Source organism: Ectobacillus ponti (assembly GCF_024294785.1).
GTDB lineage: Bacteria > Bacillota > Bacilli > Bacillales > Bacillaceae_G > Ectobacillus > Ectobacillus ponti.
The window spans coordinates 55,457-106,531 of record NZ_JANCLT010000010.1 but is presented as its reverse complement, the minus strand read 5'-3'; the positions used below and the strand labels follow the sequence as shown (position 1 = coordinate 106,531).

Genomic DNA, 51,075 nt, shown 5'->3' with positions numbered 1-51,075 from the left:
ACACAGAGAGGCAAAAAGCGCCTCTCAGGTCGGAGAACCTCCCTTCGGTGAGCTGAACGAGCCGGCTCCGCTTTTCGTGATGTCCAGCTGTGCCGGCTAGCTCACTGCCAGGGAGAACCTCCGACACAGAGAGGCAAAAAGCGCCTCTCAGGTCGGAGAACCTCCCTTCGGTGAGCTGAACGAGCCGGCTCCGCTTTTCGAAATAGGTCAAGCGTTCAGTTCAGTATACGAGGATAGGTCAGTGGTTTAGACCATAAGATATAGGCAGAGAGAACTTTTTTCAAAGGGTGAGGACATGAGAGAACCAAAAATTGGTCTTGCGCTCGGATCAGGCGGAGCAAAAGGATTTGCTCATATTGGGGTGATCAAAGTGCTGCGGGAAGCCGGAATTCCGATTGATATGATCGCCGGCAGCAGCATGGGCGCGCTAGTGGCCACATTTTATGCGGCCGGCTGTAATGTGGAGCGGCTGTATAAGCTGTCACAGCTGTTCAAGCGAAAATATTATTTGGATTTTACCGTTCCCAAAATGGGTTTTATTGCCGGGAAACGGGTGAAAGAAATGATTCGGGTGTTTACATATAATCGAAATATTGAGCAGCTCGATATCCCGACAGCAGTGGTGGCTACCGATATCTTAACAGGGGAAAAGGTTGTATTTACGGAAGGGCCGGCTGCGCCGGCTGTGCGGGCGAGCATCGCCATTCCCGGCATTTTTGTGCCGGAACGGATCGGGGACCGGCTGCTCGTGGATGGCGGGGTCATTGACCGCATCCCGGTATCGGTCGTGAAGGACCTCGGGGCGGATATCGTGCTGGCTGTGGATGTATCCCCGACCAAAGTGCAGGGAGAAGTCACTTCCATTTATGATGTAATCATGCAAAGCATTGAAATTATGCAGCATGAGCTTGTGCACCACCGCCAGACAGCTTCTGATTTGATGCTGCATCCCGCGGTGGAGCAGTTCAGCTCACGGGCGTTCACCAACATCGAAGAGATTGTGCGTGTCGGCGAAGAGGAGGCGGAGAAGCACATTGAGACAATCCGCTCGCTTATTGCCGATTGGAAGGAGAGAAATCATGCTTAAACGAATGCGGTACCTGTATGTATTTCTGATTGGGGCATTGGTGGCATTCGGCATCACGTATATCCCGCTGCCGTATTATATTACGAAGCCAGGCCTTGCCGAAAAGCTGTCCCCCTATGTACAGGTGGAAGGCGGCGAAAAGGAGAAGGGCGATTTCATGCTGGTGACCGTATCCATGTCACGCGCCAATGTCATCAGCTATGCCGTGGCGAAGCTAAGCAAGTACCAGGAGATTTATCAGCAGGACCAGATTATGCAAAAGGGTGAATCGGATAAGGAATATCAGTTCCGTCAGACTCACATGATGGACGAATCTCAAAATGCGGCCATCTATAATGCCTATACACGCGCTGGCAAGAAGGTATCCTACGAAAATAAAGGGGTATACGTGGTGTTTGTATCCCAAGGCATGCCTGCAGAAAAGGTGTTTAAGCCGGGAGACTTGCTCCGCAGCGTGGATGGGAAACCATTGCAGACCGCTGATGAGTTTATTGCGTATATGAAAACAAAAAAGCTTGGCGATCAGGTTGCAATTGAGTACGAACGCAACAAAGACAAGAAGCAGGCTGCCGTCCCTCTGAAGCAGCTGAAGGATCAGCCTGAGGGCCGGGCGGGCATCGGCGTGCAGATTGTGACGGACAGTGAGCTGCAGGTGGAGCCGAAGGTGAAAATTGATGCACATCAAATCGGCGGGCCGTCTGCGGGTATGATGTTCACGCTCGAGATTTATAACCAGCTGACACCGGGTGATCTGACGAAGGGGCATGAGATTGCCGGGACGGGCACCATTGATGAAAAAGGAACCATTGGGCCGATTGGCGGCATTTCACAAAAAATTGTCGCGGCCAGCGAGGCGGGGGCAGAAATTTTCTTTGCGCCAAATGAAGGAGGCAAAGCCGGGTCCAATTATAAGGATGCGGTGAAGACAGCCAAGGATATCGGGACAAAGATGAAGATCGTGCCGGTGGATACATGGGATGATGCACTGCATTATTTGGAGAAGCTGCCCGGAAAATAAGCAAAGAAACCAAAAGGAGGGCGCTGCCCTCCTTTTTAGCTGTATGCTTTGGGCGTCTCATCGTAGCGGAGCGGATGCTGGACAAAATCCTGCTTCAGCATGAGAGAACGGAGCGGTTCGGGTAAAATAGAATAGTACACGGCGCTCGCCTTGTGATCCAACTCAAAGAGCGGATGCCGGTAAGCCTTCGCATGTGTCACAAGCGGAAGCTTCAGCTTTTTTTTGTGCATGGATAAATAGCTCTGCCCTTGACGGGACATGCCGAGCAGACGGATATAAGGAGAGGACTGCACGTCCTTCAGCTGCTCTTTTGTCGTATGGGTGAGAATGTGTACACAAAGGCGCTGCAGCCGCGTCCATGTATACCGCTTTGTTTTCAGCTGTTCCATCAAATCCGTAAACGATACTGCACCGCGGATGCAATCCAGCACGCGGTGCTCCAGCCCTTCTTCAGCCTCGTAGATGGAGGCAAGCTGTGCGGCTGTCATGGTGAGCAGCTTATATTTAAGCAGGGGGAAATACCGTTCCCAATCGTGAAATGTGCCATATGTATGATAGTATTCATGGAGATGATGAAGCGTTGAGGCGGGAACAACATTTCCAATCGCTGAGATATCCCCGTTGGCCAGCTGTTTGCGGATGCTGGTGGCGCTGGCAATGGTGTCTGTCGCGAAGGTCTGGTCATGATAGCCTGCAGCAAGCCGCCTCACAGTAAGAGGTGCCGCCTGGCTGCCTTGGCTTTGCAGCGCTTGCAGATAGTGAAGGCCCAATATGTTGTTTGGCTGGGAAACGTCCAGCGTAGTGTCCTTGGCAATGGCCTGCAGCGCTTGTGCTTGTGCCTTCGGATAGCTGATTCCTGTTCTCACCAGACTCCGCACATGTGCTTCGTACTGTGCCTGGTTGGCCCGGCGGTGGGCCAGGATAGCGGTAAACTGGGTGATGTCGCCGCTTTCGCTGCCAAAGCAAAGGGCGTCAACATGCAGAGCATCCAAAATGGATACAGCACCTGCCGCGAATGTTTCAGCTTTTTGCGCCGCGAATGCATAGGGCAGTTCAACCACGAGATCCACTCCGCCTTCGAGTGCCATTTTGGTTCGGCGCCATCTTGAGATCAGAGCAGGCTCACCGCGCTGCAGAAAGGGTCCGCTCATGACCGCAATGGCAATGTCGGCGCCGGACCTGGCTTTGGCTTGCTGCAGATGATAGCTGTGGCCGTTATGAAAGGGATTGTATTCCACCACGATCCCGACTGCTTTCAATCGTCCCACCTCCGTAAGTATGAAATCCTGATAAGATGTGTATATTGCATGGTAACTGACTCCATTATAGTGTAAAGAAAAAATATTGACAAATAGTATATACGCGACTATAATTTTCTTTGTTGCCTTGAGGTGATTTTATGAAATGGTCAATCCATCAACTGAACAAATATCGAAGCAAGGGACTTACAATTGATGAAGCCATCGATGTGAGCGACTTGAAAGAAGTGAATCACGAAATTCGTGATATTTCGCCTGTACATGTGACAGGAAGGGCGGATCTTGGAGCCAACAAGTTCACCTTCCATCTGCAGATTACAGGGACCATGGTTCTTCCTTGTTCCCGCACTCTGGTAGATGTGAGCTTACCATTTGATGTCCAAACGACAGAGGTATATTTGGCATCACCGGAAGAGCATTACGAAGGCGATGCTGATGTTCATTATTTGCATGGAGAAGTACTTGACTTACTCCCTGCAATTAAGGAAAATATACTTCTGGAAATCCCGATGCAGATTTTTTGTGACACAGAAGCTGCAGGGGGAGCACCGATGAAGGGTCAGGACTGGCAGGTTGTCACCGAAGTAGAGAAGACAGAAAAAGTCGATCCGCGTTTGGCCGGCCTTGCAAAGTTTTTTGACAAACAAAACTAGGAAAATCTGTAGATTTTCATGAAAGCTACACTCTTTAAGGAGGTGGGAATAATGGCAGTACCTTTCAGAAGAACATCCAAAACTGCAAAGCGCAAGCGTCGTACGCACTTCAAGCTTGAGGTGCCTGGTATGACAGCATGCCCAAACTGCGGTGAAATGAAGTTGGCTCACCGTGTTTGCAAGGCTTGCGGTACTTACAAGGGTAAGGAAGTAGTAAGCAAGTAATGATGAAGAAGGGTTTGGTCCGGAAGCAGAGAATGCTTCAGAGGGCCAAGCCCTTCTTTTTTTGTTGAAATAACAGGAAATATGCCGTTCGCAGCGAAATAGAGTACGTGTAGAATGAGGATGGGGTGAGAGGCATGAAGAAATTATTGCGGAGATTGGATGAGCGGGGAGTGCTTTGGGCCACGTTGAACCGGCCGGAGCGGCGCAATGCCGTGGATTATGACATGATGGATGAGTTTGAACAATTGATTCATGAGATAAAGCATTTGCCTCATGTGAAGGCATTGGTCATTACAGGAGCAGGCGATGCCTTCTGTGCGGGCGGCGACCTGCAGCAATTTCACGCACTTCGTACGACAGAAGAAGCTTATCCCATGCTGCAGCGTATGGGAACCGTGCTGTATGACCTGATGCTGCTGCCTGTCCCGACTATTGCATTGTTGAATGGAACAGCAGTGGGGGGCGGTTGTGAGATTGCATCCGCCTGTGATTATCGATTTGCGGCACATACAGCCACCGTTGGCTTTGTGCAGGGAAATCTGGCCATTACAACAGGCTGGGGCGGCGCAGCCATGCTGCTGGAGAAGGTGCGCCATGATGAAGCCATGACGCTGCTTTGCTCAGCCCGCCGTTTCACCGCCCATGATGCAAAGGATCTGGGCTTTATTCAAGAGGTGTTTCTCGACGATGTCATGCTCTCATGCGACAAATGGATAGAAGAGATGCTGATTCCGCGTGCCGAGGTGCTCCGCGCCTATAAGGAAAGCGCAGCCCGCAGATGGGAAGCGACAGGGCTCAGGGAGCGGATGGTGCAGGAAATCAGGCAATGCGCGCAGCTTTGGGAGGGAGAAGCCCACCACGAAGCGGTTGCCGCCTTTTTCCGCCGCTAGATCTGCGAAGGGAAATTGTATTTTCCTCCAATCTGTCATTCTATCACCTCTAGCACTTGCATATGTTTAATACAAAATGCAAAGGAGGGGCAATGAATGGCAACAACACGTCAAGACGCATGGACAGAAGAGGAAGACTTGCTGCTTTCGGAGGTGGTTTTGCGCCATATCCGCGAGGGCGGCACTCAGCTGTCCGCTTTCAAGGAAGTCGGCCGCCACCTTTCGCGTACTCCTGCTGCGTGCGGCTTTCGCTGGAATTCCTGTGTGCGAAAGCAGTATAAGGAACAGATTGAAGAGGCAAAGCAGCTGCGGAAAGCGGCGATGACGACGAAAGAGGAGCCCAAGCAGTATGGGCAGGTGCCGACTGCTTTACTTACATTAGATGATGTGATTGTATTCCTGCAGCAGTACAAGGAGAGCGGGAAAGAGCAAGAGACACAAGAGCTGTGCGAGCGGCTGGCGCAGCTGCAGCATGAGGTGGAAAAGCTGCAGCGGGAAAAAGAGTGGCTGGCGCAGCGATTGTCGCACTACGAACAACAGTATCGCAATTTGTTTGAGTATATTGACCAAAAACGGACAGAAATGCTTGCACCTGAAAGAAAAACGGAGCTGCTGCGGGAACGTGATGTACTGGAGCAAATCGAAAAATAAGGAAACCAGCTGCCGCCTGCAGCTGGTTTTTTTTCGGGATCGGCATTATGCGGAAGCACCCTGCGATACATCTTCAGTATTTTCATGGGGCTGCCAAATATAGCTGACGCCGTTTGGGTCAGGAACAGCCTGAAATCCTTGCTTTTCCCAAAAACGCTCTGAATGCACCCGGGGAGTCGTTTTGACGGGGAGGCCAAGGCTCTTGGCATATGCAACGAGCGCCGTTCCGAAGCCATGCCTCTGAAACTCCGGAAGCACCTCAAGCTTGAACAATTCTACACATGGATAGTCCGAGACAGCGCTTTCACTTTGCGGCTGCATATATAAGCTCATGCGGGCGACAAGGGACTCGCCGTAATAGATGCCGTAAAACGGCGAATTGCAATCATTTTCGGCGAGGGTGCCCTGCAGATCCTCCAGCATGGACAATTCCTGTGCGCCGCAGCCTTTAAACTTTTTAAATTCTTCCAGCGTTTTATAATTGATGCGCAATCGCTCAACTTTCGGGAAATACATTTGTATCACATCCTTTTCTTATTTCTCCATAAACGAAGCGAAAATGTAGAAAAGTATAAATATTTACACTACTATTATAACTCATACAATATATTTTATGAAGCGCGAACATTTTTTTCCCTGTTTTGTCAAAACTTTTGCTACACTAAGCATGGAAACTGGAAATAGGAGAGACAAGCATGAAAGTGGGAATTGTCGGAGGCGGAGCCATTGGCCTGCTGTTTGCATATTACATACAGCGTGCGGGGCATGCTGTAACGGTTTATACACGGACAAAAGAGCAGGCTGCTTATATTCAACGCAACGGAATTACTTGCATTAGAGGAGAACGGGAACATACAGCGTTTCCGCGTGCAGTTGTTTGGGGACTGCAAATCCCGCAGGATGATTATTTGCTTGTTGCGGTGAAACAATATGATATACCAGCTGTGATCCGGCATCTATCCGATGCAAAAAGCCGGCTTGTCTTTTTGCAAAACGGGATGTCGCACGTGGAGCTGATGCAGCAGCTGCGGCAGCCTGCCGCAGTAGGAATTGTAGAGCATGGCGCAAAGCGGGAAGGTCCTGGAACAGTGCGGCATACAGGCCCCGGCTTGACCCGGCTGGGCATTGTGAGTGGAGAGGCAGCGGCATTTGCGGATGCGGAAGGTTTATTTCACATGGAGAGCTTCCCGTTTGTAGAGGAAAACGACTGGCAAGGCGTGCTGCAAGGCAAGCTGATTGTAAATGTCTGTATCAATCCGTTGACTGCGCTGTATCGGGTTTCCAATGGGGCGTTGCTGCAAAATCCGCATCTGCAGTCAGCAATGCGGCAGGTGTTCCTTGAAGCAGCCCATGTGTTGGGCATGGAAGACAAGGAGCATTGGGAGCGTGTGTGCCATGTATGTGAGAAAACGGCGGCCAATACATCTTCTATGCTGGCTGATCTGCAGGCTGGAAGAGAAACTGAAATTGATGCGATTGTCGGATACCTTTTGGGGGAGTCTGAAAAATCGGGGAAAGCAGCGCCATTGCTATCTTTTTTATATCAATCTGTAAAGGGGCTGCAAGGATAAGAGAAATTCTTTGCTTTTACGGAAAACATCCCATACAATTTGGTTGGTGAAATAACGTCTGACATGAAAGGAAGAAAGATATGGAACTAAGAGAACTCTCCGTTCCGTTGCAGGGGGCGGCAGGAGATTACGCGAGTCCAAGCAGCTTCATTGCATCCTGCTTTGATTATGCGCCGTCGGACGAGGGCTATCAGCAGCGTCTGCAGGAAATTCGCAATCGTGTCTATCCGCGCCAGGAGCTTGTCCGCCATCTGCTTCAATATAATGCCGATTTGGGTGCAGGGAAGCTTACGATGGATAATATCCGGGCCTTGGGGGAAGAGCAGACATATACAGTCATCGGCGGACAGCAGGCAGGATTGCTGACGGGACCGCTGTATACCATACATAAAATTGTTTCCATCCTGCAGCTGGCACGCGAGCAGGAGCAGAAGCTCGGAGTACGTGTGGTGCCGGTGTTCTGGATTGCCGGTGAGGACCATGATCTGGAGGAAATCAATCACGTATTTGTCCTGCGCGACAAGCAGGTAAAGAAGCATGTCCTGCCGCAGAAAACATGGCAAAAGCTAAGCGCTTCCGATATGGAGCTGGATCAGGCTGCAGCCCTGCAATGGGTGGAGGATGTGTTTAAAACGTATCGGGAAACAGCGTATACAAATGATTTGCTGCAGCTGGTGAAGCGCTGCCTGCAAGCATCGCGCACCTACGTGGATTTCTTTGCGCGCCTCATCACTGTGCTGTTTCAAGAGCAGGGGCTCATTCTTGTTGATTCCGGCCATGATGAGCTGCGCCGGATCGAGAAGCCGTTTCTGTTAAAGCTGCTGCAGAGCCAGGAAGGCATTCGCGGAGCGCTTGCGCGGCAGCAGGAGAAAGTGCAGCAGGCTGGATATCCGCTCATGATCACAACAAAGCCAACCAGCATTCATTTGTTTTTCCATACGGAAAGCGGACGGCATTTGCTGCACCGGGAAGCAGGCGGCTTCTCCTATGAGGGAGGCAGGCAGCTGCTGTCGGAGGAAGCGCTGCTTCAGCAGGCGGACCGTGAGCCGGACCGCTTCAGCAACAACGTAGTTACGCGCCCGCTGATGCAGGACTACTTGTTTCCGACTCTCGCTTTTATCGGCGGGCCGGGAGAGGTGGCCTATTGGGCTGAGCTGCAGGAGGTGTTTCATGAAATGGACTTCCGCATGCCTCCTGTTGTGCTGCGGCACATGATTACGCATATAGAGCGCGGTGTACAGACAGATATGAGGGAGCTGTCTCTCGGGGAAGAGAAGGTGTTGACAGGGCAATTGGCCTCGGCGCGTGAGCAGTGGCTGTCCCAGCAGGTGGAAGAACCGGTGGCAGAAGTCTTCGCGGCAGCGCGCGGGCAAATCGGGCAGGTTCATGAGCAGCTGCGCGGCATGGCAGAACGCGTCAGCCCGGGATTGCAGCCATTTGCCCGGAAGAATGCGGCAAAGATTGAAGAGCAGCTGTTGTTGTTTGAGCGTATGGTACAGCGCAGCATCGAAGAGCGCCACGGGATGGTCCTGACAAAATTTGACCGCATTGCCGTTTCACTGCGGCCGCTGCAAGCGCCGCAGGAACGCATATGGAATGTGATGTACTATTTAAATGAATACGGCTTCTCCTTTGCCGCTGATCTTTCTGTTCTCCCATACCAGTGGAATGGGACGCATAAATGTGTAGTATTATGACGCTTATTAGATAACGAAAAATCCTGCTTTGCGGCAGGATTTTTTTCTGTTTATGTGGAATTAACTGTAAAATAGTAATGTGTTTGTCCCGGGTGTGAGATGCCAGCAGGAAAAAGTGTTAAACAATCGCCATCATTTTACAAATGAAAACAAAAAGTAAGCATGTTGATCCAAGTTCGACAGATTTTTTGTCAATATTTCCGTAAATGATGATAAAATTTAGTGTATAATAAGGGAATGGGCAGAAAAAAGGAATTATTTTACAAAAGTAGGTGCAGCAATGTTTAAACACGTAACAGTATTACTAAAGGAAACTGTGGACGGCCTGGACATCAGACCGGATGGTACATATGTAGATTGCACACTCGGAGGCGGCGGACACAGTGCGTATTTGCTTTCGCAGCTTGGTCCAGCAGGACGTCTGATCGCATTTGATCAGGATGAGGTTGCCATCCAGAATGCAAGAGAGAAGTTTGCCGCGTATGGCGGGCAGTTTACCGCCGTCAGAAGCAACTTCCGCTACCTGCGCGAAGAGCTGGAGCGGCTGGGAATTGCGGCGGTGGATGGCATTTTGTTTGATTTGGGCGTTTCTTCGCCGCAGCTGGATACGCCGGAACGCGGCTTCAGCTACCATCATGATGCGCCGCTGGACATGCGGATGGATCAAGATGCTCCGGTTACAGCTTATGATGTTGTCAATACATGGTCATACGAACAGCTTGTCCGCATTTTCTTTCAATACGGCGAGGAGAAATTCTCCAAGCAAATTGCCCGTAAAATTGAAGCATACCGCGCGCAGCAGCCGATTGAAACAACAAGCCAGCTGGTGGAGCTGATTAAAGAAGCCATTCCGGCTCCAGCCCGCCGTGCGGGCGGGCACCCTGCCAAGCGGGTGTTCCAGGCGATACGCATTGCGGTAAACGACGAACTGCAGGTATTTGAAGAGGCCATTGAAGCAGCCATTGAGATGACAAAGCCAGGCGGGCGGATCAGTGTGATTACGTTCCATTCGCTTGAGGACCGGATTTGTAAAACCGTATTTAAGGAAAACAGCACAACGCCGCAGCTGCCAAAGGGATTGCCGATCATTCCCGATGCCTACAAGCCAAAGCTGAAGCTGGTGAACCGCAAGCCGATTTTGGCTTCGGAGGAGGAGCTTGAGGCGAATAACCGTGCGCGCTCTGCCAAGCTGCGCATTGCCGAGAAATTGTAAAACGAGGGGAGATAGATGAATGACAAACCTTGCTGTCACATATAACAAGCAGCCGCAAGTCCAGCCGCCGCAAACACCGCAGCATGGACAAGCAGTCAAAAAGGGGAAGCTTACCCGTCTTGAGAAAGTGCTGTACAGTGCTTTCGTGCTGTTTCTGCTGTACGCCTCCATCACCATGATTACCAATAAATCAGAGCTGTACCAGGTGAACCGGCAGGAAGCGGACTTGCGCGTGAAGGTGCAGCAGAAGCAAAAAAGCAATGCTGATTTGAAAGCCCAAGTGGAGCAGCTGAGCCGTTATGAGCGCATTGCGGAAAAGGCGAAGAGCATGGGCATGGAAATTAATGCAAGTAATGTACAAAAGCTAAAATAAGGGTGCGGAGTGGAAGCGCATGAACAAATTAAATAGCAATAAGGGAGCAGGATGTCTCGCACTCACTTTTTCCCTGCTCTTTTTTCTGTTGGTCGGACGGTTTTTATGGATTGAAACGGTCGGCATTTTGCACGGCCACTCGGTCAAGCAGATGGCGAAGGAGCAGCAAAGCCATACAGGCGTGCTGGAAGCGAGGCGAGGCACGATTTTTGACCAAAACGGACAGGTGCTGGCGCAGGATGTAACATCCTTTAAGCTTGTCGCCACGCTGAAGGGTGACGAGGTGGTTGCTGATAAAGAGGAAACCGCAAAGAAGCTGGCTGCGGTGTTGGAAACAAGCGAGCAGGACATTCTGGAGCGGCTGAACCATCCCAACGCCCGGCAAGTGGAATTTGGATCAGCCGGACGCACGTTGTCCAAGGAACAAAAGCAGAAGATTGAAGCTATGAAGTTAAAGGGCATCAGCTTTGTTGAGGGCAATATGCGGAACTATCCGAACGGGGATTTTGCCTCTTATATACTGGGGTATGCCAAGCCTGATGACAAGGGAGTGCTGGAAGGGCAGTTCGGCTTGGAAAAAAGCCTGGACAAATACTTGCATGCGGAAAACGGAAGTATTGAATATCAAGGAGATGCCCGCGGCTATTCCCTGATCAATGGCACGCAGAATGTGAAGGCCCCGAGGAATGGTGCGCAGGTATACCTGACGCTGGATCAGCGCATCCAAAGCTTCTTGGAGGATGCCATGACGAAGGCGGCTGAGCAATACAAGCCATCTATGCTGGCGGGGATTGTGGCGGATCCGAAAACAGGGAAAATTTTGGCTATGTCAAGCAGGCCGAGCTATGACCCGAACAAACGCAACATTGAGTATTTCTTGAATGATCCGATTGCCTATGCGTATGAGCCGGGCTCCACGATGAAAATCTTCACGCTGGCGGCTGCGGTGAATGAAGGTGTGTACAATGGCGAGGAACGTTATCAATCTGGAAAATACAGTGTGGGCGGAACGTACATCGGCGACCATAATAACGGATTTGGCTGGGGCTCCATCACCTTCAACGAAGGCGTACAGCGTTCGTCGAACGTCGCGTTTGCGATTTTGGCAGAGAAAAAGCTGGGCTTTGACCGCTATCGCCAATACCTGCACAAATTTGGCCTGGATCAGCCGACCGGCATCGACTTGCCGGGAGAGGGCAAGAATACGATTCTATTTGATAAGCCAATTCAGCAGGTCACAACTGCGTTCGGACAAGGCTCCACGGTGACGCCAATTCAGCAGATCCAGGCAGCTACCGCCGTTGCCAACGGCGGGAAAATGATGAAGCCGTATGTAGTGGAAAAAATTATGGATCCGGAAACACAGAAGGTGCTGCTCGAGCAGAAGCCTGAGGTCGTGGGAGAACCGATTACGGAGGAGACGGCAAAAACGGTGCGCGGTTTGCTGGAAACAGTAATCACCTCCCCGAAAGGAACAGGTACCATGTACCGGATGGAAGGGTATTCGGTGGCGGGGAAAACAGGTACCGCCCAAATTCCCGGTGAGCATGGCTATTTGCAAGGCCGCGAGAATTATATTTTCTCTTTCATGGGCATGGCGCCGGCGGCAGATCCGGATTTGCTTGTCTACGTGGCCATCAAACAGCCGAAGTTGCAGGATGGGCAATACGGCGCAACACCGCTGGCTGACATATTTAAGTCGGTGACGAAAAATTCGCTGGAATATTTGCAGGTCAAGCCTTCATCGGGTGATCATATGAAGCAGCTGTTAAAAGAGCAAAGTGTAAAGGTGCCGAATGTGGCAGGGAAAAGCAAGGAGGAAGCAACAAAGCTGCTGGAGCAGGCTGGTTTGCAGGTTGTAGCGCTGAGCAATGACAATGTCACAGCGCAATACCCGGCTGCCGGAGATACTGTTTTAAAGGGAGACCGTGTTCTCCTGGCAGGCGACAGCAATGCCATGCCAAACATTAAAGGATGGTCTCTTGGCACCGTGAACGGGCTGGCACATTTGCTGGGGCTGCAGCTCACCACAGATGGAAAGGGCTTTGCCGCAGAGCAAAGCATACAGGAGGGATCGCCGCTCCGGAAAGAGGATGTCCTTACGGTGAAGCTGGCGCCGCCGCTCGAGGCTGGGACAGACTGACAGCGGGTGCTTGACGGCAATTGCCCTGCTGTGTTCTAATCATATGGGTACAAGCATATATTGGAACGAGCCGAATGCGGGGAGGTTCTTTTTATATGCGTGTGTCTAATGTGACTGTTCGAAAGCGACTTATTTTTGTACTGGTGTGCGGACTGCTCATCTTCCTCATCATAGATATACGTCTTGGATATGTGCAATTCTTTCTTGGCAATATGCTGACAGACCGGGCTAAGGATTCCTGGAGCAGGAATATTCCCTTTCAGCCGGAACGGGGCCGCATTCTGGACCGGAACGGAGTGGAGCTGGCCACAAACAAAAGTGCGCCGTCCATTCTTGTTGTCCCGCGCCAGATTGAAAATCCGGCCGATACGGCAGAGAAGCTTGCCGCCGTGCTGGACTCGTCCAAACAGGATATTTACAAGCATCTGACGAAGGCATCCTCTGTGGAATGGCTGCGTCCCGAGGGGCGCAAGATTTCGCATGAAAAGGCCAAGCAGGTGCGCTCTCTTGGTCTGAAGGGCGTCTACATCGCCGAGGATTCCATCCGCTACTATCCATTTGGCAAGTATTTATCACATGTGCTTGGCTTTGCCGGCATCGACAATCAGGGGCTGATGGGCCTCGAATCCTACTATGATAAGCAGCTGAGCGGCGAGCAGGGGCATGTGCGTTTTTATGCGGATGCGAAAGGCAAGCGGATGCCGAACATCGGGGATGATTACAAGGAGCCGACCGATGGCTTGGATTTAAAGCTCACCATTGATACGCGGGTGCAGACCATTGTGGAACGGGAATTGGATGTGGCGCAGGCCACCTACAATCCGGATGGCATCATTGCCATTGCGATGAATCCGAAAAACGGCGAAATTCTGGCCATGTCCAGCCGGCCAACCTTTGATCCGGCCAATTATAAGAATGTGGCCCCTGAGGTGTATAACCGGAATTTGCCTGTGTGGAGCACGTACGAACCGGGATCGACATTTAAGATTATCACCTTGGCCTCAGCCTTGAATGAAGGTTTAGTAGATTTGGAGAAGGACACCTTTAATGACGACGGGGCTGCCGAAGTGGGCGGCGCGCGGCTGCGCTGCTGGAAACGGGGCGGCCACGGGCACCAGACGTTCCTGGAGGTCGTTCAAAATTCCTGTAACCCGGGGTTTGTGGAGCTGGGGCAGAGGCTGGGGAAAGACCAGTTGTTCCAATATATCCGCAACTTCGGATTTGGGCAGAAAACGGGAATTGATTTGCAGGGGGAAGGACGGGGCATCCTGTTCGACTTGAAGCGTGTCGGGCCGGTGGAGCAGGCAACGACCGCCTTCGGACAAGGGGTTTCGGTCACGCCGATCCAGCAGGTGGCTGCTGTTGCCGCCGCCGTCAATGGCGGCACCTTATATCAGCCCTATATCGCCAAGGAGTTTGTGGACCCTGTTACAAAGCAAGTGGTGGATCGTACCGCTCCGGTGGCAAAGCGGCAAGTGATTACGGAGAAAACGTCCCAACAGGTGCGGCGCGCGCTGGAAAATGTAGTTGCCAAAGGTTCCGGTAAAGGGGCTTACCTGGAGGGATACCGCGTTGGCGGCAAAACCGGGACAGCGCAGAAGGTAAAGGACGGCCGGTATATGGAAGGAAACTATATTGTATCCTTCATCGGCTTTGCGCCGGCGGATGATCCGCAAATCGTGATGTATGTGGCGGTTGACAATCCAAAAGGCGTCGTGCAGTTTGGCGGCGTGGTCGCGGCGCCGATTGTCGGCAACATTCTGCGTGATGTGCTGCCGGCGGTTGGCGTGAAGCAGCGCGGAGGCGGTATTCCAAAAGCGCTGACTTGGCCGGATACAGTGCCTATGGAGGTTCCAGACTTAGTTGGAATGGAACGTGATGAGCTGGAAACGCAGCTGATTGACCTGCAGCTGGAGGTAAAGGGAGAGGGCAAGAAAGTCATTGCTCAGCAGCCGAGCCCGGGCGTGAAGGTGAAGCAAGGAGCAAAAATCCGGGTATATTTAGGCAATTAGAGGGAGTATGAACCCCTCTGATTCCGATACACTAATAAAAAAGGGAGGGATCTGGCCGGCAAAGCCAGTTCCCTTCAAATGGATACAGACGATAGGGTTACGAGATAAAGATAGAGAGGATACAGCAAAATGAAGTTGCACACACTTCTGTCATGCCTGCACGATTTCCCGCAGCTTCCGGAGGCAAACCCGGATATTGCTGCGATTGAAATGGATTCGCGCAAAATACAAGAAGGCAGCTTGTTTGTCTGCATTGCGGGATTTACAGTGGACGGGCATGATTATGCGGCACAGGCCGCCGCCAATGGGGCTGCCGCCATTGTGGCCGAGCGTCCCCTTGAGGTGGACGTGCCGGTCATTATCGTGAAGGATTCAAGCCGTGCTCTGGCTGTGCTGGCGGATTTCTTTTATGGACAGCCGACCCAGCAACTGCATTTGATCGGCATTACCGGGACAAACGGCAAAACCACTACATCGCACCTGATTGATGACATTCTGCGTGAGCATGGTGTTACAACGGGCTTGATTGGCACAATTGGGATTAAGGTTGCCGAGACTGTGCTGGAGGCGAAGAATACGACGCCGGATGCACTGGCTTTACAACAGGCTTTTTATCTGATGCGGGAGAAGCAGGTTACCCATGCGGTCATGGAAGTCTCATCGCATGCCCTTCACTTGGGCAGGGTGCACGGCTGTGACTATGATGTCGCAGTTTTTACAAACCTGACGCAGGACCATTTGGATTACCATGGTACAATGGAGGCTTATAAGCAGGCAAAGGGGCTGTTGTTCTCCCAGCTGGGGAACAGCTATCATCACAGCCGGCCAAAGTATGCGGTTCTCAACAGTGATGATGCCGCGACAAAGGATTATATTGCCGGTACACAAGCGACAGTGTTTACATACGGAATCGACAACGAAAGCCATGTGATGGCCAGAGATATCGAGATGACCAGCGGCGGCACTATGTTCACGCTGATTACGCCTCAAGGGCATGTCCGTGTACAAATGAAGCTTGTTGGCAAGTTTAATGTATATAATGTCCTGGCTGCAATTGCGGCCTGTCTCGTATCCGGCATTCCGCTGGAAACGATTTTGCGGGCCATCGGCAAATTGCAGGGCGTTCCGGGCCGGTTTGAACTGGTGGATGCCGGGCAGGATTTTACCGTAATCGTGGACTACTCGCACACACCGGATAGTCTGGAGAATGCGTTGGGCACCATCCGGCAGTTTGCGAAAGGGCACGTATACTGTGTGGTTGGATGCGGCGGCGACCGCGACCGCTCCAAGCGTCCGTTGATGGCAGCCATTGCAGCCCGCAGTGCGGATACGGCCATTTTTACTTCGGATAATCCGCGCAGTGAAGATCCGCATATCATTCTGGATGAAATGACCGCCGGTGTGTCAAGCGGATCATATGAGGTCATTTCGGACCGGAAAGCGGCCATCGAGCGGGCAGTTGCGCTCGCGGAGAAGGACGATATTATCTTGATTGCCGGCAAGGGGCATGAAACATATCAAATCATCGGCGCACAAGTCTACGATTTTGATGACCGGCTTGTGGCCAAAGAAGCAATATTGCGTTCAAGTACAGCAGGCGAATAACAGCATGAGAAAGGGGGACCAGCATGCTTGAACAAGGACTTTCCATTACAATCGGCGTCGCCTTCTTAATTGCGGTGGCGCTCTCGCCATTTTTTATTCCCTTCCTGCGCCGGCTGAAGTTCGGACAAAGCATCCGCGAAGAGGGACCAAAATCACATCAAAAAAAATCAGGGACACCGACTATGGGCGGTATTGTCATTTTTATCTCGCTGATGATTACAACGGCTCTCATGGTTTTGAAATTCGGCAGGATGAATGCAGAGACGTATCTTCTGTTGTTCGTTACCTTCGGCTACGGGCTGATCGGGTTTTTGGATGACTTCATTAAGGTTGTGATGAAGCGGAATTTGGGGCTTACATCAAAGCAAAAGCTGCTCGGACAAGTCATTATAGCCCTCGTCTTTTTCGTATTTCATCGGGTTTACGGATTTGCGACGGCTCTGCGCATTCCGGGCACAGATATAACTGTCGAGCTTGGATGGGCTTATTTTGCCCTTATCTTATTCCTTCTGGTTGGAACTTCCAATGCTGTGAATTTAACAGACGGGCTGGACGGTCTTTTGGCCGGAACTGCAGCGGTGGCATTTGGTGCATTTGCCATTATTGCCGTCTATCAGGGCCAATATGAAATTGCGATTTTTTGCATGGCCGTTGTCGGTGCCGTACTCGGCTTTCTGGTGTTTAATGCTCATCCGGCCAAGGTGTTCATGGGAGACACCGGCTCGCTGGCCTTGGGCGGCGCCCTGGCTGCAGTCGCCATCCTGCTCAGGCAGGAGCTGCTGCTGGCCGTCATCGGCGGCGTGTTCGCCATTGAGACACTCTCTGTTATTATTCAAGTCATTTCCTTTAAAACGACGGGCAAGCGCGTGTTCAAAATGAGTCCGCTTCACCATCATTATGAGCTGAGCGGCTGGTCTGAGTGGCGGGTTGTGACGACCTTCTGGGCGGTCGGCGTATTGTTTGCGGCGTTAGGAATCTATATTGAGGTGTGGATGTAAGTGAAAATGATAAAAGAGTTCGCGGGAAAAACCGTGTTGGTTGTAGGCATCGCCAAGAGCGGATATGCGGCGGCTTCCCTGCTGCATAAGCTGGGAGCGCATGTCATCGTAAATGATAAGGTGAAGTTGGATGGAAACCTGCTGGCGCAGCAGCTGGCTGCGACGGGAATGGAGGTTGTATGCGGTTCTCATCCGCTGGAGCTGCTTGAACGGGATGTTGCCATGATTGTAAAAAATCCGGGCATTCCGTATACAAACCCGATTGTTGCCGAAGCGGTCCGCCGGAATCTTCCTGTTGTAACAGAGGTGGAGCTGGCATATCTCGTTTCGGAAGCGCCATTTGTGGGCATTACCGGCTCAAACGGGAAAACCACGACAACAACACTTCTGTTTGAAATGCTGCGGGAGGGGCAGAAGCAGCCGCTGATTGCCGGAAACATCGGCACAGTTGCTTGTGAAGTGGCACAGGAGGCAACTGCTGATAACGTGATTGTAACAGAGCTGTCATCCTTCCAACTGATGGGCATCCAAGCCTTCCACCCGCATATTGCCATTTTGTTAAACTTGTTTGAAGCGCATTTGGACTACCATGGCACGAAGGAAGAGTATGGAAGAGCGAAGGCGCAGCTGTTTACAAATCAAACACCAAACGACTATAGTGTCGTAAATGCAGATGACGCAGATGTCATGCGGCTGGCAGAGCGGAGCCATGGCCGGCTTGTCCTCTTCTCGACGAGACAGAGCCTGCCGGACGGCGCGTGCATCCAGGACGGGGCCTTATATTTCCGCGGTGAACGTGTGATGGCTCTTGAAGAAATCGCGCTGCCGGGACAGCACAACCTAGAAAACATTTTGGCTGCCATGAGCGCAGCCAAGCTGCTGGGTGTTTCCAACGAAGCAATTGCTGCTGTGCTTCGGACATTCACGGGTGTCAAGCATCGTTTACAGTACATTGGGACAGTGGAGCAGCGCAAGTTTTACAACGATTCAAAGGCTACGAATATCCTCGCAACACAAAAGGCGCTTTCCGCCTTCACGCAGCCGGTGATTCTGCTTGCCGGCGGGCTGGACCGCGGCAACGAATTTGACGACCTGTTGCCATATCTGGGCCATGTAAAGGCTTTAGTGACTTTTGGGCAAACTGCCCCCAAGCTGATGCGCACGGCAGCGGAGGCTGGAATAAAAACGATCAAACGTGTCGACACTTTAGAACAGGCAGTGCCGGAAGCATACGCACTTTCGGACGAAGGAGATGTCATTCTCTTGTCCCCGGCTTGTGCGAGCTGGGATCAGTTCAAGACTTTCGAGGACAGAGGAGACATGTTTATACAAGCTGTGCATAAGCTAGTATAAGAGGATGCAACAAGGGGAGCAGCAGCTCCCCTTGTTGTGTAAAAAGCTTGTTTCAAAGAGGTGTTGCAGGTGCCAGCAAAAAAGACCCCCGATTTCATCATTATCATCATCACGCTTTCTCTGCTGACCGTCGGCATGATTATGGTGTATAGCGCCAGTGCCGTCTGGGCGTCGTACAAGTTCAATGATTCCTTTTTCTTTGCCAAGCGGCAGCTGCTTTTTGCCGGCCTTGGGATTGCCGCTATGTTTGCCATCATGAACATTGATTATTGGCGGTGGCGCGATTATGCGAAAGTCATCCTGTTGACTTGCTTTGTCCTGCTCGTGCTCGTTCTCATTCCGGGCATCGGCATGGTGCGCGGCGGTGCCCGAAGCTGGATTGGCATTGGCGCATTTTCTATCCAGCCGTCCGAATTTATGAAATTTGCCATGATTGTATTTTTGGCCAAGTTCTTGTCGGAACGGCAAAAGACAATCACTTCCTTTAAGTACGGCTTAATCCCTTCACTCGGTCTTGTCTTCCTGGCATTTGGCATGATTATGCTGCAGCCGGACTTAGGAACAGGCACGGTAATGGTTGGAACATGTATTGCCATGATTTTCGTGGCGGGTGCCCGTGTCATGCATTTTGCTTTTTTGGGGTTGGCCGGTGTGGCCGGCTTTGTCGGCCTTGTTTTGTCGGCACCTTATCGGATGAAGCGGATTACCTCGTACCTTGATCCGTGGTCCGACCCGCTTGGGAGCGGCTTTCAAATCATCCAGTCCTTGTATGCAATCGGGCCGGGGGGGTTATTCGGCCTCGGCTTAGGACAGAGCCGGCAGAAATTTTTCTATTTGCCGGAGCCCCAGACAGACTTTATTTTTGCGATCCTGTCTGAGGAATTAGGTTTTATTGGCGGTTCATTTGTGTTATTATTGTTTAGTCTTTTGCTTTGGCGGGGTGTGCGGGTTGCACTTGGCGCACCAGATTTGTATGGGACGTTTTTGGCGGTTGGGATTGTTTCCATGATTGCCATTCAGGTTATGATTAATATTGGTGTTGTGACCGGTCTGATGCCGGTGACAGGCATCACCTTGCCGTTCCTGAGCTACGGCGGGTCGAGCCTTACCCTCATGCTCATGGGTGTCGGAGTGTTGCTGAATATAAGTCGTCACTCGCGTTACTAAAAGCCCTGTTTTTGCTGACAGGGCTTTTTTATTTGATCCGGCCATGCGCTTGCGGCTGCACCGCAGGAGCTGCAGTTGACAGCGCGCCGCAAACCAAGTATCTTAATTCCGAGTACAAAAGTAATCAGAACGTACCAGACAAGAGAGTCCGATATATTCTTGCCCGGAACGCAGAAGCAACTATAAAACGAATGAAACGATTGCCGAGAAAATAACGTTAGGTGAACGCCCTGCATATTAGTATAGAAAAGCGGGTCAGGAAAGAAGGGGGAACGCATCTTGGAACAAGTCGTAAAAGAACTGCAGGACGCGCAGGTTGGAAAGGTGCTCGTGCGGGAGCCATTATCCCGCCATACAACAATGAAGATTGGCGGCCCGGCCGACATTATGGTAATTCCAAACGGAGTGGAAGGTGTCCGAAAAACCCTGCAGCTTGCGAAAGCCCATCATATGCCGTGGACAGCCATCGGACGCGGATCCAATCTGCTTGTATCAGATAAGGGCATTGCCGGCATTGTCATTAAGCTCGGCGAGGGCTTGAATTCTTTAGAGGTACAGGGCACAACAGTACGTGTGGGCAGCGGATATCCACTGGTTAAGCTGGCCACACTGTTAAGCCGGCAGGGCTTGGCAGGCTTGGAGTTTGCAAGCGGAATTCCAGGAAGTGTCGGCGGAGCTGTCTATATGAATGCCGGAGCGCACCAGTCGGATATGGCCAATATTGTCTCACGCGCACTCATTCTGTTTGCGGATGGTACGATGGAGTGGCTGACAAATGAAGATCTGGAGTTCTCTTATCGTACATCTGTGCTGCAAAAGAAGCGGCCGGGAGTTGTACTGGAAGCAGAATTGCAATTACAGGAGGGCACACGTGCAGAAACAAGCGCGTTGATGCAAAAAAATAAAGACTATCGCCGTGTGACACAGCCATGGGACCATCCGTGCGCAGGAAGCATTTTCCGCAATCCGCTCCCTGACTACGCGGGCAACCTGGTCGAACGGGCCGGCCTGAAGGGCTATCAAATTGGCGGAGCCAAAATCTCGGATTTGCATGGCAACTTTATTGTGAATACCGGAACTGCTTCCGCACAAGATGTTTTGGACTTGATTGCTTTCATCCAAAACACAATCCGCGAACAATTTGGCGTTGACATGCATACAGAAGTAGAAATCATTGGAAGGCAGTAGAACACCCATCCGTTTTTTGGCTTGTATGCTATAATATAGAAAATGGAACGGCATGCTTTCATGCCGTTCTTTACGTTATATAAGTGGGGGAGCTTATCATGAAGGATACGAAGGTCGTTCAGCTTGCGGATCGAATGCCAAGAATTCAGAAGCAAAGCGGCAAGAAGCCGGGCAAGAAGAAGGAGAACCGCAGACTTGTTCTGTACCTGTCTGTCTTGTTCCTTCTTGTCCTGGTTGTTGTGTATTTTCGATCGCCATTCAGCAATGTTTCCGGCGTTCACATCAAAGGCAGCCATTACATGAGTAAAGAAGCTGCAATGAAGATAGCTGGCATTACATATGAAACAAGCTATTTCCTCATCAATCCGGCAGATGCAGAACAAAAGCTGCAGCAGCAGCCGACTGTGGCAAAGGCCAAGGTGAGCAAGCGCTTTTGGCATCAGGTGGATATTGTGATTGAGGAGTATAAAACAGCCGGGTATGTGGAACGGGAGGGAAAGCTTGTTCCCGTATTGGGGAACGGCCGGATGCTGGGGGCATTGCCGGACCGCAAGCTTCCTGTATCGGCGCCCCTGCTGGCAAATATGGAAGAGGAAGCGGTGCTGAAGGATTTGGCTGGCGAGCTGGACCGCATGCCTGCTGGCATTTTTCGTTCCATCTCAGAAATCCACTTGGAGCCGAAGCCGTCTGACCCGCTGCGTATCCGCCTCTATATGAACGAAGGATATCAGGTTATGGCCACAGTCCGGGATTTGGCTAATAAAATGGAGCCGTACCCGTTAATTCTGCAGAATATCAAACCGGGGGAGCATGTGCTCATTCATCTTGAAATGGGCGCGTATATCGAGCGGATTGGCGCGGAGGGAAAGAAAAATGAAGGTTAAGGGACATCATGTACTGCTGTCGCTTGTTTGTCTTGTACTTGGATTTATGCTGTCCTACTCCTATGTTTTCACTTCAAAAAAGGAGGCCCACGAAAAAGAGGGGCGCAATTGGGATCGCGAGTACAAGCTTCGTACCATGTTGATTGATCAGGAAAAGGAAAATACCGTATTGGAACGGAGTGTGGCCTCTTTGCAGGGGAAGGTGCGCAAGGAGGAAAAGCAGCTGGCGGCCCAGGAGGGGAAGCTGTCTGAAACAGTGGCAGAAGCAGAGCAGCTGCGCATGTATCTTGGTGAAGTGAAGGTGCAGGGACCGGGGATTGAAATCACGCTGGCAGATTCCGCGAAGGCACCTGGAGATAAAAATGCCAATAGCTATATCGTCCACGATGTCCACGTGCAGTCCGTCCTCCATGAATTGTATGCTGCCGGTGCCAACGGCATTGCCATTAATGGCCAGCGCCTTACAGCCGGGTCTTATGTGACCTGCAATGGGCCTGTTATTACGGTGGACGGGGTTGAGCATCCGGCTCCCTTTGTCATTGCCGCAATCGGCGATGCCGGCGTGCTGGACAAGGCACTGAACATACGCGGCGGCGTTGTGGAGCAGCTGCTGCAGGATAATGTAATCGTAAAACTGCAGACAAAAGACAATCTTGTGCTGGAGGCATATTACGAAAAGACGAATGCGAAGGGTGGCAAGTCGTGAAGCGGACTACAAAGAGCTTTACGCTCATTTCAGTTATTATCGGATTTATGCTGGCGGTCCAGTACCAAACCCTGCAGCAGCCGGACACCGTTGATACGCGGGATGAATGGCAGCTGAAGGAACGCTTGAAGGTTGAGCAGGAAGCGCAGGTGCATTTGCTGCAGGAGGAGCGGAAATACCGGCGCCAGTTGGAAGGCTATGAACAGAAGCTGCAGGAAGGAAAGGAAGCCGCGCTGCAGGAAACTGTGCAGGAGCTGCGGGAGCGGGCCGGTCTGACGGAAAAGACGGGGCCGGGCATCCGGCTGCACTTGGCGCCGCTGCTTCCCGGAGGAGTGGGGGCTGTTCCGGTGTTATCGCCGCAGCTGCTGCAGCGTTTGGTGAATGAGCTGTATACGTATGGGGCCGGGGCGATCCAAATTGCCGATCAGCGTATCGTGCTGACAACGCCAATCCGGGAAATCAACGGGCGCCTCAGTGTAAACGGCGCACCGCTGCCGGCCTTGCCCATGGATATTGAGGTGATTTCAGGGGATGCACAGAAGCTGTATGACCGAATGAAGGTATCGAGCTCCTTTGATTATTTCGCCATTGACAATATTGAACTGACAATGACGAAGGAAGAGCATTTGATATTGCGCCCGTCCAGCCGTCCTGTACGTCTGCCGGAAATGCGGGAAGTAAAAAAAGAAAGCGGGGACAAGTGATATGTGGCTGCCAATTTTAGGAATCATTCTCGGGGTGTTTCTCGGACTAAGCTCCAATATTACAATTCCTGAGCAATATTCCAATTATTTATCCATTGCGCTTCTTGCGGCGCTGGATACACTATTCGGCGGAATTCGCGCCCATTTGCAGAACATGTATGACGAGGCTGTGTTTATTTCGGGTTTCTTTTTTAATATAATCTTAGCTGCAAGTTTAGCTTTTCTGGGAGTACATCTTGGTGTAGACTTATATCTAGCAGCAATCTTCGCATTTGGTGTCAGATTATTCCAAAATATTGCTGTCATTCGCCGGCTGCTGCTGGCAAGGCGCACTGCAGCGAAACAAAAATAAGAAAAATATCCTATAAAAAAAGGAGAACGTATGGAAACGTTGAATATTTTTCTTATAAATGCAGAGACACGATTGTTGTTCAATAGATGATGGACCAAGGTATAAATGAGAAGGAGGTGCCAAAGAATGAACAGCAGCGAAACATATGTTAGTCTTGACATCGGTACATCCAATGTTAAGGTCATCATTGGCGAAATGGTCGGCGAGGCCTTAAACATTATTGGCGTCGGAAATGTAAAATCGAGCGGGTTGAAAAAAGGCTCTATTGTTGACATAGATGAAACTGTACAATCCATTAAGAAAGCAATTGAGCAGGCTGAGAGAATGGTGGGCATGCACATTGACCGTATTGTTGTCGGCGTGAGTGCCAATCAGGTACAGCTTCTTCCATGTCATGGGGTCGTGGCTGTTTCGAATGAGAATCGGGAAATCGGCAACGAAGATGTGCTGCGCGTGCTGGAAGCGGCACAGATTGTCTCCATTGCTCCAGAGAGGGAAATCATTGAAGTGGTGCCGCAGCAATTCATTGTCGATGGGCTGGATGAAATTAATGACCCGCGTGGCATGATTGGCGTACGCTTGGAAATGGAAGGAACATTGGTCACAGGCTCCAAAACATTGCTACATAATTTGCTGCGCTGTGTGGAAAGAGCAGGACTTGAGGTTGCGGATATTTCTCTGCAGCCGTTGGCGGCGGCAAGCTTGGCGCTTTCAAAGGATGAAAAGAACATGGGGGTGGCGCTCGTTGATATTGGCGGAGGCTCCACAACACTCTCATTCTTTCAGGATGGCGAACTGAAGGCGGCAAGCATTCTTCCGATTGGCGGCGAACATATTACGAAGGATATTGCCATTGTTATGAAGACGTCCACAGAGAATGCAGAGCGTGTGAAGCTGAAGCATGGACATGCCTTCTATGACACCGCTTCTGAGGACGAGCTGTTCAATGTGCAAATCATGGGCAGTGAGTACACTGAGCAATATTCTCAGCTGGAGCTGGCGGATATCATTGAAGCCCGGGCAGAAGAAATGCTGCTGCTGGTGCAGCAGGAGCTGCGCAGGGCTGGAGTGAAACAGCTTCCCGGCGGATATGTGCTGACGGGCGGCGTTGCTGCCATGCCCGGTATGCTGGACTTGGCACAGGATGTTTTGAATCATAATGTGAGAATTGCATCCCCCGACTACATCGGCGTACGTGAGCCCCAATATACAACGGGAGTAGGCATGATCCGGCACTCGTACCAAAAAGCGAAGCTGCGGGGCAAGGTTGTACAGGAGAAGCAGGAAGCCTTTGACCGGAGACCGCAGCCTCCTGTGGCAGCAGCACCGCAGCAGCAAACAAAGCAGCAGGTGAAGCAACAGCGTGAGGACGCACCCGTTTTGTCCAAGATGAAAAAAATGATCCGCTATTTGTGGGATTGAGATACGGAAGTAAAAATGGAGTTCTAGGGGGATTTGAATATGTTAGAGTTTGATATGATGCAAGACCAATTGGCTAATATAAAGGTGATCGGTGTGGGCGGCGGCGGCAACAACGCCGTAAACCGCATGATTGAACATGGCGTGCAGGGCGTGGACTTTATTTCTGTGAATACGGATGCGCAGGCTTTAAACCTATCAAAAGCGGAAATTAGAATGCAGATCGGCGCAAAGCTGACGCGTGGACTTGGTGCCGGCGCCAACCCGGAAGTGGGAAAGAAGGCCGCTGAGGAGAGCAAGGAGCAGATTCAAGAAGCGCTGCGCGGCGCGGATATGGTATTTGTGACCGCCGGCATGGGCGGCGGAACGGGTACAGGTGCAGCGCCTGTCATTGCCCAGGTGGCGAAAGAGCTTGGAGCATTGACGGTAGGTGTTGTGACGCGTCCGTTTACATTTGAAGGCCGCAAGCGCGCAACGCAGGCAGCAGCCGGAATTGCCGCACTGAAAGAAAATGTGGATACGCTCATTGTCATTCCAAATGACCGTCTTCTTGAAATTGTGGATAAGAACACTCCGATGCTGGAAGCGTTCCGTGAAGCGGATAACGTACTGCGCCAAGGGGTTCAAGGCATCTCCGACTTGATTGCGGTGCCGGGCTTGATTAACCTTGACTTTGCAGACGTGAAAACAATCATGTCCAATAAAGGATCTGCCTTAATGGGAATCGGAGTGGGGACAGGTGAAAACCGTGCTGCTGAAGCGGCTAAACGCGCCATCTCTTCCCCATTGCTGGAAACCTCCATTGACGGGGCGCAGGGTGTGCTGATGAATATTACAGGAGGCACGAACCTGAGCTTGTACGAAGTGCAGGAAGCGGCGGACATTGTAGCATCCGCTTCTGATCAGGAAGTGAACATGATTTTCGGTTCCGTTATTAACGAAAACCTCAAGGATGAGATTGTGGTGACTGTAATCGCAACAGGCTTCGATGACAGTATGTCCCTGCAGCCGCCAAAGCCACTCATTCGTCCTTCTGCAGTAAGCACACCGCAGCCGGCTCCGGCAGCACCGCAGCCAAAGCCGCGCGAGGTAAAGCGGGAAGAGCCGGTGTATGACCGCAATACACAACAGGACGACCTGGACGTCCCGGCGTTTTTGCGCAACCGCCGCAGACGATAAATACAAGGAAAGAGCGAGGGCCAGAGGCCTTCGCTCTTTTTATGTTCAGCTGTGCCGGAGAGCCTCCCTTCTGGAAGCCGGGCGAGCCCCTCCGCTTTTCTGGTGTCCAGCTGCGGGGACTGGCAACAACCAGGGAGAACCTGTCCCCATAAAAGGCAAAAAGCGCCTTTTAGGTGCCAGAACCTCCCTTCTGGAAGCCGGGCGAGTCCCCTCCGCTTTTCTGGTGTCCAGCTGCTGCAGCCAGCCATCTGCCAGGGAAGAACCCCCGGCACAAAAAGGCAAAAAGCACTTTTTCGGCCGGGGAACCTTCCCTTCGGATGGCTAAGCGGGCTGCTTCCGCTTTTCGGGGGGAAACCGCAAAATAAGAGGGAAAAACACAGCGGAAACTGACACACTTTCCCATGGAAGGTGCGCTATACTTGTGTCAACCAATGCCAAAAGAGGGTGAGTAGTTGGTTGTCTATGCCGACATGGTTTGGCTGTTGAATGCGGGAATTGACTTGGCGCTGTTATTGCTGACCGCAGCGATCCTGAAGCAAAGGGTGAAGCGGTGGCGGCTGCTGGCAGGGGCGCTGATTGGCTCCTCTATCGTTATCTTCGCCTTCACCCCATGGGCGCAGGTGATGACCCATCCGCTCATGAAGCTGCTGTACTCGTTTTTCATTGTGTATACAACGTTTGGGTTCACCAGGTTTCGCACTTTTATTCAAATTCTTCTCATGTTTTACTTTGTAACCTTTATGGTGGGAGGCGGATTAATCGGGTTTCATTTCTTTTTGCAGACGAGTCCGCTGCTTGGCGGGATGGTTTCAACCAGTACCATTTCCTTCGGGGATCCTGTCAGTTGGGTGTTTGTGCTGCTTGGCGTCCCTGCTGCCTATTACTTCTCCAAGAAACGGATTGAGCATGTTGAAATTACCCACATTCGATTTGACCAGATGGTCCAGGTTGAGCTTGTCGTAGGGCAGAAGGTCAAACAAATAAAAGCCCTGATTGACAGCGGCAACCAACTGTATGATCCCATCACGAAAACTCCGGTCATGATTGTGGAGGCTGCTTGTACCGGAGATCTGTTTCCGACTTGGCTGCTGGAGCAGGCGAAGGAGCCGCATCGGTTTCAGGATGCTCCCGAAGAGGACGATTGGTTGACGCGCTTGCGGATGATTCCATATCGAGGCGTGGGACAGAGCAACTCTTTTCTGCTGGCAGTAAAGCCGGACTGCATCCGGATCCATAAGGACGGCGAGGTGCTGTCCGTCCAGAGAGTGCTGATCGGAATCACACATACCACCCTGTCCGCCGACCGTGAATACGAATGTATTCTTCATCCAAAGCTCCTGCTGACCGCAGGCAGCATTACAGCTTGATTGGGCAATCGGATTGGAACGAATTGAAGGAGGGAACCCTTTGGCAAAGTGGAAGCTGCGCATCACTTATCTATGGTATAAATTATTATGGAAGCTCGGAATTAAGACCGATGAAATTTATTATATCGGCGGGAGCGAGGCGCTGCCGCCGCCGCTGACGAAGGAAGAGGAAGAAATTCTGCTGCGGAAGCTGCCGAGCGGCGATGAGGTGGCACGTTCGCTCCTCATTGAGCGCAACCTGCGCCTCGTTGTCTACATAGCGAGGAAATTTGAGAATACGGGGATCAATATTGAAGACCTCATCAGCATCGGGACGATTGGCTTAATTAAGGCGGTTAATACCTTCAACCCCGAGAAGAAAATCAAACTGGCCACATATGCGTCCCGCTGTATTGAAAATGAAATTCTCATGCATTTGCGGCGCAACAATAAGAACCGCTCGGAGGTTTCGTTTGATGAACCATTGAATATTGATTGGGACGGCAATGAGCTCTTGCTTTCCGATGTGCTGGGAACAGAGGATGATATTATTACAAAAGATCTGGAGGCAAATGTGAACCGCCATTTGCTGTTGAAGGCGCTGCATCAGCTGAATGAACGGGAAAAGCAAATCATGGAGCTCCGCTTCGGATTGGATGGCGGCGAGGAGAAAACGCAGAAGGATGTAGCTGATATGCTTGGCATTTCACAGTCCTACATTTCCCGCCTGGAGAAGCGGATTATTAAGCGGTTGCGGAAAGAGTTCAACAAGATGGTGTAGGACAGCCGGTGCATAAAATTCCCTACTGAGGAGATACTTTACTTTGTACAGCAACTCCCAGTAGGAGGTAAGACAGTGACAAGGAACAAAGTAGAAATTTGCGGTGTGGACACATCTAAACTTCCAGTACTAAAAAACGACGAAATGAGAAAGCTGTTCCATGAAATGCAAGCCGGCAACACAAGCGCAAGAGAAAAGCTTGTCAACGGCAATCTCCGCCTTGTGCTGAGCGTCATTCAGCGCTTCAACAATCGGGGGGAGTTTGTTGATGATTTGTTCCAGGTCGGCTGCATCGGTCTTATGAAATCCATTGACAACTTTGACCTGAGCCAAAATGTAAAATTTTCAACGTATGCTGTACCGATGATTATTGGGGAAATCCGGCGCTATTTGCGTGACAATAACCCCATTCGCGTGTCCCGCTCGCTGCGGGATATTGCATATAAAGCTTTACAGGTGCGGGAAAAGCTGATGGCTGAGAACTCCAAGGAACCGACAGCCATGGATATTGCTGAGGTGTTGGGAGTGACACATGAAGAGATTGTGTTCGCGCTCGATGCAATTCAGGACCCTGTTTCTTTGTTTGAGCCGATTTACAACGACGGCGGCGATCCGATTTTTGTCATGGACCAGCTCAGCGATGACAGGCAGCGCGATGAGCAATGGGTGGAGGAGCTCGCGTTGAAAGAGGGGATGAAGCGTCTGAATGAACGGGAAAAGATGATCATCCGCAAACGGTTCTTTCAGGGGAAAACACAAATGGAGGTCGCTGAGGAAATCGGCATTTCCCAGGCGCAGGTCTCGCGTCTTGAAAAATCGGCGATTAAGCAAATGAATAAAACCATTCAAGGGTAAGGAAAAGGGGCTGAATGAGAAGGTTGCGCGACAACCTTTTCATTCAGCCCCTCTTTTTTCTGGGGAGATCATGTGCCAGAGATACAGTTGAAAGGGCGATGCGAGTTTCTATTTCATATGCCGGCACCGTGTCTCATATATTGGTTATAAAAGGAGAGGGTGAGCAGCATGATCCGGATTTCGGAATTTCAGACAAAGGACGTTGTAAATGTGGCGGACGGCAAACGGCTTGGCAACATTGGTGATATCGATATCGATTTGCAAACAGGGAAGATACGGGCGGTTGTGATTGCCAAGCCGGGCAAGGCCCTTGGTTTATTTGGGAAAGGTGAGGAAATTGTCGTTCCATGGAAGCAAATTGTCAAGATCGGCGAAGATGTCATCCTTGTTCGGGTTCAGCAAAGCTATCAGCCTGCCGAACCATCACAAACTCCGACAATTTCATGAAAAATGTTACATGTTCCTCTTTTTTTTGTGATATCATTAGGGAAAAATGAAAGTATGGTAAAATAGACAAGAAGTGCCATACTTGCAGGGAAATGAGGGGTCTGTCGAATGAAACAAGAGCCATTTCAGTATGAAGACGGCATCTTGCGGTTACGGGCATGGGAACAGTACTCCATCTTAGCAGGATTTACAACGAGAGAGGGAGGAGTGAGCGAGGCGCCGTTCACTTCTCTGAATTTAGGTCTTCATGTGAAGGATGAGGAGACAGCGGTGCATGAGAACCGCCGCCGTTTGGCCTCCCGCCTTCAGTTCCCATTACATACATGGATTTGTTCAGAGCAGGTGCACGGAAGCAAGGTGGCGCGTACAGGTGCCGCCGATGCCGGAAAAGGGGTATATGCCTATGAGGATGGCATTCCAGGTACAGACGGCATCTACACAGATGAGCAAAATGTTTTGCTTACCTCATGCTATGCGGATTGTGTGCCGCTTTATTTTTATGCGCCCTCCCATTCCTTCATCGGCCTGGCACACGCCGGATGGAAAGGGACAGTTCAGGGAATTGCCCTGGAAATGATTCGAAAATGGGAGGCAGCCGGCGTGCAGGCGGGTGATATTCATGTAGCCATCGGCCCGGCAATCGGGGCCTGCTGCTATGTGGTGGATGACCGTGTCCTGGATGCGGCAAAGCAGGTGGTTGAAGAGGTGCCGTACCGCCAGCTCTCACCGGGCCAGTATGCACTGGATTTGAAAGAGCTGAATGCCCTGATTTGCAAGCAGGCCGGTGTGCACGAGATTCTCGTATCCTCCCGTTGTACAAGCTGTGAGAGCATGTTCTTCTCGCACCGAAGAGACCGGGGGCAGACGGGGAGAATGCTGAGCTTTATTGGATTTAAGGAGGCAGGGCAGTGACGATACAAAAGAGGTTGCAGCAGGTGCAGCAGCAAATTGCCGAAGCATGCAGACGCGCAGGGCGTTCTCCGGAGGAAATAACCATTGTCGCAGTCACGAAGACAGTGGGGATGGACAAGACGAAAGAAGTATTGGCGGCAGGTGTCAAACACCTCGGTGAAAACCGAAGTGAAGGGCTGCTGCCTAAGCATAAGGAAATTGGGACAGATGCCATTTGGCATTTCATCGGCTCGCTGCAGACAAGAAAGGTGAAAGAGGTTGTGGATAAACTGGATTATTTGCACTCTCTGGACCGCTTGTCGCTGGCGCAGGAAATTCATAAGCGGGCGGAGCATACCGTACGCTGCTTTGTGCAGGTGAAAACATCAGCTGAAGAGTCCAAACAGGGTCTTCCGCCGGAGGAGGCAGCCGCGTTTGTGAAGGAGCTTGCCGCATATCCGAAGATTGAAGTAATCGGCCTTATGACCATGGCCCCTTACACGGAGAACGAGGACACGATTCGCGCTTGCTTCCGCACATTGCGCCGGGTGCAGGAGGACGTACAGGCCCTTCAGCTGCCTCATGCGCCGTGCTTGGAGCTTTCAATGGGAATGTCGAATGATTTTGTGATTGCTGTGGAGGAAGGAGCCACATATGTTCGGCTTGGCACAGTCCTTGTCGGAACAGAGCAGGAGGGAGAAGCATGAGCTGGGGTTCAAAGGTGAAAGACTTTTTCTGGGATACACCTGAAGAGAAGGCAGTCGCGTTGCTGTATGAACAAGAAAAGGAGCAGGAACGTATGGATGAAGAAATTCCGCTGGCAAAGGCGCAGCCAAAGCAAAACGTAGTCAGCCTGGAGCAGGTGAAAAAAAGTGCAAAGGTTATGCTGCTTGAGCCGCGCACCTATTCGGAAGCGCAGGGGATTGCAGACCATTTGAAGAACCGGCGCGCGGTTGTCATCAATTTGCAGCGGATGCAGGCTGACCAGGCGCTCCGCATGGTGGATTTTCTGAGTGGCACTACGTACGCCATTGGCGGAGATATTCAAAAACTGGGCATCAAAACCTTCATTTGTACCCCGGAAAACGTGGATATTGTGGGCGCGATTTCAGAGTTGCTCGGAGAATAGAAGAACAACACAAATAAGAGGTGGTAGACTGCATGATTGCTCAGGTATTGCTGACATTGTTCGATATATACTACTACGCCTTGATTGTATACATTTTGCTGTCATGGCTTCCGAATGCCCGGAATTCCGGGTTTGGAGTGTTTTTGGCCCGCATTTGCGAGCCGTATCTGGAGCCGTTCCGCCGCTTTATTCCGCCGATCGGCATGATAGATATCTCGCCTATTGTTGCCATTATTGCGCTGCGTTTCGCGAAGGCAGGCCTATACAACCTTCTAATCAGGATTTTCTACTAGGAGAAGCTGCATGAGTATTTATGATCATTTCCGCCCTGAGGAGGCGGTGTTTGTCGACAAAGTGCTGGAGTGGAAGGATGCTGCCGAGCACTATCATAAGGTAAAGCTCACCGACTTTCTTGACCCGCGCGAGCAGCAAATTATCAGCATGCTGATTGGCGCGCAAGCGGATGCGGCAGTTGCTTTCTCGGGTGCCGCACCGCAGGCTGAGCGCCGGCGTGCTCTGATTTATCCAGCCTATCTGCAGCCGCTTGAAGAGGAGTTTCAGCTGCAGTTGCTGGAGGTGGAATACCCTGCAAAATTTTATACAATCGAGCACCGGCAAGTGCTTGGCGCGTTGATGTCGCTGGGGCTGAAGCGTGAAAAGTACGGAGATATTCTCATTCAGGATGAGCGGGCGCAAATTGTGGCAGCGCGGGAGGTCAGCGACTATATTGCCGCAAACCTGCAGTCCATCGGCCGGGCAAAGGTAACAGTAAAAGCAGCAAAGGAAGCAATCCAGCTTACTGAAGTCTGGGAGGAGAACACAGGAACAGTCTCTTCTCTCCGCCTGGACGTGCTGGCGGCGGAACTGTTCAATGTCTCGCGCCAAAAGATACAGACGCTTATCAAAGGCGGTGTGGTGAAGGTGAACTGGAAGGTGGTGGAGCAGACCTCCTATGAATGCTTTTCCGGTGACATGCTGTCGGTGCGCGGATACGGACGGGGCAAGCTGATGTCTGTTGACGGAAAGTCCAAGAAGGATAAGTGGAAGATTTCATACGGTCTCCTAAAATAAATAGCATGTAAGCAGGAAAGCATCTAACTTTGTCGAAAACAACTATAGCGAAAAATAGAACCATAAGACTACTTGGAGGTGGCATTTGTGCCGTTAACACCATTAGATATCCATAACAAGGAATTTGGCCGGGGATTCCGCGGTTATGATGAGGATGAAGTAAATGAGTTTTTGGATCAGGTCATCAAGGATTATGAACTGATTATCCGTGAGAAGAAGCAGCTGGAGGACCGCGTGGCGGAGCTGGAGCAGCGTCTGCACCATTTCTCCAGCATTGAAGATACACTGAACAAATCGATTCTGATTGCACAAGAGGCAGCAGAAGATGTAAAGCGCAATGCGCAAAAGGAGTCCAAGCTGATTATCCGCGAAGCGGAGAAAAATGCGGACCGCATCATTAATGAGGCGTTGGTGAAGTCCCGCAAGGTTGCTTTTGACATCGAGGAATTGAAGAAGCAATCGAAGGTGTTCCGTACGCGCTTCCGTATGCTGCTGGAGGCGCAGCTCGACATGCTGAACAATGATGACTGGGACAAGCTGCTGGAGTTGGAGGAATCTGAGCTGCTGAAGCAGGAACAATCCCTGTAAGCTTGACGTTTTTGCTTCAATTTCATATAATTCAATAATAGCAAAACAACTGGAAAAAACAGAGATAGGGACAAGTACTTCTTTATACCTTATACAGCGAATCGGGGACGGTGGAAGCCCGAGATAAGAAGAAGAAGGAATATCACCCTGGAGTTCCGCGCTGAACTGACAGTAAGCGCTGGCGTTCATTCACGTTACGAATATAAGCGGATATGGCTGTGCCATATTTATTAGGGTGGTACCGCGGGAGACTCTCTCGTCCCTTTCTGGGGATGAGTGGGTCTCTTTTTGTTTTGTAGAAAAGAAAGGAGCATCTGACAATGGATTACAAAGAAACATTATTGATGCCGCAGACGGAATTTCCGATGCGCGGCAATCTGCCGAAGCGCGAGCCGGATGTGCAGACGAAATGGGCAGAGATGGATATCTATAAGAAGGTACAGGAGCGCACAGCGGGACGTCCGCTATTCGTATTGCACGATGGCCCTCCATATGCGAACGGCGATATTCACATGGGCCATGCCTTGAACAAGGTGCTGAAAGACTTTATCGTCCGCTACAAGTCCATGAACGGCTATTGTGCACCATACGTGCCGGGCTGGGATACGCACGGTCTGCCGATTGAGCAGGCTTTGACCAACAAAGGCGTCAAGCGTAAAGAAATGACAGTAGCGGAATTCCGCAAGCTGTGTGAAGAGTATGCTTATGAGCAAATCGGCCGCCAGCGCGAGCAATTCCTGCGCCTGGGCGTACGCGGTGACTGGTGGAATCCATATATCACACTGAAGCCGGAGTACGAATCCCAACAAATCAAGGTATTTGGCGACATGGCGAAAAAAGGCTATATTTACAAGGGCCTGAAGCCTGTATACTGGTCCCCGACAAGTGAATCTGCGTTGGCGGAAGCAGAGATTGAGTATAAGGATAAGAAATCTCCTTCCATTTATGTGGCATTCGCTGTCCGTGACGGCAAAGGTGTCCTGGAGGGTGACGAGAAATTCATTATCTGGACAACAACGCCTTGGACCATTCCGGCAAACCTCGGAATTTCCCTGCATCCTGACTTGGAGTACAGTGTCGTGGCAGTGGAAGATGAAAAGTATGTAGTTGCTTCTGCGCTGCTTGAGTCTGTGACGAACACAATCGGCTGGGAGAATCCGCAGGTTGTGAAGACTGTAAAAGGCATTGAACTGGAGAACATCATTGCTGTGCATCCATTGTACGGACGTGATTCCCTCGTCATGGTTGGCGAGCACGTAACAACAGATGCCGGCACAGGCTGCGTGCATACTGCGCCGGGACACGGGGAAGACGACTTTATCGTGGGGCAAAAGTACGGCCTTGAGGTGCTTTGTCCGGTGGATGACAAGGGCTGCATGACCAAGGATGCCCCTGGCTTCGAAGGTTTGTTCTATGATGAGGCAAATAAGCCGATTGTAGAGAAGCTGAAGGAAGCTGGTGCGCTGCTGAAGATGGGCTTTATCACACACAGCTACCCGCATGACTGGAGAACGAAGAAACCAATCATCTTCCGTGCCACTGCGCAATGGTTTGCTTCCATTGAGGCATTCCGCAACGAATTGCTGGAGGCTGTCCAGGAAACGAAATGGGTGCCGGCATGGGGCGAAACGCGCCTATTCAACATGGTGCGCGACCGCGGCGACTGGTGTATTTCCCGCCAGCGTGCATGGGGTGTTCCAATTCCAGTATTCTATGCTGAAAATGGAGACTCCATCATCACGGATGAGACAATTGACCATGTAGCAGCATCGTTCCGTGAACATGGCTCCAACATCTGGTTTGAGCGTGAAGCAAAGGATTTGCTGCCGGAAGGCTTTACACATCCGGGCAGCCCGAACGGTGTTTTCCGTAAAGAAACAGATATCATGGATGTTTGGTTTGACTCCGGTTCTTCCCATCAGGCAGTGCTGGAGGAGCGTGACGATCTGCAGCGTCCGGCAGACTTGTACCTGGAAGGCTCTGACCAATATCGCGGCTGGTTTAACTCTTCTCTTTCCACGGCTGTAGCTGTAACAGGCAAAGCGCCTTATAAAGGTGTGCTCAGTCACGGCTTCGTGCTCGACGGCGAAGGGCATAAAATGAGTAAATCATTGGGCAACATTGTTGTGCCGCAAAAGATCATGGATCAGCTCGGTGCGGACATTCTGCGTCTGTGGGTGGCATCTGTTGATTACCAATCTGATGTACGTATCTCTGATGCCATCCTAAAGCAGGTGGCAGAGGTATACCGGAAAATTCGCAATACCTTCCGCTTCCTGCTGGGCAACCTGGCCGGCTTTGATCCTGCTCTGCACGCCATGCCTGTTGCGGAATTGCGTGAAGTGGACCAGTATATGCTGGTGAAGCTGAATGATCTGATCCGCAAGGTGAAGGATTCCTATGAAGCATATGAATTTGCAGGCATCTATCACGCGGTCAACAACTTCTGCACCATTGATTTGAGTGCATTCTATCTTGATTTCACGAAGGATATTCTGTACATTGAAGCGGCTGATAACCGCGACCGTCGTGCAATCCAGACTGTCATGTATGAAACGCTGGCGGCATTGACGAAGCTGGTGGCGCCGATCCTGCCGCATACAGCGGATGAGGTTTGGGGCTATGTTCCGGGCGTCACAGAAGAGAGTGCCCAGCTGACAGATATGCCGGAAGTAACGGAAGTACCAAATGCGGCTGATTTGAAGCAGAAATGGGATGCTTTCCTGCAGCTGCGTGATGATGTGCTGAAGGCGCTGGAGCTTGCGCGGAACGAAAAGGTAATCGGCAAGTCCTTAAATGCCGCCATCACGCTGTACCCAACTGCTGATATGAAGGTGCTGCTTGACTCTGTGAAGGAAGACTTGAAGCAGTTGTTCATCGTATCCGCTGTGGACGTAGCCGGCACGATGGAAGCGGCACCTGCAGAGGCGCAGAAGTATGAATATACGGCCGTTGTGGTGAGAAAGGCAGAAGGTGAAACGTGTGAGCGCTGCTGGATTGTGACACCGGAAGTCGGCCAGGACAGCGAGCATCCGACACTTTGCCTGCGCTGTGCGACTGTTGTAAAGGAAAATTATGTGAAGTAAGTAAGATTAAGAAGCTGTCCCGTGGCGGACAGCTTCTTTTTATCCTTTACACCGCTTTGTAATTTTCCTTACCGTACTTGGGGGTGGAGGGACAGCTGCTTGGAAAAGGTAATTACCTTGTGATGGTTGGCACCTTGCTTCTGTAAGCTTACCAGGCCATGTCAGCATTTGGGGTGAGGTGGTTTCGCTTTTCTTGTGTCCAACTGCAGCGGCCAGCCACCTGCCAGGGAGAACCCGTCTCCATAAAAGGAAAAAAGCGCCTTTTAGGAGCCGGAACCTCCCTTCTTTGGGCTGAACGTGCCGGCTTCGCTTTTCTTGTGTCCAGCTACGGGGACTGGCTCACTGCCAGGGAGAACCTCCGGCACACAAAGGCAAAAAACGCCTTTGAGACCGGAGAACCTCCCTTCGGTGAGCCAAACGAGTCCCCTTCGCTTTTCTGGATAGGAAAAACTTGTCCCTTCTATCCCGATACCTTTCGGATAAACTAATGCTACACCAAGAGGTGACGGAGGGAGTTGCGAACATGGACACAGCTACAATTTACTTCGACATCAGGCAAGAACTCGAATTGATCAGAAGAGAATTGCGGGCAAGATTGGCACAAGAGCAACACCAAATGTACTTCATGGAAACGAGTGTAGAGCTGTTCGGGCCTGTTCTGACAGAAGAGGAAGCAAAGCGCAGGACGGTTTTGCAGCATATTCAGGAGGACTTGAAGGATGTTGAGCTTGCACTGTGCAAAATGGACAATGGAACGTACGGCGTTTGTGAGGAAACAGGACAAACGCTGTCGCTGCGGCAGCTGCATATTATGCCAACCGCGCGTACGATGAATGAACTGCTTTATCAACGTTTGCAAAGCGTATGACAAACACCAACGTTAGTTTATACGATAGCCCCCCGATTATGCCCCGTATGACAGTTCATTGTGAAAAGCGCTCAGCTATGCTACAATTTCGAAGTATACTGTCATTGCGGGGGAGAAGAAATGTATTATGTAATTGCTTTATTCGTGATTGCACTGGATCAACTGACAAAATGGCTGATTGTAAAGAATATGGAGCTTGGCGAGAGTATCCCGATTATTAAGGGAGTGTTGTACATAACCTCTCACCGCAACAGAGGGGCTGCCTGGGGCATCCTCGAAGGGCAAATGTGGTTCTTCTATGGTATCACAGTCATATTTGCCGGGGCTGTGGTTTATTACATTCAGCGTTATGCGAAAAGGGATCGTTTCTTGGGAATTTCACTCGGCCTCATTCTTGGCGGCGCGATTGGAAACTTTATTGACCGTGCATGGCGGCAGGAAGTTGTAGATTTTATCCATACCTACATTTTCACGTACAATTTCCCGGTGTTTAATGTGGCGGATTCCGCGCTTTGCGTCGGAGTCGCCCTCATTGTGGTTCAAACGCTGTTAGAAGGCAAGAAAGCAAAGGAGTAGACTATGCAGGCTGTAGAAGTAAAGATTACAGAGGAACAACAAAATGAACGGATTGACAAGGTGCTGTCCGTTGCGAATGAGGAATGGTCCCGTTCACAGGTGCAGCAGTGGATTAAAGACGGTGTGGTGCTTGTAAACGGACAGACCGTAAAAGGGAACTACAAGGTGAAGAACGGGGACGACATTGTAGTGAACGTTCCGGAGCCGGAGCCGCTTGATGTAGTGGCTGAGCCGATGGATTTGGACATTTATTATGAAGACAGCGATGTATTGGTTGTGAACAAGCCGCGGGGGATGGTTGTCCATCCGGCGCCGGGACATACGGGCGGCACATTGGTGAACGGACTGCTGTATCATTGTAAGGATTTGTCCGGCATTAACGGTGTCATGCGCCCTGGCATCGTGCACCGCATTGACAAAGACACATCCGGATTGCTCATGGTTGCCAAAAATGATATGGCCCATGAATCCCTTGTCAACCAGCTTGTGGCAAAAACGGTTACGCGCCGCTATAAAGCGATTGTGCATGGTGTAATTTCCCATGATACGGGCACAATTGATGCACCGCTTGCACGCGATAAAGTTGACCGCCAGAGCATGGCTGTGGATGAGAACGGCAAGCATGCGGTGACACATTTTCGTGTGCTGGAGCGCTTTACAAACTATACGTTTGTAGAGTGCCAGCTGGAAACGGGGCGGACACATCAAATTCGCGTTCATATGAAGTATATCGGCTATCCGCTGGCCGGCGATCCGAAATACGGCCCGAAGAAAACCTTGGATATTGAGGGACAGGCGCTGCATGCGGGGATTCTTGGTTTTGTGCACCCCCGGACAGGGGAATACATGGAGTTTGAAGCTCCCCTGCCGCCGGAGTTTAAGGTGCTTCTCGAATATTTGCGCCGATCCTCTTGACGAAGCATGAAAATCGTGCCATAATAACAACAGCTTAAGATAAGCCTTTAACACAGCCCCGTGAGGCTGAGAAGGAAACGGTTGAAGAAATGGGCAATTTGTGCCCTTCTTCGGAGGATCCTCTCGCGTGCGTGGCGGGAGGATTTTTTTATGCGTTTCTAGCAGGCAGCCGGGAGGTGAGCAGAACATGAAGCAGAAAGCAGTTGTAATGGATGAACAGATGATTCGCCGGGCCTTAACGCGTGTAAGCCACGAAATTGTGGAGCGCAATAAGGGAGTGGAGGATATCGTGCTTGTCGGCATTAAGACAAGAGGCATTTACATCGCCAGACGATTGGCTGAGAAAATGAGTCAGTTTGAAGGGAAAGCTGTTGCGGTGGGAGAACTCGACATCACCCTGTACCGGGATGATTTGACGCTGCAGTCGCCGGACAAGGAACCGCTGGTAAAGGGCTCTGACATTCCGGTGGATGTAACAGGCAGGAAAGTGATTCTTGTGGACGATGTACTCTACACAGGGAGAACAGTCCGCGCGGCAATGGATGCCCTTGTGGATGTAGGACGGCCGGCGCAAATCCAGCTCGCTGTGCTAGTGGACCGCGGCCATCGCGAACTGCCGATTCGGGCGGATTATGTTGGGAAGAATATTCCAACCTCCAGTGACGAGCGCATTGTTGCCGCACTGTTGGAAGTGGACCATATTGATGAAGTCAGTATTCATGAAAGATAATCCCTTTTAAATGCAGTCCCGTGAGGCTGCCAAAGGGTCTTCGGTTTGCCATGCCTGTTTTGGCATGCTCAGGGACTCTTTGTGCAGCGCACGAAGAGTTTTTTTTATGCCCTTATCTTCAGCTCATATTTTACGAAAAGCGGTTAACACTAACGGTAAGCTTGCGAAGGCAAGCGATTAAAGGAGGATTTTCCATGCAAAAACCAGTTTTAGACATCCATGAAGTACCATCACCAGGGAAATGGCTTTTCCTCAGCATTCAGCATTTGTTCGCGATGTTCGGCGCAACAGTGCTTGTACCATTCTTAACAGGCCTGAATCCGGCCGTAGCGCTCGTTACGAGTGGTGTTGGCACACTGACCTTCATCTTCATCACAAAAGGCCAGATGCCTGCTTACCTCGGGTCCTCCTTCGCCTTCATCGCGCCGATTATTGCAGCAAAAGCAAGCGGCGGACCAGGTGCGGCCATGGTTGGAAGCTTCCTGGCAGGTCTTGTGTATGCGATTATCGCAATCATTATTAAGAAAACAGGCTCCGAATGGCTGATGAAGCTGCTTCCTTCCGTAGTTGTTGGTCCTGTAGTTGTTGTAATCGGGTTGGGTCTCGCAGGAACGGCAGTCGGCATGGCTATGAACGGTGCAGACGGAAAGTACAGCACCATGAGCTTTGTAACAGCGCTTGTAACACTTGGCATCACGATCCTTTGCTCCATCTTCGGCCGCGGCGTACTAAGCATCGTGCCAATCTTGATCGGTATCATTGGCGGCTACATCTTTGCGGCAACACAAGGTCTTGTGAATTTCCAGCAGGTGATTGATGCAAAATGGTTTGCAGTACCGGATTTCACTATTCCATTTGTAAATTATACACCGGCTCTTTCTATGAAAATTGTATTCCTGATGGTCCCGATTGCGATCGTGACAATCTCTGAGCATATTGGCCACCAGATTGTACTTGGAAATGTTATCAACCGCGATTTGTTTGAAAAACCAGGTCTGCACCGCTCCCTGTTTGGAGACGGCGCGGCAACAATTGTAGCTGCCCTGCTTGGCGGACCGCCAACAACGACATACGGCGAGAACATCGGTGTACTGGCCATTACTCGTGCATACAGTGTATATTTATTCGTAGGCTCTGCGGTCATGGCAATTCTCTTCGGCTTCATTGGCAAGATTTCCGCTCTGATCCACAGTATCCCGACTCCGGTCATGGGCGGCGTGTCCATCCTGCTGTTCGGTGTTATCGCATCCAGCGGTCTGCGCATGATGATTGATGATAAGATTGACTTCGCTGACAAACGCAACCTGATGATTGCATCGGTTATCCTGGTTATCGGAATCGGCGGCGCAGTGCTGCAGATCGGCAGCTTCAAGGTGGAAGGCATGGCGCTTGCGGCCATCCTCGGCGTAGTATTGAACCTCGTGCTTCCGGCGACAAAAAAGGAAGCAACACCAAAAATGAATACGACAAACAAAGTATCATAATCACCTTTTAAGGAAGTCCTGTGAGGCTGTCCAAGGGTGTAAGCTGCTTCTCTTTCTTACACCCTAGCCTCGCAAAGGCTAGGGTATTTTTATTCAGGTATTGTTATAAAAATTCTGTTGTAGTATGATAAAAAACAGGAATGAGGGATACACATGAACAATCTGCTGACCATGAGCGAACTGACAGAATGCGAAATCGCCGAAATCCTGCAGGAAGCCCAGCGCTTTGCTGACGGTGCCATCTGGAAATCTCCAAATCAAGTATTTGCGGCAAATCTATTTTATGAGGCAAGTACAAGAACGCATTTCAGCTTCGAAGCAGCGCAAAAGCGCCTGGGCCTGGAAGTATTGAATGTAGGAGTGGAATCCTCCAGCGTACAGAAGGGTGAAACCTTGTACGATACCGTCAAAACGCTGGAAGCAATCGGCGCGAATGTGGTGGTGATCCGCCATCCGCAGGACCGGTATTTTGAAGAGCTCACAGGCAGAGTCGGCATTCCTGTTTTAAATGCGGGGGATGGCTGCGGCAACCACCCAACCCAATCCCTGCTTGATTTACTGACAATTCAACAGGAGTTTCATACCTTCCAAGGCTTACAGGTCGGCATTGCCGGGGATATTCGGCACAGCCGGGTGGCCCGTTCCAATGCAGAGGCACTGACGAAGCTGGGAGCGACGGTCTATTTTGCAAGTCCGGAAGAATGGAAGGATGAGAGAAATCCGTTTGGTACATATGCCTCTCTTGATCACCTCATTCCTCAGGTGGATGTGCTGATGCTGCTGCGGGTGCAGCACGAGCGACATGACCAAGGCGCCGGTGTCCAAATGCAGCATTATCATGAAACGTATGGGCTGACAGTGGAGAGAGAACAAAACATGAAGCCTGGAAGTATTATTATGCATCCGGCACCGGTTAACCGCGGGGTGGAAATTGCGGATGCTCTCGTAGAATGCAGCCGTTCCCGCATCTTTAAGCAGATGCAAAATGGTGTGTATGTGAGAATGGCAGTACTGAAGCGCGCCTTGTCAGGCGTAAAAGGGGGAATCGCACATGAAGTATTTGCTTAAAAATGGTTTGCATGTGAATGAACAAAATGAATTAAAGCGTCTGGATGTTTTAGTTGCAGACGGCATCATTGCTGCAACTGGGGAGAACCTGCAGGCTGAGGATGCCGAGGTACTGGATCTCAGCGGACAGCTTGTATCGCCGGGATTGATTGATGTTCATGTGCATTTGCGTGAGCCGGGCGGCGAGCATAAGGAAACAATCGCCACGGGTACGCTGGCGGCAGCGAAGGGCGGCTTCACCACCATCTGCTCCATGCCAAATACACGCCCGGTGCCTGATGGCGCGGAGCATATGACGGCTTTAATGGAACGTATTGCAGCCACAGCGCATGTGCGGGTGCTTCCGTATGCGGCGATTACAATACGGCAGGCGGGAAGCGAGCTGACAGACTTTGAAGCACTGAAGCAGCTGGGGGCTTTCGCCTTCACAGATGACGGGGTTGGGGTGCAGTCAGCAGGCATGATGCTGGAAGCGATGAAGCGTGCCGCAGCGATTGATATGCCGATTGTGGCCCACTGTGAAGACAACACGCTGATCAACAAAGGAAGTGTGCATGAAGGCGTATTTGCAGCAGCTCAGGGCTTGAACGGAATTCCATCCGTCTGCGAATCTGTGCAGATTGCCCGTGATGTGCTGCTTGCGGAAGCGGCAAACTGCCACTACCACGTGTGCCACATCAGCACAAAGGAATCCGTGCGGGTGGTCCGGGATGCGAAACGGGCCGGCATCCGGGTGACTGCGGAAGTATCGCCGCATCATCTGCTGCTGTGTGATGAGGATATCCCAGGGCTTGACACGAACTTCAAAATGAACCCGCCGCTGCGCGGCAGAGCGGACCGCGAGGCGCTCATCGAAGGATTGCTGGATGGAACGATTGATATAATCGCAACTGACCACGCGCCGCATACAATGGAGGAGAAAGCCCAAGGGATGCAGCGGGCGCCATTTGGAATTGTCGGTCTTGAGACGGCTTTCCCGCTTTTGTACACCCACTTGGTTGAGACAGGAGTTTGTACGCTGCGGCAGCTGATTGACTGGCTAACAGTGAAGCCGGCCGCGCTGTTCAGACTGCAAAGCGGCTTGGAGGTTGGCCGGCAGGCAGACTTGACCGTCATTGATTTACAGCACGAGCAAAGCATTGATCCAGAAGCATTTGTATCAAAGGGCAGAAATACACCATTTGGCGGCTGGCGCTGCAAAGGGTGGCCGACTCTTACCATGGTCGGCGGCAAAGTTGCATGGCAAAAGGAGAGTGTAGTGAAGTGAACAGACAGCTCATTTTAGAAGATGGAACGATATTCGTCGGTAAAGCATTCGGCGGAGATATTGAAAAATCCGGCGAAGTTGTATTTAACACAGGAATGACAGGGTACCAGGAAATTTTATCTGATCCGTCCTATTGCGGCCAAATCGTGACCTTGACGTACCCGTTAATCGGCAACTACGGGATTAACCGCGATGATTTTGAAACCATTCATCCCTCCATTCATGGACTCATTGTCAAGGAGTTGTGCGAGTATCCCTCCAATTTCCGAAATGAGCTGACACTTGGCGCTTATTTGCAGGAGCGGAACATCCCGGGCTTGTCAGGCATTGACACAAGAAAGCTGACCCGCATCATTCGCGAGCACGGGACACTGCGCGGCCGTCTGTGTGACATGGATGTGGACGTGAAAGAAGTGATCAGCCAACTGAAGGCGACTGTGTTCACGGATCATGTAAAGCGAGTATCCACGAAGGAAGCTTATCCAAGCCCGGGACGCGGCTACCGCGTTGTGCTGGTGGATTACGGTATGAAGCATGGCATCCTGCGTGAGCTGAACAACCGCGGCTGCGATGTAATTGTTGTACCTTATCACACAACAGCAGAGGAAATCCTGCGCTTTAAGCCGGACGGCATTATGCTGAGCAACGGACCAGGGGATCCGAAGGATGTACCGGAAGCCATTTCCATGATTCAGGGATTACTGGGCAAAGTTCCGCTGTTTGGCATTTGCTTGGGACACCAGCTGTTTGCGCTGTCCTGCGGCGCAGACACCGTGAAGCTGAAATTCGGCCACCGCGGCTCCAATCACCCGGTAAAGCACCTGGAAACAGGCAAGGTTGCAATTACGGCACAAAACCATGGCTATGCAGTAGCAACGGAATCTGTTGTCGGCACACCGCTGGAAATTACGCATGTTGCCCTGAATGATGGCACAGTGGAAGGATTGCGCCATAAGGAAGTGCCGGCATTCACCGTGCAATACCATCCGGAAGCCTCTCCTGGACCGGAGGATGCAAACAACCTGTTCAATCAATTCTTAACGATGATTGCAAACTGTAAGAAGGAAGGGGAAGAGCTATGCCAAAACGCTTAGATATTAACACAATCCTTGTAATCGGCTCCGGGCCGATCATCATCGGGCAGGCAGCCGAGTTTGACTACTCCGGCACACAGGCGTGCCAGTCTTTGAAGGAGGAAGGCTACAAGGTTATTTTGGTAAACTCCAACCCAGCCACCATCATGACGGATACCGCTACAGCTGACAAAGTGTATATTGAACCGCTGACACTGGAGTTTGTCAGCCGAATTATCCGCAAAGAGCGCCCGGATGCCATTCTGCCGACGCTTGGCGGCCAGACGGGCTTGAACATGGCAGTTGAACTGGCAAAGTCCGGCATTCTGGAAGAATGCGGTGTGGAAATTCTTGGCACAAAGCTGCAAGCAATTGAAAAAGCGGAAGACCGCGACTTGTTCCGTACGCTGATGAAGGAAATCAATGAGCCGGTGCCGGACAGTGTCATCATCCATACGCTTGAGGAAGCATACTCCTTTGTAAATGAAATCGGCTATCCTGTTATTGTGCGCCCCGCATTTACGCTCGGCGGTACAGGCGGTGGAATCTGCACAAACGAAGCAGAGCTGATTGAAATTGTTTCCAGCGGCCTGAAGCACAGCCCGGTGACGCAATGCTTGCTTGAGAAAAGCATTGCCGGCTTCAAAGAGATTGAATATGAGGTAATGCGTGACGCAAACGATAACGCGATTGTAGTTTGCAACATGGAAAACTTTGATCCGGTTGGGGTGCACACTGGCGATTCCATCGTTGTGGCGCCAAGCCAAACACTCAGCGACCGTGAGTACCAAATGCTGCGGAACACATCCTTAAAAATTATCCGCGCACTTGGCATTGAAGGCGGCTGTAACGTACAGCTGGCGCTGGACCCATACAGCTTTCAATACTATGTCATCGAGGTAAATCCGCGTGTAAGCCGCTCCTCTGCACTTGCATCGAAGGCGACGGGCTACCCGATTGCCAAGCTGGCAGCAAAGATTGCCGTTGGTTTGACGCTGGATGAGGTTGTGAACCCGGTGACAAAGAAAACATACGCGTGCTTCGAACCGGCGCTTGACTATATTGTCGCAAAAATCCCGCGCTGGCCGTTCGATAAGTTTGAATCTGCAAACCGCCTGCTTGGCACACAGATGAAGGCAACAGGTGAGGTTATGGCCATCGGCCGTACATTTGAAGAATCCATCCTGAAGGCAGTCCGGTCCTTGGAGCTGGGTGTGTATCATGTGGAAATGGCCCACCTGAAGGAGCTGGATCATGAAACAATGAAGCAGCGCATCGCCAAAGCAGATGATGAGCGCATGTTTGTTGTGGCAGAGGCAATCCGTCAAGGCATCAGTCTGCAGGATATTCATGAGTGGAGTGAAATCGACTATTTCTTCCTCCATAAGCTGCAAAACATCGTGGCAATGGAAGAGACACTTCGCCAGAATCAGGGAGATGCATCTGTGCTCCAGCAGGCGAAGGAAATGGGCTTCAGCGACCGTTACATCGCAGCCGTTTGGGGTATGACTGAGCTGGCGGTATACGAACTGCGCAAGTCTCTCCAAGTAGTACCGGTATATAAGATGGTAGATACATGCGCTGCTGAGTTCGAGTCTGCGACGCCGTATTACTACAGCACATATGAGGATGAAAATGAATCTGTAGTAACAGAACGCAAGAGTGTTGTTGTTCTCGGCTCCGGACCAATCCGAATTGGGCAAGGCGTGGAATTCGACTATGCGACTGTTCACTCTGTCTGGGCCATTAAAGAAGCAGGCTATGAAGCTATCATTATTAACAATAACCCGGAAACAGTTTCCACAGACTTCAGTATCTCTGACAAACTGTACTTTGAACCACTGACACTTGAAGATGTTATGCACATTATCGATTTGGAAAAGCCGGAGGGCGTCATTGTCCAGTTCGGCGGCCAAACAGCCATCAATCTGGCGGCAGGTTTGCAGGCACGCGGCGTTAAAATCCTTGGTACATCCTTGGAGGACCTGGATCGTGCAGAGGACCGGGATAAGTTCGAAGCATCTCTGACAGCGCTGGGCATTCCGCAGCCTCTTGGTAAGACTGCGACAACAGTGGAGCAGGCAATTGTCATCGCGGAAGAAATTGGATACCCGGTACTGGTGCGTCCATCCTACGTGCTCGGCGGCCGCGCGATGGAAATTGTGTACCGCAGCGAAGAATTGCTGCACTACATGAAAAATGCAGTGAAAGTGCATGAAGATCAGCCTGTGCTGATTGACCGCTATATGGTCGGCAAGGAAATTGAAGTAGATGCGATTTCTGATGGCAAGGATGTATATATCCCGGGCATTATGGAGCATATTGAGCGCGCGGGCGTACACTCCGGCGACTCAATTGCCGTGTATCCGCCGCAAAGCTTGTCTGAGAAAATCAAGCAGCAAATCATCAAGCATACGGTTTCCCTTGCAAAAGGCTTGAACATCGTAGGACTCCTGAACATCCAGTTTGTTGTGTTCAAGGACGAGGTATATGTACTGGAAGTGAATCCGCGTTCCAGCCGTACAGTGCCATTCCTCAGTAAGATTACCGGCGTACCGATGGCAAACGTGGCAACCAAGGTTATTCTGGGCAGCAGCCTGCGCGACCTTGGCTACGAAACAGGGTACCATCCGGAGCGCCGTGAAGTATATGTGAAGGCACCTGTCTTCTCCTTTGCGAAGCTGCGTTCTGTAGATACTACGCTCGGGCCGGAAATGAAATCTACAGGCGAGGTCATGGGCAAAGACACAACACTGGAAAAGGCGCTGTACAAAGGCTTGGTGGCAGCCGGCATCAGCATCCCGACACACGGCTCTGTCATCATTACAGTGGCAGATCAGGATAAGGAAGAGGCCATCGAGATTGCCAGCCGCTTCTATGATATCGGCTATAACATTCTGGCGACAGATGGAACAGCGAAAACATTGATGCAGCACGGCATTCCAGTGCAAATTGTCAATAAAATTGACGCGGAGGACTACAATTTGCTGGACATCATCCGCCAAGGAAAAGCACAGTTTGTCATCAATACGCTGACAAAAGGAAAGCAGCCTGCGCGCGATGGCTTCCGTATCCGCCGCGAGTCTGTTGAAAACGGTGTGGCTTGCTTAACTTCCCTTGATACGACAAGAGCAATTCTTGGGGTCTTGGAATCTATGACCTTCTCAGCAGTGCAGATGCGGGATGTGCAGTTTCCAAAGCGCTCTGAGGCGGTATACTCATGATGCAAAAGCAATGGATGGATGTTGTCAGTCAAAGGGAAATTGCAACGGACATTTTTGAACTCGTACTGCAGGGCAGCTTAACGGCTGCCATGCAGCCGGGGCAATTTGTGCATGTAAAGACGGCGGAGGGGGATACCCCCCTGCTGCGCCGTCCGATTAGCATTTGCAGCGTGGATTTGGAGAAGCAGCAATTTACCATGCTGTACCGCGCCGGCGGACAAGGCACAAAGCTGCTTGCCCGTAAGCGGGCTGGTGAACAGGTGGATGTACTCGGTCCATTGGGAAACGGGTTCCCGGTCGATGAAGCTCATCCAGGCCAGACGGCTTGTTTGGTAGGCGGCGGCATCGGTGTTCCCCCGTTGTATGAATTATCAAAGCAGTTGACCGCGAAGGGTGTACGCGTAATTCATGTACTCGGCTTTCAGACAAAGGAAGCCGTCTTTTATGAAGAAGAGTTTCAAAGCTTGGGAGATACGTATATTGCCACTGCGGACGGCACATATGGAACAGCGGGTTTTGTTACAGATGTGCTGACACATGAGGGAATCCAATTTGATATTTTATACTCCTGCGGTCCTACACCGATGCTGAAGGCGCTGGAGGAGCGGTATCACGGCCGTAAAGCGTATCTGTCCCTGGAAGAGCGCATGGGCTGCGGAATTGGAGCCTGCTTCGCCTGCGTATGCCATTTGCAAAATGATCCGACAGGCTACACCTACAAAAAGGTGTGCAGTGACGGTCCTGTATTTCCAATCGGGGAGGTTGTGCTATGAGCCGCTTGCAGGTAGAATTGCCCGGTTTATCCTTGAAAAATCCAGTTATGCCGGCTTCCGGCTGCTTCGGCTTCGGCCGCGAGTATGCCAAGCTGTATGATTTGAATGTGCTTGGCTCTATGATGATTAAAGCGACAACAGCAGAGCCGCGCTTTGGCAACCCGACACCGCGGGTAGCAGAAACACCGGCAGGCATGCTGAATGCAATTGGCTTGCAAAACCCTGGCTTGGACAAAGTAATTGGGGAAGAGCTTGCTTGGCTGGAGCAATTTGATGTGCCGATTATCGCCAATGTGGCCGGCTCACAGGCAGAGGACTACGTAGAGGTAGCGCGGGAAATTTCCAAGGCGCCGAATGTACATGCCCTGGAGCTGAATATTTCCTGCCCGAATGTGAAAACAGGCGGCATTGCCTTTGGGGTGGATCCGGAAATGGCAGCTGACTTAACCCGGCAGGTAAAAGCGGTGTCCGATGTGCCGGTATATGTAAAGCTCTCGCCAAACGTAACGAATATTGTGGCAATCGCCAAGGCCATTGAGAATGCCGGCGCCGACGGTTTGACCATGATTAATACCCTACTAGGCATGCGTTTGGACTTGAAAACAGGAAAACCGATTTTGGCGAACCGGACGGGCGGGCTGTCAGGTCCGGCCATTAAGCCGGTGGCTGTTCGAATGATTTATGAAGTAAGCCAAGCTGTTAACATCCCGATTATCGGCATGGGTGGCATTCAAACTGCAGAGGACGTCATTGAGTTCTTCTATGCGGGAGCGAGCGCTGTCGCAGTTGGAACAGCCAACTTCGTCGATCCGTTTGTATGCCCGACCATTATTGAAAAGCTGCCCCATCTGCTGGATGAACTCGGATACGACCATATTTCAGATTGTCATGGAAGGAGCTGGAAGCATGTCGCTTATCATCGCGCTTGATTTCCCCAATCGGACAGAGGTGGAACGCTTCCTGTCCCATTTTGCTGGAGAAAAGCTGTATGTGAAGGTGGGAATGGAGCTGTTCTACAGCGAAGGCCCCGGTATTGTCTCATATCTGAAGGAGCAGGGACACCAGGTTTTCGTGGATCTTAAGCTCCATGACATTCCGAACACGGTAAAAAGCGCTATGCGCAGCTTGGCGCGCCTTGGTGCTGATATGGTGAATGTGCATGCGGCCGGCGGAACAAAAATGATGCGGGCAGCATGGGAAGGTTTGGCTGAAGGAACACCCGCAGGGCAGGAGCGTCCGCTTTGCATCGCGGTTACGCAGCTGACGAGCACCTCGGAGACTGTCATGCAGCAGGAGCTGTGGATTGATAAGCCGCTTCAGGAAACTGTGCTTCATTATGCGCAGCTTGCCAAAGAGAGCGGCCTCGACGGTGTCGTTTGCTCGGCTTTGGAGGCAGAAGCAGTACGGAATGCGTGCGGAAACGGGTTCCATACCGTTACACCGGGCATCCGGCAGGCCGCTGACAGCACAGATGACCAGATCCGGGTTGTAACACCTGAGGATGCGCGAAAGCTGGGATCCAGCTATATTGTGGTGGGTCGAAGCATCACAGGGGCGGAGCATCCGCTGCAGGCCTACAAAACGATTCAAGAACAATGGGAGGGTATTACGCTATGAAGCAGCAAATTGCAGCACATCTATTAAACATTGGAGCCGTATTCCTGCGCCCGAATGAGCCATTCACCTGGTCATCCGGCATCAAGTCTCCCATTTACTGTGATAACCGTCTGACACTGTCCTATCCAGAGGTGAGAAAAGACATTGCGGCAGGGCTGAAGGATCTCATTCAAACGCATTTTCCAGATGTTGAGGTCATTGCGGGAACAGCAACAGCCGGCATTGCACACGCAGCCTGGGTAAGTGATTTGATGAACCTGCCGATGTGCTATGTACGGAGCAAAGCGAAGGCGCATGGCAAAGGCAATCAAATCGAAGGACAGGTGAAGCCTGGCCAAAAGGTTGTTGTTGTGGAGGATTTGATTTCAACAGGCGGCAGCGCAATTACTTGTGTAGAAGCATTGCGCGAGGCCGGCTGTGAAGTGCTGGGCATTGCAGCCATCTTTTCCTACGAATTGGAGGCCGGCCAAAAGCGGCTGGCGGAAGCGGGGACTGAAGCGTATGCACTCAGCGATTACTCGGCATTAATTGAAGTTGCAGCTGCGAAAGAGCTGATTGCTGAGGCAGATTTGGCAAAGCTGCAGCAGTGGCGCCGAAATCCGGCCGATGAATCCTGGCTGCAAGCATAAGAAAAAAGGAAGCTGTCAACCGCAGCTTCCTTTTTTCATTACAGAATTTCAAGACAGATTGCCAATGCGATGAGCAATTGCACCAACACTTTTACAAGCATATCTGCATGCGCATTTGTGGGCTCCGACAGAATTTTTCACATCATTTCTTCCAACAGGCTCTGCGCCGCAGCTGGACACAGTTCTGTTTGGACCTACAGCAGGAACATGGCAACGATGGTGGTGGCAATAAGGCCGATGACAACAGGCAGGAAGTTGCGCCGGGCGAGCTCAAACGGATCCACTTTGCAAATGGCGGCTGCCGGAATTA

The 51,075-nt window shown here is 51.3% G+C and carries 50 protein-coding genes and 1 other annotated feature (1 of these 51 running past the window's edge); of the genes, 47 read left to right on the top strand and 3 right to left on the bottom strand.

All coding sequences use genetic code 11. The annotated features are described in order from the left end of the window. Window positions 1-295: 295 nt before the first annotated feature. Together NK662_RS17205 and NK662_RS17200 are read left to right on the top strand one after the other, a co-directional pair. Window positions 296-1,087, top strand: a complete 792-nt coding sequence (locus NK662_RS17205) for a patatin-like phospholipase family protein (RefSeq protein ID WP_254760179.1) — start codon at window positions 296-298, stop codon at window positions 1,085-1,087. Continuing rightward, window positions 1,080-2,105 (top strand): SepM family pheromone-processing serine protease, encoded by a 1,026-nt coding sequence (locus tag NK662_RS17200; RefSeq protein WP_254760178.1) that lies wholly within the window; start codon window positions 1,080-1,082, stop codon window positions 2,103-2,105. Before NK662_RS17205 ends, NK662_RS17200 begins: the two co-directional genes overlap by 8 nt. Before the next feature lie 35 nt (window positions 2,106-2,140). Here NK662_RS17200 and NK662_RS17195 read toward each other — a convergent pair whose 3' ends face one another. Beyond that, window positions 2,141-3,364, bottom strand: coding sequence for a nucleotidyltransferase (locus NK662_RS17195; RefSeq protein WP_279665002.1), 1,224 nt, complete (start codon window positions 3,362-3,364; stop codon window positions 2,141-2,143). A 140-nt stretch (window positions 3,365-3,504) separates the two neighbouring features. On the opposite strand from NK662_RS17195, the gene NK662_RS17190 reads away from it, so the two are divergent. The 4 genes from NK662_RS17190 (at window position 3,505) to NK662_RS17175 (ending at window position 5,783) form a co-directional block, all read left to right on the top strand. After that, window positions 3,505-4,017 carry a YceD family protein gene (locus tag NK662_RS17190; RefSeq protein WP_254760177.1) on the top strand — a complete coding sequence of 171 codons (513 nt, stop codon included), beginning with the start codon at window positions 3,505-3,507 and terminating at the stop codon, window positions 4,015-4,017. Between the two features lie 51 nt (window positions 4,018-4,068). Further along, a complete protein-coding gene (rpmF, locus tag NK662_RS17185; RefSeq protein WP_254760176.1) occupies window positions 4,069-4,242 on the top strand; it encodes a 50S ribosomal protein L32 in 174 nt (57 codons plus the stop codon). A 134-nt stretch (window positions 4,243-4,376) separates the two neighbouring features. Further along, on the top strand, window positions 4,377-5,132 hold the full coding sequence (locus NK662_RS17180; RefSeq protein ID WP_254760175.1) for an enoyl-CoA hydratase/isomerase family protein: 756 nt from the start codon (window positions 4,377-4,379) through the stop codon (window positions 5,130-5,132). Window positions 5,133-5,228: 96 nt separating this feature from the next. After that, window positions 5,229-5,783, top strand: a complete 555-nt coding sequence (locus tag NK662_RS17175) for an RsfA family transcriptional regulator (RefSeq protein ID WP_254760174.1) — start codon at window positions 5,229-5,231, stop codon at window positions 5,781-5,783. A gap of 45 nt (window positions 5,784-5,828) precedes the next feature. Here NK662_RS17175 and NK662_RS17170 read toward each other — a convergent pair whose 3' ends face one another. After that, the gene (locus tag NK662_RS17170) at window positions 5,829-6,299 is read right to left on the bottom strand and encodes an N-acetyltransferase (protein WP_254760173.1); all 471 of its coding nucleotides are present in this window, start codon (window positions 6,297-6,299) and stop codon (window positions 5,829-5,831) included. 179 nt (window positions 6,300-6,478) lie between these two features. On the opposite strand from NK662_RS17170, the gene NK662_RS17165 reads away from it, so the two are divergent. The 41 genes from NK662_RS17165 (at window position 6,479) to pyrE (ending at window position 50,765) form a co-directional block, all read left to right on the top strand. Then, window positions 6,479-7,354, top strand: a complete 876-nt coding sequence (locus NK662_RS17165) for a 2-dehydropantoate 2-reductase (protein WP_254760172.1) — start codon at window positions 6,479-6,481, stop codon at window positions 7,352-7,354. A gap of 80 nt (window positions 7,355-7,434) precedes the next feature. Then, entirely contained in the window at window positions 7,435-9,051 is a 1,617-nt protein-coding gene (gene bshC, locus NK662_RS17160) for a bacillithiol biosynthesis cysteine-adding enzyme BshC (protein ID WP_254760171.1), read from the top strand. Window positions 9,052-9,331: 280 nt separating this feature from the next. After that, window positions 9,332-10,264, top strand: coding sequence for a 16S rRNA (cytosine(1402)-N(4))-methyltransferase RsmH (rsmH, locus tag NK662_RS17155; RefSeq protein WP_254760170.1), 933 nt, complete (start codon window positions 9,332-9,334; stop codon window positions 10,262-10,264). A 19-nt stretch (window positions 10,265-10,283) separates the two neighbouring features. After that, the gene (gene ftsL / locus NK662_RS17150; protein ID WP_254760169.1) at window positions 10,284-10,637 is read left to right on the top strand and encodes a cell division protein FtsL; all 354 of its coding nucleotides are present in this window, start codon (window positions 10,284-10,286) and stop codon (window positions 10,635-10,637) included. Window positions 10,638-10,656: 19 nt separating this feature from the next. Further along, window positions 10,657-12,780 (top strand): penicillin-binding protein, encoded by a 2,124-nt coding sequence (locus NK662_RS17145; RefSeq protein WP_254760168.1) that lies wholly within the window; start codon window positions 10,657-10,659, stop codon window positions 12,778-12,780. 95 nt (window positions 12,781-12,875) lie between these two features. Continuing rightward, window positions 12,876-14,792: a stage V sporulation protein D gene (locus NK662_RS17140; RefSeq protein ID WP_254760167.1), complete on the top strand. Its 1,917-nt coding sequence runs from the start codon at window positions 12,876-12,878 to the stop codon at window positions 14,790-14,792. Between the two features lie 129 nt (window positions 14,793-14,921). Beyond that, window positions 14,922-16,397, top strand: coding sequence for a UDP-N-acetylmuramoyl-L-alanyl-D-glutamate--2,6-diaminopimelate ligase (locus NK662_RS17135; RefSeq protein ID WP_254760166.1), 1,476 nt, complete (start codon window positions 14,922-14,924; stop codon window positions 16,395-16,397). Between the two features lie 23 nt (window positions 16,398-16,420). Continuing rightward, on the top strand, window positions 16,421-17,395 hold the full coding sequence (gene mraY / locus NK662_RS17130) for a phospho-N-acetylmuramoyl-pentapeptide-transferase (protein ID WP_254760165.1): 975 nt from the start codon (window positions 16,421-16,423) through the stop codon (window positions 17,393-17,395). Further along, complete coding sequence (gene murD, locus NK662_RS17125; RefSeq protein WP_254760164.1) at window positions 17,396-18,748, top strand: UDP-N-acetylmuramoyl-L-alanine--D-glutamate ligase; 1,353 nt, start codon at window positions 17,396-17,398, stop codon at window positions 18,746-18,748. Between the two features lie 69 nt (window positions 18,749-18,817). Beyond that, window positions 18,818-19,915 (top strand): stage V sporulation protein E, encoded by a 1,098-nt coding sequence (gene spoVE / locus NK662_RS17120; protein ID WP_368736075.1) that lies wholly within the window; start codon window positions 18,818-18,820, stop codon window positions 19,913-19,915. 279 nt (window positions 19,916-20,194) lie between these two features. After that, entirely contained in the window at window positions 20,195-21,103 is a 909-nt protein-coding gene (gene murB, locus NK662_RS17115) for a UDP-N-acetylmuramate dehydrogenase (protein ID WP_254760163.1), read from the top strand. Between the two features lie 98 nt (window positions 21,104-21,201). After that, window positions 21,202-21,987: a cell division protein FtsQ/DivIB gene (locus tag NK662_RS17110; protein ID WP_254760162.1), complete on the top strand. Its 786-nt coding sequence runs from the start codon at window positions 21,202-21,204 to the stop codon at window positions 21,985-21,987. Then, window positions 21,977-22,693: a DUF881 domain-containing protein gene (locus NK662_RS17105; RefSeq protein ID WP_254760161.1), complete on the top strand. Its 717-nt coding sequence runs from the start codon at window positions 21,977-21,979 to the stop codon at window positions 22,691-22,693. Before NK662_RS17110 ends, NK662_RS17105 begins: the two co-directional genes overlap by 11 nt. Beyond that, on the top strand, window positions 22,690-23,397 hold the full coding sequence (locus tag NK662_RS17100; RefSeq protein ID WP_254760160.1) for a DUF881 domain-containing protein: 708 nt from the start codon (window positions 22,690-22,692) through the stop codon (window positions 23,395-23,397). The genes NK662_RS17105 and NK662_RS17100 overlap by 4 nt, the downstream gene beginning before the upstream one ends. Before the next feature lies 1 nt (window position 23,398). Next, window positions 23,399-23,749: a small basic family protein gene (locus NK662_RS17095; RefSeq protein ID WP_254760159.1), complete on the top strand. Its 351-nt coding sequence runs from the start codon at window positions 23,399-23,401 to the stop codon at window positions 23,747-23,749. Window positions 23,750-23,875: 126 nt separating this feature from the next. Beyond that, window positions 23,876-25,171, top strand: coding sequence for a cell division protein FtsA (gene ftsA, locus NK662_RS17090; protein ID WP_254760158.1), 1,296 nt, complete (start codon window positions 23,876-23,878; stop codon window positions 25,169-25,171). Window positions 25,172-25,210: 39 nt separating this feature from the next. Next, the gene (gene ftsZ, locus NK662_RS17085) at window positions 25,211-26,347 is read left to right on the top strand and encodes a cell division protein FtsZ (RefSeq protein WP_254760157.1); all 1,137 of its coding nucleotides are present in this window, start codon (window positions 25,211-25,213) and stop codon (window positions 26,345-26,347) included. 452 nt (window positions 26,348-26,799) lie between these two features. After that, window positions 26,800-27,714, top strand: coding sequence for a sigma-E processing peptidase SpoIIGA (spoIIGA, locus tag NK662_RS17080; protein ID WP_254760156.1), 915 nt, complete (start codon window positions 26,800-26,802; stop codon window positions 27,712-27,714). Between the two features lie 40 nt (window positions 27,715-27,754). Beyond that, complete coding sequence (gene sigE / locus NK662_RS17075) at window positions 27,755-28,474, top strand: RNA polymerase sporulation sigma factor SigE (RefSeq protein WP_254760155.1); 720 nt, start codon at window positions 27,755-27,757, stop codon at window positions 28,472-28,474. Window positions 28,475-28,549: 75 nt separating this feature from the next. Then, window positions 28,550-29,329 carry an RNA polymerase sporulation sigma factor SigG gene (gene sigG, locus NK662_RS17070; protein WP_254760154.1) on the top strand — a complete coding sequence of 260 codons (780 nt, stop codon included), beginning with the start codon at window positions 28,550-28,552 and terminating at the stop codon, window positions 29,327-29,329. Window positions 29,330-29,497: 168 nt separating this feature from the next. After that, window positions 29,498-29,776 carry a YlmC/YmxH family sporulation protein gene (locus tag NK662_RS17065; protein ID WP_254760153.1) on the top strand — a complete coding sequence of 93 codons (279 nt, stop codon included), beginning with the start codon at window positions 29,498-29,500 and terminating at the stop codon, window positions 29,774-29,776. 108 nt (window positions 29,777-29,884) lie between these two features. Further along, complete coding sequence (pgeF, locus tag NK662_RS17060) at window positions 29,885-30,688, top strand: peptidoglycan editing factor PgeF (protein ID WP_254760152.1); 804 nt, start codon at window positions 29,885-29,887, stop codon at window positions 30,686-30,688. After that, a complete protein-coding gene (locus NK662_RS17055) occupies window positions 30,685-31,374 on the top strand; it encodes a YggS family pyridoxal phosphate-dependent enzyme (RefSeq protein ID WP_254760151.1) in 690 nt (229 codons plus the stop codon). The genes pgeF and NK662_RS17055 overlap by 4 nt, the downstream gene beginning before the upstream one ends. Further along, on the top strand, window positions 31,371-31,796 hold the full coding sequence (locus tag NK662_RS17050) for a cell division protein SepF (RefSeq protein WP_254760150.1): 426 nt from the start codon (window positions 31,371-31,373) through the stop codon (window positions 31,794-31,796). Before NK662_RS17055 ends, NK662_RS17050 begins: the two co-directional genes overlap by 4 nt. Window positions 31,797-31,828: 32 nt before the next feature. Next, complete coding sequence (locus NK662_RS17045) at window positions 31,829-32,089, top strand: YggT family protein (RefSeq protein WP_254760149.1); 261 nt, start codon at window positions 31,829-31,831, stop codon at window positions 32,087-32,089. Between the two features lie 10 nt (window positions 32,090-32,099). Next, on the top strand, window positions 32,100-32,867 hold the full coding sequence (locus NK662_RS17040) for a YlmH family RNA-binding protein (protein WP_254760148.1): 768 nt from the start codon (window positions 32,100-32,102) through the stop codon (window positions 32,865-32,867). Window positions 32,868-32,954: 87 nt separating this feature from the next. Next, window positions 32,955-33,455, top strand: a complete 501-nt coding sequence (locus NK662_RS17035; protein ID WP_254760147.1) for a DivIVA domain-containing protein — start codon at window positions 32,955-32,957, stop codon at window positions 33,453-33,455. 52 nt (window positions 33,456-33,507) lie between these two features. After that, window positions 33,508-33,722: a binding site (T-box leader), on the top strand. Between the two features lie 53 nt (window positions 33,723-33,775). Continuing rightward, a complete protein-coding gene (gene ileS / locus NK662_RS17030) occupies window positions 33,776-36,541 on the top strand; it encodes an isoleucine--tRNA ligase (protein WP_254760146.1) in 2,766 nt (921 codons plus the stop codon). Window positions 36,542-37,064: 523 nt separating this feature from the next. Beyond that, window positions 37,065-37,409, top strand: a complete 345-nt coding sequence (locus NK662_RS17025) for a TraR/DksA family transcriptional regulator (protein ID WP_254760145.1) — start codon at window positions 37,065-37,067, stop codon at window positions 37,407-37,409. 120 nt (window positions 37,410-37,529) lie between these two features. Continuing rightward, a complete protein-coding gene (lspA, locus tag NK662_RS17020) occupies window positions 37,530-37,985 on the top strand; it encodes a signal peptidase II (RefSeq protein WP_254760144.1) in 456 nt (151 codons plus the stop codon). A gap of 3 nt (window positions 37,986-37,988) precedes the next feature. After that, window positions 37,989-38,900, top strand: coding sequence for an RluA family pseudouridine synthase (locus NK662_RS17015; RefSeq protein ID WP_254760143.1), 912 nt, complete (start codon window positions 37,989-37,991; stop codon window positions 38,898-38,900). 187 nt (window positions 38,901-39,087) lie between these two features. Next, on the top strand, window positions 39,088-39,630 hold the full coding sequence (gene pyrR / locus NK662_RS17010; protein ID WP_254760142.1) for a bifunctional pyr operon transcriptional regulator/uracil phosphoribosyltransferase PyrR: 543 nt from the start codon (window positions 39,088-39,090) through the stop codon (window positions 39,628-39,630). Window positions 39,631-39,824: 194 nt separating this feature from the next. After that, window positions 39,825-41,114: a solute carrier family 23 protein gene (locus NK662_RS17005; RefSeq protein WP_254760141.1), complete on the top strand. Its 1,290-nt coding sequence runs from the start codon at window positions 39,825-39,827 to the stop codon at window positions 41,112-41,114. Between the two features lie 153 nt (window positions 41,115-41,267). Beyond that, a complete protein-coding gene (locus tag NK662_RS17000; RefSeq protein WP_254760140.1) occupies window positions 41,268-42,182 on the top strand; it encodes an aspartate carbamoyltransferase catalytic subunit in 915 nt (304 codons plus the stop codon). Next, a complete protein-coding gene (pyrC, locus tag NK662_RS16995; RefSeq protein WP_254760139.1) occupies window positions 42,166-43,449 on the top strand; it encodes a dihydroorotase in 1,284 nt (427 codons plus the stop codon). Before NK662_RS17000 ends, pyrC begins: the two co-directional genes overlap by 17 nt. Further along, a complete protein-coding gene (locus NK662_RS16990; RefSeq protein WP_254760138.1) occupies window positions 43,446-44,543 on the top strand; it encodes a carbamoyl phosphate synthase small subunit in 1,098 nt (365 codons plus the stop codon). The genes pyrC and NK662_RS16990 overlap by 4 nt, the downstream gene beginning before the upstream one ends. Next, window positions 44,528-47,746, top strand: coding sequence for a carbamoyl-phosphate synthase large subunit (gene carB, locus NK662_RS16985; RefSeq protein WP_254760137.1), 3,219 nt, complete (start codon window positions 44,528-44,530; stop codon window positions 47,744-47,746). Before NK662_RS16990 ends, carB begins: the two co-directional genes overlap by 16 nt. Continuing rightward, window positions 47,743-48,519: a dihydroorotate dehydrogenase electron transfer subunit gene (locus NK662_RS16980; RefSeq protein WP_254760136.1), complete on the top strand. Its 777-nt coding sequence runs from the start codon at window positions 47,743-47,745 to the stop codon at window positions 48,517-48,519. Before carB ends, NK662_RS16980 begins: the two co-directional genes overlap by 4 nt. Continuing rightward, on the top strand, window positions 48,516-49,448 hold the full coding sequence (locus tag NK662_RS16975; protein ID WP_254760135.1) for a dihydroorotate dehydrogenase: 933 nt from the start codon (window positions 48,516-48,518) through the stop codon (window positions 49,446-49,448). Before NK662_RS16980 ends, NK662_RS16975 begins: the two co-directional genes overlap by 4 nt. After that, a complete protein-coding gene (gene pyrF / locus NK662_RS16970) occupies window positions 49,408-50,136 on the top strand; it encodes an orotidine-5'-phosphate decarboxylase (RefSeq protein ID WP_254760134.1) in 729 nt (242 codons plus the stop codon). Before NK662_RS16975 ends, pyrF begins: the two co-directional genes overlap by 41 nt. After that, window positions 50,133-50,765, top strand: coding sequence for an orotate phosphoribosyltransferase (pyrE, locus tag NK662_RS16965; RefSeq protein ID WP_254760133.1), 633 nt, complete (start codon window positions 50,133-50,135; stop codon window positions 50,763-50,765). Before pyrF ends, pyrE begins: the two co-directional genes overlap by 4 nt. Before the next feature lie 194 nt (window positions 50,766-50,959). Here the strand turns inward: pyrE and NK662_RS16960 are convergent, their stop codons facing one another. Then, on the bottom strand, window positions 50,960-51,075 hold the 3' end of the coding sequence (locus NK662_RS16960) for a hypothetical protein (protein WP_254760132.1). 1,288 nt of this gene lie beyond the right edge of the window; 116 of the gene's 1,404 nt are visible here — the last part of the coding sequence; its start codon lies beyond the right edge, outside the window; it ends in the stop codon at window positions 50,960-50,962.

Coding starts and splice junctions, on each gene's coding strand:
- NK662_RS17205 (WP_254760179.1), top strand. CDS start 296: ATGAGAGAACCAAAAATTGGTCTTGCGCTCGGATCAGGCGGAGCAAAA.
- NK662_RS17200 (WP_254760178.1), top strand. CDS start 1,080: ATGCTTAAACGAATGCGGTACCTGTATGTATTTCTGATTGGGGCATTG.
- NK662_RS17190 (WP_254760177.1), top strand. CDS start 3,505: ATGAAATGGTCAATCCATCAACTGAACAAATATCGAAGCAAGGGACTT.
- rpmF (WP_254760176.1), top strand. CDS start 4,069: ATGGCAGTACCTTTCAGAAGAACATCCAAAACTGCAAAGCGCAAGCGT.
- NK662_RS17180 (WP_254760175.1), top strand. CDS start 4,377: ATGAAGAAATTATTGCGGAGATTGGATGAGCGGGGAGTGCTTTGGGCC.
- NK662_RS17175 (WP_254760174.1), top strand. CDS start 5,229: ATGGCAACAACACGTCAAGACGCATGGACAGAAGAGGAAGACTTGCTG.
- NK662_RS17170 (WP_254760173.1), bottom strand. CDS start 6,299: ATGTATTTCCCGAAAGTTGAGCGATTGCGCATCAATTATAAAACGCTG.
- NK662_RS17165 (WP_254760172.1), top strand. CDS start 6,479: ATGAAAGTGGGAATTGTCGGAGGCGGAGCCATTGGCCTGCTGTTTGCA.
- bshC (WP_254760171.1), top strand. CDS start 7,435: ATGGAACTAAGAGAACTCTCCGTTCCGTTGCAGGGGGCGGCAGGAGAT.
- rsmH (WP_254760170.1), top strand. CDS start 9,332: ATGTTTAAACACGTAACAGTATTACTAAAGGAAACTGTGGACGGCCTG.
- ftsL (WP_254760169.1), top strand. CDS start 10,284: ATGACAAACCTTGCTGTCACATATAACAAGCAGCCGCAAGTCCAGCCG.
- NK662_RS17145 (WP_254760168.1), top strand. CDS start 10,657: ATGAACAAATTAAATAGCAATAAGGGAGCAGGATGTCTCGCACTCACT.
- NK662_RS17140 (WP_254760167.1), top strand. CDS start 12,876: ATGCGTGTGTCTAATGTGACTGTTCGAAAGCGACTTATTTTTGTACTG.
- NK662_RS17135 (WP_254760166.1), top strand. CDS start 14,922: ATGAAGTTGCACACACTTCTGTCATGCCTGCACGATTTCCCGCAGCTT.
- mraY (WP_254760165.1), top strand. CDS start 16,421: ATGCTTGAACAAGGACTTTCCATTACAATCGGCGTCGCCTTCTTAATT.
- NK662_RS17110 (WP_254760162.1), top strand. CDS start 21,202: ATGAAGGATACGAAGGTCGTTCAGCTTGCGGATCGAATGCCAAGAATT.
- NK662_RS17105 (WP_254760161.1), top strand. CDS start 21,977: ATGAAGGTTAAGGGACATCATGTACTGCTGTCGCTTGTTTGTCTTGTA.
- NK662_RS17095 (WP_254760159.1), top strand. CDS start 23,399: ATGTGGCTGCCAATTTTAGGAATCATTCTCGGGGTGTTTCTCGGACTA.
- ftsA (WP_254760158.1), top strand. CDS start 23,876: ATGAACAGCAGCGAAACATATGTTAGTCTTGACATCGGTACATCCAAT.
- ftsZ (WP_254760157.1), top strand. CDS start 25,211: ATGTTAGAGTTTGATATGATGCAAGACCAATTGGCTAATATAAAGGTG.
- NK662_RS17065 (WP_254760153.1), top strand. CDS start 29,498: ATGATCCGGATTTCGGAATTTCAGACAAAGGACGTTGTAAATGTGGCG.
- pgeF (WP_254760152.1), top strand. CDS start 29,885: ATGAAACAAGAGCCATTTCAGTATGAAGACGGCATCTTGCGGTTACGG.
- NK662_RS17050 (WP_254760150.1), top strand. CDS start 31,371: ATGAGCTGGGGTTCAAAGGTGAAAGACTTTTTCTGGGATACACCTGAA.
- NK662_RS17045 (WP_254760149.1), top strand. CDS start 31,829: ATGATTGCTCAGGTATTGCTGACATTGTTCGATATATACTACTACGCC.
- NK662_RS17040 (WP_254760148.1), top strand. CDS start 32,100: ATGAGTATTTATGATCATTTCCGCCCTGAGGAGGCGGTGTTTGTCGAC.
- ileS (WP_254760146.1), top strand. CDS start 33,776: ATGGATTACAAAGAAACATTATTGATGCCGCAGACGGAATTTCCGATG.
- NK662_RS17025 (WP_254760145.1), top strand. CDS start 37,065: ATGGACACAGCTACAATTTACTTCGACATCAGGCAAGAACTCGAATTG.
- lspA (WP_254760144.1), top strand. CDS start 37,530: ATGTATTATGTAATTGCTTTATTCGTGATTGCACTGGATCAACTGACA.
- NK662_RS17015 (WP_254760143.1), top strand. CDS start 37,989: ATGCAGGCTGTAGAAGTAAAGATTACAGAGGAACAACAAAATGAACGG.
- pyrR (WP_254760142.1), top strand. CDS start 39,088: ATGAAGCAGAAAGCAGTTGTAATGGATGAACAGATGATTCGCCGGGCC.
- NK662_RS17005 (WP_254760141.1), top strand. CDS start 39,825: ATGCAAAAACCAGTTTTAGACATCCATGAAGTACCATCACCAGGGAAA.
- NK662_RS17000 (WP_254760140.1), top strand. CDS start 41,268: ATGAACAATCTGCTGACCATGAGCGAACTGACAGAATGCGAAATCGCC.
- pyrC (WP_254760139.1), top strand. CDS start 42,166: ATGAAGTATTTGCTTAAAAATGGTTTGCATGTGAATGAACAAAATGAA.
- carB (WP_254760137.1), top strand. CDS start 44,528: ATGCCAAAACGCTTAGATATTAACACAATCCTTGTAATCGGCTCCGGG.
- NK662_RS16980 (WP_254760136.1), top strand. CDS start 47,743: ATGATGCAAAAGCAATGGATGGATGTTGTCAGTCAAAGGGAAATTGCA.
- NK662_RS16975 (WP_254760135.1), top strand. CDS start 48,516: ATGAGCCGCTTGCAGGTAGAATTGCCCGGTTTATCCTTGAAAAATCCA.
- pyrF (WP_254760134.1), top strand. CDS start 49,408: ATGGAAGGAGCTGGAAGCATGTCGCTTATCATCGCGCTTGATTTCCCC.
- pyrE (WP_254760133.1), top strand. CDS start 50,133: ATGAAGCAGCAAATTGCAGCACATCTATTAAACATTGGAGCCGTATTC.